Origin of the sequence: Natrinema sp. CGMCC1.2065 (assembly GCF_051225675.1) — an archaeon.
GTDB lineage: Archaea > Halobacteriota > Halobacteria > Halobacteriales > Natrialbaceae > Natrinema > Natrinema thermotolerans.
On sequence record NZ_JBPJSJ010000024.1, the window covers coordinates 1 to 52,930 of the forward strand.

Sequence of the window (52,930 nt, forward strand, 5' to 3'; positions counted from 1 at the left end):
GGGTCCGACTGAGGACCGGGCGCAGCGTCGCTCGGCCGCCTGCGGTCGTCGCCCGCCCGATCAGTCGTCGTCGCTCGGCCCGGGGCCGGGCTCGCGGTCGGTACTCGGACTGCTGCCCGCGCGATCGCGGTCGCCGCTCCGCGACCGATCGCCGGTCGTATCGCCCTCGCTCGGCGTAACCTGACTCGTCCGATTCATCCAGTTATCGATGTTCTCGGCGACGTAATCCTTGCCGCCCCAGCCGAAGGCGACGCCCGCACCGATGGCGATCGCCGCGCCCAGCCCCCACGCGAGCGCTCGAGCGAACACGTAGAGGATGCCGACATCGATCCCCATCGTATCGAGGCCGATGACGATCGCGGTGAAGTAGAGGAACATCCGCGCGCCGGTCGCGAACCAGGTCGTGTAGGCCGTCTCGGTCGCGGCCCGGGTCCGTTCGATGGCGTCGCCGATGAAGTCCGCAACGACGAATCCGAAGGTGATCACCAGCAGACCGGCGACGAACGCGGGCAGGTACGAGACCGCCGTGGAAATCCACTCCGATAGCATTGCGATCGCGAGTGCGTTCGCGGCCGCGAGGATCGCGAGGCCGTAGACGAACCACTTCGCGAGCGTTCCGAAGGCGTGTGAGACCGCCCGTTCGGTGCCGCCGAGGATGCGTCCCAGTGGCGTCTCGAGGACCATCCGATCGAGTTCGACGCCGTCGGCGAGCCGGCGGACGACGCCGGCCGCGACGCGCCCGAGGACCCAGCCGATCGCGAGGATGATCAGCGCGCCAACCAGCCGCGGGAGGAACGTGACCAGCTCCGCGATCGGGTCCTGCAGCCAGTCGGGGACCTGTGCTTGAGCGGGGTACGGTGGGATCATGGACAGTGGGAGTTGGTGTCGTCCCGGCTTCGTAATTGAGTGCGTACGGATTGGTATCGAAATCAACCTGTTTCGGCGGCGGCCGCCGCGGCGATTGAAGTGTCCGTTACGGCGAATTGCGCGCTGGCCGTACCGTGCCGGTCCGATGGGATTTCCGAGCGGACCGGCGGTCGTGCCGGTCTCGATCGGGCGGGCGACCCGCGAGCCTGCGGGCGATAAACGGCTATTGGGGCCGATCGAACCAACGGCCGGAGACGTACCGGCACGCGGGCGACAGGAACGGTCGACCGCCACTGACCGAACATGTCCAGTTTCACTCATGGGCTGCCCCGGTGACGCGCCGCCGTCGGCCGGTGACGTCGGTTTCGAGGGCGGTGTCGCGGCCGGTCCGCCGAGGGTCGACGGGGCGACCGCCAGACGGGAGCGCCAGTGAACGGCGTCGGGCCCCGCGTTCGGTAATCCCGTTTTACCGAGATCGGGGCTGCAGCGGCCGCGTTCGCCGGAACGGTGGCGTCACGCCTTACGTCCGACGGTGCCACAGCACGGTCACGTACTGCCGTTATACCCATGCTTAGGAGGATCCGCGCACGAGGGGCAGTATGTACCTCGCCGACCACGCGTGGCCCGACCTCGAGTCGTACTTCGAATCGGAGTCGCTGGCGCTGGTGCCGCTGGGATCGACCGAACAACACGGCCCGCATCTGCCGGAGGCGACCGACCACCTGATCGGGGAGGCGTTCGCCCGCGAGGTAGCCGACCGGACGGGCTATCTCTGTACGCCGACGATCAACGTCGGCGTCAGCGGCCACCACCGGCAGTTCCACGGGACGATGTGGGTCGAACCGTCGGCGTTTCGCCAGTACATGGAATCGTTGACCCGGAACCTCACGACCCACGGGATCGACCGGGTGATCTACGTCAACGCCCACGGCGGCAACGTCCAACACCTGCGCGAGGTCGGGAGCCGACTCCGACAGGAGGGCGTCGCCTACGCCATCGAGTGGATGTGGGACGAGTCGATTCCGGACCTGGTCGACGACCTCTTCGAGCAGAACGGCCCCCACGGCGGGCCCAAGGAGACCGCGATGATCCAGTACCTCGAGCCGGAGTTGGTCCACGACGACCGCCTCGAGGAGGCCAGAGACACTGGGGTCCCGAGCGTCGAGGACGCCGACACGGTCAAACACGGCTCGCGGACGTTCTTCGACGCGGCCGACAACACCGACAACGGCGTGTTTGGCGACCAGACGGACGCGTCGGCCGAGAAGGGCGAGCAGTTGTTCGAGGCCGCGAGCGACCAACTCGTCCAGTTGAGCGAGTGGCTCGCCGCACAGGACTTCGAAGACTTACTCCCGAACGACCACGTCTGAGCCACCGACTGCGGTCGTCCGACCCTGTCCCGGCCACGGCAATGATAATCCTTAATAGCAACTTCTGCCGAGTTATTATATGGCAGTCGTCAGCGTCTCGATGCCCGACGAACTCTTGGAGCGACTCGACCAGTTCGCCGACGAACACGGCTACACCGGCCGGAGCGAAGTCGTCAGGGAGGCCTCACGGAACCTGCTCGGGGAGTTCGAGGACACCCGCCTCGAGGACCGGGACCTGATGGGAATCGTCACCGTCCTCTTCGACTACGAGACCACCAGCGTCGAGGAGCGGATGATGCATCTGCGCCACGAACACGAACACCTCGTGGCCTCGAACTTCCACAGCCACGTCGGCGATCACTACTGTATGGAACTGTTCGTCCTCGAGGGCGAACTCGAGGACATCTCGGCGTTCGTCGGGAAGATCCGCGCGACCAAGGACGCGCTGACGGTCGATTATTCGGTCATTCCGGTCGACAGTTTCGATCCGCTCGCACAGGGATAGCGGCGAGTCCGCCGACTCTCGGCCAGCAGCGATCCCCACACCGGCTCCGTCGGCCACTGTGACTCCCGGTCCTACCCGAACGCCTCGCCGATCTCGAGGACTGCGCCTGCATGACCGCGAGCGGTCGGTTCGTGCCGTTGACCGACACCGCGGAGCGGCCGCGGCCGGCTCGCTGCCGACCGGCCCGAACCCGTTCGGCAGTCAGTATCGTTTTACTGTCGTCTCCCGAATGGATCCGTATGACATACCGGAAGGTCAACTACGAGGAGGTCGAGGAAGTCTCGAGCGCGATGCACTTTCTCAGCGATCCGCTCGAGACCGAGCAGGTCGGGGTCACGGTCGCGCGGTGCGATCCCGGCTGGAACAGCAAGCCCCACGACCACACCGACAACGGCCACGAAGAGGTCTACGTCCTCATCGAGGGAGCGGCAACGGTCGTCGTCGACGATGACCCCGTGGCGATGGAGACCGGCGATGCGTTGTGGCTCCCGCCCGAATCGACCCGCCAGATCCGCAACGGGGACCGCGAGAGCGCGTTCGTCCTCGTGAGCGCGCCCAGCATCGCCGACGAGGACGGCGACGAGGAGTGGTCGCTCTCGGGCTTTGCGGGCTAGCCTCGAGTCGCCGTGTGGTCGGCGGTCCGAAGCGAAACCGGTGGGGATCGGCAACCGCGACCCTCGCACGAGGACCGGCGGGACGGTTTAGTGGGCTGACGTGGTCGCCGTCCGTAGGTGACTCCTGATCTACTCGAAACATCACGCGGCGATCTCGTTCGTCGTCGCCGGGGTACTGGCCGTCCTCCTGCCACCGGTCACCCTGCTGGGCACGCCGATCCCGACCCCGGCGGTCGTCGCCTACGGCACTGCCGCCGGCGTCTGTATCGACGTCGATCACTTCCTCATCGCCCGGCTCAAGACCGGTCGCTGGGACGCGCTCCGGTTCTGTCTCACCCATCCGCGCGCGACGATCACGGACCAGTCCGAGATCTTCGACCCCGGCGACGTCGGCGTCCTCTCGCGGCTGTTGAGCCACGTCGTCATCGCCGGCGTCGTGGTTCCGGCGCTCGCGCTGGCGAGCGTCCCGCTCGCGGTCGTGACCGCCGGCGTCCTCTATGCCCACCTGCTAGCCGATCTCGTCTGGGATCGCCACCTGCTCGAGTCCCACGCCGATGCGGCTGACTCGATCGCCGAACTGGTGCGGACCATCGGGTAGCCGCCGATCACGGGCGAGCCCCGACCGCGTGGGACTCGAGCGGGCGTCGTTCTCGGGTTGCAATATTCGCCCGCGGCTATTTCCTTTGTGCGATCGTGTGACAGGACATGGAACTGCTCGACGACGACATCGTCCCCGAACACGCACACGAGATCAAAGCCGAGGCCCGCGAGTTCGCCCGCGAACACATCGAGCCCAACGCCCAGGAGTACTTCCAGTCCGGCGAGTATCCCGAGGAGATCCTCGAGGCGGGTCGCGAGGCGAACCTCGTGGCACAGGACATCCCCGAGGAGTGGGGCGGGCGGGGGCTGGATCTGGCCCAGCTGCTCGCGATGACCGAGGAGTTCTATCGGGCCGACGCGGGAATCGCGCTGACCCTGCAGCTGGCGAGTTTCGGCTGCGAGATCACCTACGAACACGGCACCGACGAGCAGTGCGAGGAGTACATTCGTCCGGTGGCGGAGGGCGAGCAACGCTCCGGACTCGCCGTCTCGGAGCCCGAGACCGGCAGCGACCTCGCGGGGATGCAGACCACGGCCGAGAAAGACGGCGACGAGTACGTCATCAACGGCGAGAAGTACTGGATCGGCAACGGCGTCGAGGCCGACTGGATCACCCTCTATGCCCGCACCGGGGACGACGAGGACAACCGCTACGGCAACCACTCGATGTTCATCGTCCCGACCGACACCGACGGCTACGAGGCCGAACACATCCCCGAGAAGATGGCGATGCGGGCCTCGAAGCAGGCCCACATCGAGTTCGACGACTGCCGGATCCCCGCCGAGAACGTGATCGGATCGGAGGGGGACGGCTTCATGCTGCTGGCGGACTTCTTCAATCACGGCCGGGTGGCCGTCGCCGGCCACGGGCTGGGCATCGCCGCGGCCGCGATCGAGGAGGCCTGGGAGTTCACCCACGACCGCGAGGAGTTCGGCAAAACGATCAGCGACTTCCAGTCCGTCCAGCACGGGCTCGCGGACATGCTGCTGGAGTTCGAAAGCGCCCGGACCCTCGTCTGGCGCGCCCGCGAGAAGGTCGCCGAGGAGGACAACGCGGGCTACTGGGCAGCGATGGCGAAGACGAAAGCGACTGAAACGGCCGTCGACGTCGCGGAACAGGGCATGCAGTTCCACGGCGGCCGATCGATCCTCGACGAGCGGCGGATCGCGCGCGTCTACCGCGACGCCCGGATCCCCGTCATCTACGAAGGGGCAAACGAGATCCAGCGCAATCTGATCTACGGGCAGGCGGAGTAGCAGTAGCGAACGCGATTTCGTTGTTCGGTCCCAATCGGAACTGCTGGTCCGCGAAGTGGTTCGAACGCACTGATAAAGTGAAGCAGTCGCTACCGGCCACACAGGTGGACAGTCACCACGGGCGAGAGCGGAGGGGAGTCGCTTCGAGTCCTAGTTCTCGGACTGGAGGTCCTGGAATGCACCCACGAAATCGTCGTGCGAGGACATCCCCGAGACCGTCTCGTCGACCCGTTCCTCGAGGCGGTCGACGCGGTCACAGAGGTCCTGATACTCCTCGTTGTCCGCGAGTTCGCGGTCGGCCTTCTCGGACTCCAGCAGCGCCTTCTTCGAGACGAGCGCGTAGTACTCCTGGATGTCGGATTCGTAGTCCGAGCGGTCGGCGACATCTTCGACCATGTCGACGAGTTCGTCCTTCGAGACCGGCTTGACGAGGTAGTCATCGAACCCCATTTCGATGATGTCGAAGTCCGGATCGACGGCCGTTACCATGACGACCCGGGAGTCGTAGCCGGCTTCGCGGATCTGCTCGAGGACCTCGTCACCGGAGAGCCCCGGCATCCGTCGGTCCAGCAGGACGACCTCGACGGAGTCGGCCATTTTCGAGAGCGCTTCCTCTCCGTCGTACGCCGTTTCGACGGTCCAGTCGGCCTGGAGCCACGCGGCGAACAGATCCGCGAGCCGTGCCTCGTCGTCGACGACGAGGACCGATGGCCCGTCACTCATGGGGAACCTCCGTTCTCTTCATCGTTACAGCCACGGGACATCCATGGTACCTCTGGGTGATAAATCTCGCGACCAGAACTCAAATATCAGACAATAATGGTGGGCAAATAGGTGGTATGCTGCCGGTCTCCGCCACGAGTCGGCACGGGTTCTCACTGACCGGCCGCTGGCGACAGCGGGCGTCGCCTTACTGCCCCTCGAACTCCGGCTCCTCGTCTTCCATGAAGGCCGTGATTCCCTCCATCAGGTCGTCGGTCCCCATCAGGTGCCCGAACGCGGAGGCCTCGTACTCGAGACCGGACTCGGTGTCGTCACGGCCGGCCAGCATCGCGCGCTTGGTGAACTTCTGGGCGATCGGCGGGCCGCCCGCGAGGTCGGTCGCCAGCTCGAGGGCGCGGTCCTCGAGGTCGGCGTTGTCGACGATCTCGTTGACGAAGCCGTAGTCGGCCAGCGTCTCGGCGTCGTAGCGCTCGGCGGTGAAGATGATCTCCTTCGCGCGGCCCTCGCCGACGATATGCTTGAGTCGCTGGGTGCCGCCCCAGCCCGGAATGAGGCCGAGGTCGATCTCGGGCTGGCCGAACTCCGACCGGTCGCTGGCCACGCGGAGGTCCGCACAGGTCGCCAACTCCATCCCGCCGCCGAGACAGAAGCCGTCGATCCCGGCAACGACGGGCAGATCACAGGCCTCGAGCTTGCCGAACGTCTGCTGGCCCAGTCGCGAGAGTTCCTGGCCCTCGATCGGGTCGGCACCGCTGCCGGCCATGCTCTGGACGTCCGCGCCCGCGGAGAAGGCCTGCTCGCCCTCGCCGGTGACGAGGATCGCACGCACCTCGTCGTCGGCCTCGAGGTGGTCGATCGCGGTTGATAGCTCCTCGAGGAGTTCGTCGCTGATGGTGTTCATCCGGTGCGGGCGGTCGAGAACGATCTGTCCGACGTAGTCGGCGGGGTACTCGAGTCGGATCGTCCCGAAGTCGACCCCCGATGCGTCCTCGTCGTCGTCGTAGAAGCCACCGGCCTCGGCTCGTTCTCCGAGGTAGTCATCGGGCGCGTATCGCTCGTGACCCGTCTCCTCGTAGGCGTCCTCGAGGGTCTCGTGTAGCGTCTCGAGACCGTAGTCGTCGACCAGCGCAACCGGGCCGTCGGGGAAGCCGGCTCCGAGCTGGACGGCCTCGTCGATCGACGCCGGCGGGGCGACGTCGCCGCCGATCAGCTTCGCAGCCTCGTTGGCGATCGTCGCGAGCAGGCGCTGTTCGACGAACTCCGATCCTTCGTCGGTTGGGATCTGGACGCCGTCGCCGTCCTCGTAGTCGTAGAAGCCCTTGCCGGTCTTCTTGCCCAGTTCCTCGTTCTCGACTTTTGCCTCGAGCAGTGGGGCCGGCTCGTAGGCCTCGCCCAGCACCTCGTTCATGTACTCGAGGACGTGGTAGCTGACGTCGTTGCCGACCTGGTCGCCGAGTTCGAAGCTGCCCATCGGCAGGCCCATGTCGTATTTCGTCGTCGAGTCGACCTCGGCGATCGTCGCCTCGTCGTTGCTGACGAGCCACGCGGCCTCGTTCATCAGCGGCACCAGAATGCGGTTGACGATGAATCCGGGCGAGTCCTTGTGGACCCGAACGGCCGTCTTGCCGAAGTCCTCGGCGAGGTCCTCCGTCACCGAGAGCGTCTCCTCGCTGCTTTCGGCACCCGAAATCACTTCGACCAGCTGCATCCGGACCGGCGGGTTGAAAAAGTGCATCCCGCAGAAGCGCTCCGGTCGCTCGGTGAACTCGGCGAGGTCGGTGATCGAGAGGCTCGAGGTGTTCGTCGCGAAGATCGCATCGTCGGGCGCGACCGCCTCGAGGTCGGTGTAGACGTCTTCTTTGATCCCCATCTGCTCGGGGACCGCCTCGATGACGAAGTCCGTGTCCGCGACGGCCTCCTCCATATCGACCAGCGGCGTCACTCGGTCCTTGGCGGCGTCGGCTTCCTCGTCGGTGAGCCGGTCGTTCTCGGCGAGTTTGTCCAGTGACCACTCGATCTGCTCGTAGCCGTTCTGGACGAACTCCTCTTTGATGTCGCGCATGTTCACGTCGTACCCGGCCATCGCGGCGACCTCCGCGATACCGTGACCCATGTTGCCCGCACCCAGAACTGTGATGGTGTTGATGTCCTCGAGTTGCATGCTCGAAAATCCTATTCGGACCCGTTTCAACGTTTCCCTCTCACTTAATGGGAACTGGAGTTTGGTTTACTATCGGTTACAAAGCTCTTTACCGTTCCGATCGTAAGGGTCGTTCATGGAATTCGGACTCAACGAAGAACAGGAGCAGATCCGCGACGAAGTTCGCCGGTTCGCCGAGAACGAGATCGTGCCCCACGCCGAGGAGTACGACACCGAAGAGAAGTTCCCCCACGAGATCGTCGACAAGGCCGCCGAGATGGGGCTGGTCGGCACGTCGATCCCGATGGAGTACGGCGGGGCCGGCTACTCCACCCTCGAGTCGGCGCTCATCGCCGAGGAACTGTTCTCCTACGATCCCGGCATCGCGCTGTCGATCATGGCCTGCTCGTTCGGGACCGAGGCCATCAGCGAGTTCGGGACCGAAGACCAGAAAGAGCGCTACCTCGAGCCCGTCGCGACCGGCGAGAAGATCTCGGGCGCGGCCATCTCCGAGCCCGACACCGGGTCGGACGTCTCCTCCGTGTCGACCCGTGCCGAGAAGGACGGTGACGAGTGGGTGATCAACGGCAACAAGATGTGGATCACCAACGGCTCGGTCGGCGACTACTTCGTCGTCCTCTGTAAGACCGACCCCGACGCCGACAGCCGCTACGGCGGCTTCAGCCAGATCATCGTCGAGTCCGACCGTGACGGGTTCTCCGCCGACAAGATCACCGGCAAGCTCGGCATTCGGGCCTCCGACACCGCCGAACTCATTCTCGACGACGTCCGCGTTCCCGAGGAGAACCTCGTCGGCGACGAGGACGCCGCCTTCCTCCAACAGATGCAGTTCTTCGACGCCACCCGGACCGGCGTCGCCGCGCAGGGACTCGGTATCGCCAAGGGCGCGCTCGAGGCCGCCCGCGAGTACGCACAGGACCGCGAGCAGTTCGGGCAGTCCATCTCGGAGTTCCAGGCAATCCAGCACAAGCTCGCGGAGATGGCCACCGAGACCGAGGCCGCACGCAACCTGACCTACAAGGCCGCCTGGAACGTCGACCAGGGCAACGACATCACCAAGCTCGCCTCGATGGCCAAGGAGTACGCCTCCCGCGTCGCCGTCGACGTCGCCAACGAGGCCGTCCAGATCCACGGCGGTGCCGGCTACGTCAACGACTTCCCCGTCGAGCGGTTCTACCGCGACTCGAAGATCACCCAGATCTACGAGGGCACCACCGAGATCCAGAAGAACGTCATCGCGCGGGAACTGCTGGACGAATAGGAGCGGAATTTCGAAAAGCGCCGGAAGACGAATCGCGCCTTCCGAACTCTCGTTCACTTCGTTCACGAGAACACCTCTCTTTCCCCTCCGCTCGGCTCGCGCCGACGCCGCTCGTCTTATCACGGCGCGTAGCGCCGCGCTTTCGGTCGCTCGCGGTCGTCGTCGGGTACCCGCCTGCCCTCTCCGGGCCCCGCGGCTCTCGCAGTCGCTCGAGTCCCGCTCCCGGCCGTCCTCGCACCCAGCAACGCTTTGCCCCGCGGGAGCCTACGACGGCGCAATGAGAGAGTTCGTCTTCGCCCTCGAGTACGAGCCCGGCCACAACGGGGTGGCGGATACGCTCGCCGACCACCCCGACGCCCGGATCCGTTCGCTGTCGCTGCACGCCACCGACGAACGGCTCTGGCGGGTCGACCACGCCACCGGTACGCGGACGGCCCTCGCGGACATCGAGGCGGCCTTCCGCGACAGCGATTACTACGCGGACTGTCTCGCGACCGAGGACTGTGGCGCGACCCAGACCACGCAGGTCCTCGACCGCACCGACGACACGCTCGTCCTCTACTCCGACTGGGAGCGCACCCCTACCTGTGCGTCCGTCCCGCACATCGCCCGCGATCACCTCGGCGAGGGCATCCTGTTCGAGACGCGCCACGAGGGACGCCACTACACCTGGCGGATCGTCCACTCCGGCGAGGGTGACGTGGCAGCCTTTTTCGACGCACTCGAGGCGGCGGTCGGTGACTGCGCCCGGATGGAGATGCTCCGGGCGGCGACGGCGGAAACCGACGCACCGACGGGCGACGCGAACGGCGAGGCGAACGGCCTCGCCCCCGAACAGGAGGCCGCGCTCCGGGCCGCGGTCGAACACGGCTACTACGAGTCGCCCCGGGCGGTCGACGTCGGCGACCTCGCCGACCACCTCGACGTACCCCGATCGACGCTCACCTACCGGCTCCGTCGGGCCGAGGAACGGTTGGCCAAGGGATACGTTTCGGACGAGCGATTCGCCGACGGCCCATCGACGCGGCTCTAGCGTTCGTGGACTTTGGAATATTCCAACCAAGGCTTATCGAACTGACGCCCCTACCACGACGTAATGAGTACTGAATCGGACGCGACGCGGGAAACGGACGGGGGCGGGCAGCGACGGGAGCTGACCGCCCGACTCGCCGTCCCCGAGATGGACTGCCCGTCCTGTGCGGGGAAGGTCGACAAGAGCCTCGAGCGCGTCGAGGGAGTGGCCGACGTCGATCTCAATCCGACCACCGGGACGGCCACGGTCACGTACGACCGCGATCGAACCAGCGAGGCCGATGTGGTCGCGGCGATCGAAGGCGCCGGCTACGAGGTCACCGGAGGAACGGCCGACGACGGGGCGACGGAATCGGACTCGAGCGGCGACGGCGTCGACGTCGCGCCGCCCTCGGAGGTCTGGACGAGTCCCCGCGCGAAGAAGACGTGGCTCGGTGCGGTCTTCGTCACGCTCGGACTGGGCTTCGAGTTCCTCCTGACGGGCGGGAACGTCGCGGTGGCGAGCGTCCTCGAGTACCCGCTTCACGTCGCGGATCTGCTCTTTCTCGGGGCGGTCGCCGTCAGCGGCGTCCCCGTCGTCCGCAGCGGCTACTACTCCGCGAGAAACCGGAGCCTCGATATCGACCTCCTGATGGGGACGGCGATCATCGCCGCGACCGGGATCGGCTACTTCGTCGAAGCCGCGACGCTCGCGGTTCTGTTCAGCATCGCCGAACTGCTCGAGGACTACGCGATGGACCGGGCGCGGGACTCCCTGCGAGAGCTGATGGAGCTGTCGCCGGACGAGGCCACAGTCATGCGCGACGGCGAGGAGGTGACCGTCGACGCGGACGACGTGGCGGTCGGCGAGACCGTCGTCGTCCGGCCCGGGGACAAGATCCCGCTCGACGGGACGGTCCGTGAGGGCGAGAGCGCGGTCGACGAGTCGCCGATCACCGGCGAGAGCGTCCCCGTGGACAAGTCGACCGGCGACGAGGTGTACGCCGGGACCATCACCGAGGGCGGCTACCTCGAGGTCGAGGTCACCTCGACGGCGGGCGACTCGACGCTCTCGCGGATCATCGAGATGGTCCAGGGCGCACAGGCGAAGCGGACCGAGACCGAGCAGTTCGTCGACCGGTTCGCGGGCTACTACACGCCCGTCGTGGTCGTGCTGGCGATCCTGACCGCCGCCGTGCCGCCGCTTCTCATCGGCGACACCGTCACCGCGGGGGTCGCCGGCTACGAGATCGCGTTCGCCGGCGACTGGGGGACCTGGTTCGTCCGCGGGCTCACGCTGCTCGTGATCGCCTGTCCCTGTGCGTTCGTCATCTCGACGCCCGTCTCGGTGGTCTCGGGGGTCACCAGCGCCGCGCGAAACGGCGTCCTGATCAAGGGGGGCAACTATCTCGAGGCGATGGGCGAGGTCGACGCCGTCGCCGTCGACAAGACCGGCACGCTCACGAAAGGCGAACTCGCCGTCACCGACGTCGTGCCCTGCGCGGCGCCCAGCGCCGCGAACGAGGCGAGCGGTGAAACCGCGAGCCAGGCCGGCGGGACAGACGAGGCGACGCTGCTTCGCTACGCGGCCGGGCTGGAGCGACGCAGCGAGCATCCCATCGCCGCGGCGATTCTCGCCCGGGCCGACGAGGCGGACGTGGGCGACCTCCCCGAGCCGACGGGGTTCGAGAGCCTCACCGGCAGGGGGATCCGCGGGGAGATCGAGGGCGAGACGTACTACGCGGGCAAGCCCGCGTTGTTCGAGGAACTGGGCTTCGATCTCTCACGGACCCGCGCGGACGACCCCTCGTCGGATCCGCGGACTGACGGCGGGGCCGCGCCCGAGAGTGCGCTCGCGGCCGACGAGGGGACCTTCGCCGAGGAGACCCTCGCCGCGCTCGAGCGGGAGGGCAAGACGGTCGTCCTCGTCGGGACGGAGACCGACCTGCTCGGCGCGGTCGCGATCGCCGACGAGGTCCGGCCCGCTTCCAAGCGGGCGGTCGAACGGCTCCACGATCTCGGCGTCGAGCGCGTCGTCATGCTGACCGGGGACAACGAGGGCACGGCGCGGGCGATCGCCGAGCAGGTCGGCGTCGACGAGTATCGCGCCGAACTCCTCCCCGACGAGAAGGTCGACGCCGTGGCGGCCCTCCAGGAGCAGTACGGCGACGTGGCGATGGTCGGCGACGGCATCAACGACGCGCCCGCGCTGGCGACCGCTGAGGTCGGCATCGCGATGGGCGCGGCCGGCACCGACACCGCCCTCGAGACGGCGGATATCGCGCTGATGGGCGACGACATCGGGAGGCTACCGTACCTGTACGACCTCTCGCACACGGCAAACGGCGTCATTCGACAGAACGTCTGGGCGAGCCTCGCCGTGAAGGCCCTACTCGCCGTCGGCGTGCCGCTGGGGCTGGTCAGCGTCGCGGTGGCGGTCGTCGTCGGCGACATGGGGATGAGCCTCGGCGTCACCGGCAACGCGATGCGGCTCGCGAACGTCGAGCCCGACGCACTCACGACCTCCGAGGGCGGCCCCGACGCTCCATAACGCCGCGTCGGCCATCCGGGCGCAAGCGCACTGGTGCGACCTCGGTGGCGACCGGATCGACCGCTCGTATCGATGCTGTAGATAGTCCGCTACGATCGAACGACTGGTATCCGAGCCGACCTTTATTCGCGGCCCCAGATGCGGCGGTAAAGTCGAATATGGCCCCTCGTAGCCCTGAAAGCCATCTTTTGCATCGTTCGGGGCGAGGCCTAAACCCGGCCGGTCGTTACATCCACTCGATGACAGAATCACCATCCAACGGCAGCGACACGGTCGACGATAATCGCCGAACGACGAGCCGCGAGCGGTCGACCGCCGGGATCGAGAACCGCCTCGAGACCGAGGGCGATCCCGGCTTCGCCGGCGACCCCGAGTACGAGGTCGTGACGACCCCAGTACTCGTCATCGGGGCCGGAGCGGCGGGTGCCCGCGTCGCGATCGAACTCGCCGAGTCGGGGATCGACCCGCTCGTGATCGGCAAGCGCGATCACGGCGATGCTCACACGACGTGGGCGGCCGGCGGCGTCAACGCGGCGCTGGGCTCGCTCGATCCCGAAGACGACTGGACGATCCACGCGGCGGACACGTTCAACGAGGGGCATCACCTGAACGATCCCGACGCGGTCGAACTGACGGCGCGGGAGATGCCCGACCGCATCCGCGAACTCGAGGCGTGGGGGATGCCGTTCGACCGGACCGACGATGACGAGATCAACCAGCGCTACTTCGGCGCGCAGTCTTACCGGCGGACCTGCTTCGTCGGCGACCGGACCGGCGAGGCCATGCTCGGGACGTTGGTCGACCGCGCTCGCGACCTCGAGGTGCCCTACCGCGAGAACGTGATGATCACGCGCCTGCTCTCGGACGGCCGCCGCGTCGACGGGGCCGTCGGCTTCGATATGGAGACCGGCGAGGGGCTGCTCTTCCGGACGAACCACGTCGTCCTCGCGGCCGGCGGGTTCTCGGCGCTCTATCACCGCCACTCCTCGCGCAACGACGAGAACAACGGCGACGGACAGGCGCTGGCGCTCGAGGCCGGGGCGCGACTCGTCGACCTCGAGTTCGTCCAGTTCCACCCGACCGGGATGGTCGGCGAACGCTACGGCGAGGAGTGGGACGGCCGACTCGTCACGGAGGCGGTCCGCGGCGAAGGCGGGCGGCTCTACAATTCGGAGGGCGAGCGGTTCATGGAGCGCTACTCCCCCGACCAGATGGAACTCGACGCCCGCGACGTCGTCGCGCGCGCCATCGCTCAGGAGGTCCGCGAGGGCCGCGGGACCGAGGACGGCGGCGTGTACCTCGACATCTCCCACCGGGACGATCAGTACGTCCGCGACCGGCTGCCGTCGATGGTCGAGCGCTTCGAGTCGCTGGGTGTCGACATCACCGAGGAACCGATGGTGGTCGGGCCGACGGCCCACTACACGATGGGCGGGGTCGATATCGACTTCCGAACGGGCGAGACCGGCGTGGGCGGCCTCTATGCCGTCGGCGAGACGGTCGCCGGCGTCCACGGGGCGAACCGACTCGGCGGCAACTCGCTGGCCGAGACCGTCGCGATCGGCAAACTCGTCGGTGACCACGTCGCGGCCGCGGTGACCGACGGTGACGACGACCCGGCCCTCACGGACGGCCAGCGAGCGCTCGCCGAACGGGAGTTCGAGGCGCTGCGGGAACTGGCCGCCTCGGACGGCACCGTGACGCCGACCGAACTGCTCGCGGACCTCGGCGACCTGCTGTGGGACCACGCCGGCATCCTCCGCGACGACGCGGGGCTCCGGGAGGGGCTCGCGAAACTGGACGCCCTTCGGGAACGCACCGCCGATCTCCGCGTCGCGGGCGACCGGACCTCGAAGTCGTTCGAGTACGCCGTGGACCTCTCGATGAGCCTCACCGTCGCCGAGGCGATGCTCCGGGCCGCCCGCGAGCGCACCGAATCCCGGGGCGCACACTACCGGACTGATTACCCCGAGACGGCCGATGACTGGCGGGTAAACCTCGTGGTCACGGCCGACCCGGCGGGGCTCTCGTTCAGTCGGCGCGGCGTCGGTGACCCCAGCCCGGCCGTCCGGGAGGCCCTCGAGGCCGACCACGAACTCGACTATCACCACCTCGAGTGAGCCCTCGCGGGACCCACCGAGACGCCTATGGGTCTCCGGTCCCCTACACCCGTCTCATACCTGTCCATGAACGACGAGGCACACGACGTTCTCCGTGCGGATCCCGTGATGGCCGGGCTGCTCGACCGACACGATCCCTACGTCGAACCCGACTGGAGCGAGTACGAGCGGCTCTGTATCTCGATCATCAACCAGCAGCTCTCGACCGCGAGCGCCGCGGCCGTCCGGGAGCGGGTCTTCGAGGTCCTCGATGGGGAAGTGACGCCGGAATCGGTACTGGCCGCCGACGAGGCAGCGCTTCGCGACGCCGGCCTCTCCCGGAGCAAGGTCGAGTACGTGCGAAACGCCGCCCGCGCCTTCCGTGAGGAGGACTACACGCGGGCGGGGCTAGCCTCGTATTCGAACGCCGAGGTCGTCGACCTGCTGACCGAGATCAAAGGCATCGGCGAGTGGACCGCGCGGATGTATCTGCTGTTCGTCCTCGAGCGCCCCGACGTCCTCCCGCTCGGTGACCTCGCCGTTCGCCGCGGGATCGAGCAGTTGTACGCCGACGGCGAGGAGTTGACCCGCGCGGAGATGCGCGAGATCGCCGAGCCCTGGAAGCCGTACCGCAGCGTCGCGACGCGGTACATTTGGGCCGAGTACGAATCCGCCTGAGCCGCCCGGCGGGCCGGCAGCGCCGCTCGTCCGGCAGGCGGGGGTGGTGTTACCGGTAACAACGCTTTGGAGCCCGCTCGAGCGCTGAAACGGGACGAAACGATCGACACCGTCGCCGGCAACGAGTTGTTACGGGCCGGCTCCTGCCGGCCGATCTCGGGGATCGGAGAAACGAGACACTGAACCGACGGGACGGCCGCGTCGACTGAAGTGCGGCGGCGTCCGGACTCTACTGGAGATGGCAAACGACACATCCCCGACGGACACGGACGCGCCGGACCAGCGCCGAATGACCAGCGATCCCGACCGGATCAGGAAGTGGGCCGAGGCCCGCGACGCCGTCCCGGTTCGGATCCGGGACAGCGACGATCACGGCCACTCGTTCGCCCGCCGTGACGAACTGGGCGAGGGCCACGAGGAATACTCCTGGGAGGAGTTCGAGCGACGGTTCGACGACGAGGACTACGTCTTCGTCTACCACGAGGACGAGCCGACCGGCGAGGGGCTGGGCTTTTTCGAGATCGTCGAGCGCGAGCGGGCCTTCGAGCGGGCGGATCTCGGCCGCGACGAACTCGAGGACTCGCTGCGACGCGGCGAGACGGTGACGACCGAGATCGTCGAGACGCAGGTCGTCGAGACCGAGGTCGTCGAGCGGGACACGATCGAGAGCGAGGTGGTCGATACGGAGTTGGTCGAACGCGAGATCGTCGACTCCGAACGCCGCGCCCGCGAGGTCGTCGACACCGAGTTCGTCGGTGACGACACCATCGAGGTAACCGTCGACGAAACCCGCCTCGATACGGTCGAGGAGATCGAACGATACATCGTCGAGAGTCGGGTCGTCGACGTCGACATCGAACGGGACCAGGAGATGGAACGCGACGAGATCGAGACGGACGTCGAACTCGAGAGCGTCCAGCGATCGATCCTCGAGAGCGACGTCGTCCGCTCGAGCGTGGCCCCCGACGAAGTCCTCGAGCGGGAAGTCATCCGGAGCCAGCGTACCGAGGGCGACGCCGTCCGGAGCGAACTCATCGAGCGCCGTACCGTCGAGGAGCAACTCGACGAGCGCCTGGAGCTGCGATACGTTCTCGAGGGGTCGGAACTGGTCGAGTCCGACGTCGTCAGCAGCGAGTTGCTCGAGGGCGAGATCATCGACGTCGAGGAGTACGGCTCGATGGCGGCCGGCGAGACCGCCGGTGTCGCAGGTGACGAGACGATGGCGGACGCCGACGTGACCGGTATCGAAGGCGAGAACGCGGCGGCCGGCGAGACGGCAGCGCCGACGGTCGAACTCTCGAGGGACGACCAGGGGAAAGACGTCGTCGACGAGTCGGGCCAGCAGATCGGGATGGTCGCCGAAGTCGAGGGCCAGACCGCCTACGTCGATCCGGAGCCGGGGCTCACCGATCGGCTCAAGGCCCGCATGAACTGGGGCGGTCACGGCGGCGACGACTACCCGGTCGAGGCCGCACAGATCTCGGCGATCACGGACGACGAGGTCGTCATCCGCAGCGAGTAAGAGACCGGCCGCGGCGGGGGACCGCGACCGGGCGATGATCGGTCCCAGCGACCGCGATGGTTTGTCGGCGGTTCGTCAGCGACGGCGCGAGCGCTCGTTTACTCGAGGTCGAAGCGGTCGTTGGTCATGACCGTGTGCCAGGCATCGACGAAGTCCTCGACGAACGTTTCCTCCTCGCTCGCGTAGACGTCCGCGATGGCCCGCAGCCGGGAGTTCGAACCGAAGATGAGATCCACGCGCGAGCCGGTCCACTCGACGTCGCCCGTCTCGCGGTCGCGCAGTTCGTAGATCTCCTCGCCCTCCGAGGCCTGCTCCCACTCGTAGCCCATGTCGAGCAGGGTCTGGAAGAAGTCGTTGGTCAGCGTTTCCGGCTCGTCGGTGAAGACGCCGAGGTCGGAGTCCTGGTAGTTGGCGTCCAGCGCGCGCATGCCGCCGACCAGTACGGTCATCTCCGAGGCCGTTAGGTCAAGCAGGTCGGCGTGGTCGACCAGCAGGTCCTCGGCCGGCCCGTCGTACTCGCCGCCGAAGTAGTTACGGAACCCGTCGATTTCCGGTTTGAGCGCCTCGACCGATTCCTCGTCGGTCTGGTCCTGCGTGGCGTCGGTCCGACCGGGTTCGAACGGGATCTCCACGTCGTAGCCGGCGTCAGCCGCGGCCTGCTCGACGGCTGCGTTGCCACCCAGCACGATGAGGTCGGCCAGCGAGACGCGTACGTCGTCGTCTCGAGCAGCGTTGAATTCCTCCTGAATCCCCTCGTAGGTCTCGAGGACGGTCTCGAGTTGGGCCGGCTCGTTGACCTCCCAGCTGCGCTGGGGTTCGAGGCGGATACGAGCGCCGTTCGCACCGCCGCGTTTGTCGCTGTCGCGGTAGGTCGACGCGGCCGCCCAGGCGGTCGTAACCAGTTCGGAGACGGACAGCTCCGACTCGAGGATCTCCGCTTTGAGCTGGTCGATCTCCTCGTCGCCGATCAGTTCGTAGTCGGCATCGGGGACGGGGTCTTGCCAGACGAACGTTTCCTCGGGGACATCGGGACCGAGGAACCGCTCCGGTGGGCCCATGTCGCGGTGGATCAGCTTGTACCATGCCCGCGCGAAGGCGTCCAGGAACTCCGGGGGGTTGTCGCGGAAGTTCTCGATGATCTCCCGGAACTCCGGATCCCGCTTGAGGGCGACGTCGGTCGTCATCATCATGGGGGCGTGCTTCTCCGAGGGATCGTGGGCGTCCGGGACGGTGTCGTAGGCCTCCTCCTCGACCGGCTGCCACTGGTTCGCACCCAGGGGGCTCTCGGTGAGTTCCCACTCGTAGTCGAGCAGGTTGTCGAGGTAGGAAGTGTCCCACATCGTCGGCCACTGGTTCCATGCGCCCTCGATGCCGCTCGTGGTCGTCTCCGAACCCTTGCCGGAGTCGGGCCAGCCGAGGCCCTGCTCCTCGATCGGGGCCGCCTCGGGCGCGGGACCCATGTCGTCGTTCTCGGCGCCGTGGGACTTGCCGAACGTGTGTCCGCCGGCGATGAGGGCGGCCGTCTCCTCGTCGTCCATCGCCATGCGACCGAACGCCTGGCGGATCCGCTTTGCCGACTCGAGCGGCTCGGGGTTGCCGTCCGGCCCCTCAGGGTCGACGTAAATGAGCCCCATCACGGTCGCGCCCAGCGGCTCCTCGAGTTCGTCGTCCTCGTCGAAGCGCTGGTCCTGCGGGGCCTCCCACTCGGTTTCCGGCCCCCAGTAGACGGCCTCGTCGGGCTCGAACACGTCCTCGCGGCCGCCGGCCCAGCCGAGCGTCTGCATCCCCATCGACTCGAGGGCGGTGTTCCCGGCGAGGACGATCAGATCGGCCCACGAGAGCTTCCGGCCGTACTTCTGCTTGATCGGCTCGAGCAGTCGGCGTGCCTTGTCGAGGTTGCCGTTGTCGGGCCAGCTGTTGAGCGGCGCGAAACGCTGGGTCCCGCCAGAGGCACCGCCGCGGCCGTCGGTAGTGCGGTACGTCCCGGCGCTGTGCCAGGCCATCCGGATGAACAGCGGCCCGTAGTGGCCGTAGTCAGCCGGCCACCAGTCCTGTGAGGACGTCATCAGATCCTTGAGGTCGGCTTTGACCTCTTCGAGGTCGAGTTTCTGGAACTCCTCGGCGTAATCGAAGTCGTCGTCGTACGGACCGACGGCTTCGGCGTTCTGGTCGAGAACGTCCAGGTTCAACCGATTCGGCCACCACTCGTGGTTCCGGTTCCGTTTGTTGTCGCTCATGTATTCGTACGGTTTGGAAAACGGATTGGGGAATAATATATGTACCGAATACAAGTTCCACTTTTGCTTCCCCGGCAGATAGTTTTCGATATAGCAAAACAATATCGCATATCGTGTTGAACCGTGTGGGAACGGGACGTGTGTCCGGCCGGCGGAGCCGTACCACGTCTTGTCGACCGCTACTCAGTACGGGCCGTCCGTCGCGGAGAAAGACGATCGCCGTCTCGAGACCGACCCCGATCGGGGACGGACGACGGCGACCAGGACATACATCGATGAGCGAAACCTGTGACAGGCAGCTACCGCAGTGGGGCCGCCCGCGGGCGACAGGACAGTTACTCCTCTTCTTCGGGCGTATCTGGCACGTCGCCGTCGATCCGGCGGCTCACGTCGACCTGATAATTCTCGAGGATGTCCCGGCCGAGGATGACGGGGTAGTCCATGTGGCTGCGGTCCTCGACGCTTGCCGTGACGGTGTGTTGGTTCCCGCCGACGCCGACGACGACGTCGACGACGGGGCGGCTCTTCGATTGCTTGCTGCTGCCCGAGCGGACGCGAGTGATGGACTTGATCGGGCCGGCACCGATGTCGGCGGCCAGCCCGGTGTCGATGCTCGTCCGTGTCGCGCCCGTGTCGGATTTTGCCAGTATCGTCTTCGAACCGCTCGTGCCCGAGAGAACGACCTCCTCGGTGTAGCCGATTACCGCCGGCTCCGTCGCCGACGCCACCGTGTCCGGCGGCTGGGCCGTCGGCCGGGAGTCGTCGAGGACGTTCGCGATGTCACGCACGCGATCGTCGTCGACCTCGCCGCCGGCGCGCTCGATCGCCAGCTTTGCGATGTAGGGGGCCGGGCTCACCTGCGTCGCCTCGTAGAGTCCCTTGAACCCCGCCGTCGGGTTGACCTCGAGGACGTACCAGCCGTCGTCGCCCTCGACGAGGTCGACGCCGGCGTAGTCGAGACCGACGACGCCGGCCGCCTGCCGTGCCATCTCGGCGGCCTCCTCGGGGAGGTCGTCGGTCGCGTCCTCGACGGAGCCCCCGAGAGCGACGTTCGTTCGCCAGTCGTTGTCCGGCGCGTAGCGATACATCGCGGCGACGACCTCGCCGCCGACGACGTACACCCGTAGGTCGCGGTGACGGACGTCCTCCTGATCGACGAGTTCCTGCAGAAAGGCGTAGCGATTGCCGACCTTCGCGTTGATCGGGTCGTCGGGGCCGACCTTCCAGGTCCCCCCGCCGTGGGTCCCGATCGCGGTCTTGTACACGGCCTCTTCGCCGTACCGCTCCCGTGCGGCGTTCAGCCGGTCGCCGCTGAGCGCGAGCGTCACGTCCGGCGTCCGGATCTCGTTGGACGCCAGCGCGGTCGCCGTCGACAGCTTGTGGATCGCGGTCAACACCGTGTTCGGCTCGTTGAGCATCGGCACGAGCTGGGTAAAGGTGTTCGCGAGCCCCAGTTCCTCCGCTGGCTGTTCGGTGTTCGACAGCAGCATCCGGTTGGCGATCACGTCGACGTCAGGCTCGAGGACGGGAGTGCCATCCGTGACGCTGACGGACGTGTTTTCGGCGCGGAGCCACTCGGTGTCGTGGCCGAGGTCCTCGGCGGCGTTAAGAATCGCTTTGGTTTCCTTGCTCGTATGCAGACTCAGTACCCCGACAGTAACGGGATCGGAAACGGCCATACGGAACCGACACCGAGACGGCGGATAAGTATTGATAGTTCTCTAACTGACAGTCGTCTGTAGTGATCGGTCGCGTCGACGTCACCCGATGACCGATCGGACCTGCCCCGGATCGACCAGCCCGCTCAGCACCGCCAGCGCACCCCACGTGATGGCTCCCACTGCGATCGCGCCGAACAGCATCAGCAGGTTCGAGACCAGCGGCGTCACCAGCAACACGGCCACGCCCATCACGCCCGTTATCCCACAGATCATTCCGGTCGTCCGGGCAAGCCGCCGAACGTTCAGGCCGAGTTCGGTGTGGACGATATAGAGGTTCACCGCGACGTAGACCGAGTGGGTCGCCACCGTCGCGATCGCCGCACCGACGACCCCGATCGCTGGGATCAGGACGATGTTCAGCCCGAAGTTGGTGACCGCCGTGCCGCCCTTCGCAACGGCACGAGCGCGAGCGCGGCCGAGGTAATCCAGACTGTCACTGGTCAGGTTCGTGATCGCCTGCAACACGACGAAGCCGGCGAGTACCTGCAACACGGGGACCGCACCGGCGTAGCTCTCCCCGATCACCATCGTCAGGAACGGCTCGGCGACGATCGCCAGCCCGACCGCCGCCGGGATATAGAGCAGCAGGACGTTCGTCAGCGAGGTCTCGTAGATCCGTTTGGCCTCCTCGAGCTGGTCGGCGGCCTTCTGCTCGCCGAAGTTCGGCGAGATCGTAAAGCCGAGCGACTCGGCGGGCGCGAGGACGAAGTCGGTGATCTGTTTGCCCAGCGTGTAGAACGCGACCGCGGCGGGGTTCAGAAAGATCCCGACCAGCACGATGTCGATCTGCTTGTCGATGACGTTCGCGCTCCGGGTCGCCGTCAGCGGGAGGCTGTACTCGAGCAGCCGCTTCGAGAGTCCGTCTTCGTACTCCGCGGCGGCGTCGTGGCGGGCATAGAAGCCGTAGTAGAGGATGCCGATCCCGACGGCCCCGGCGATGGCATATCCGACGACGTAGCCGAAGAAGGCACCGAGCGCACCGAAGCCCGCAAGGACGAACCCGACGGCAAAGAGCAGCCGCCCCGCGCCGCTGATCGCTTGCACGATCGCGCTGTAGCCCAGATGATTAAAGCCCTGCAAGGCGACCTGCGAGAAGGTACTCGCGGAGAAGACCACGAGATAGACGACGCCGGCCGCGAGGAACGGGGCCGCCCCCGGCTCGCCGAGCGCGGTCGCGAGCCACTCGTGGTAGACCAACAGGACGTAGCCGACGACCGCGAGCAGGATTACTTTGACCGTGATCGTCGTCTCGAGGAGATGGGGGACCTGCCCGGGGTCGGTCTCGCGGTACTCGGAGATGTACCGTGCGACCGACCGGGACAGCCCCAGGTCCGCGAACAGCTGGACGATCGCCAACACCCCGATCGCCCAGTAGAGCGCGCCGTACCCGTCCGGGTCCAGCAGGTACCGCGCCAGTACGAACATCAACAGCGCGCTCGAGAGCATGTAGATCCCGCGCGCGACGAGCGTTGCCTTGAAGCCGTGGACGATGTGATCCTCCCTGTTCATAGTAGCCGACGGAGACACGCGGCGCTGCCGACCGACCCGGCAGCGACCCACTGACTGACGACTCGAGGGATCGCACAATTGTAATGGGGAGCCAACAGTCCGAAGGGACGGACAACGGCTCCGACGATGCCGGGGTCACGCGGAGCGATTCGATCGAGCCGAGGACGCCCGATCGAGGGTTCGGTCCCCGTAACTGGCCGTAAACGGTAGAAGGGTGCCCCTACGGGGGGTTCGAAGTCGATCGGTCGACGCGGGAAAACACCGTCGGTGAACGCCTATCGGAACCGGATCAGAGGTACGAGGAGTCCCACCGGGTCGCCTTGCGGCGGTTGCCACACTCGTTGCACTCGATGCGGCCCATCGCGTCCATGGCGTTGTCGATCGAATCGCAGTTTCCGCAGAACCAGGCGTAGTGGTCGTTGCGGTCGTCGTCGCTGTAGGCCACGTAAAACGGTGCCTGCGATCCTCTGGCGGCCTCGCCGTAGCTCACGTAGACCGTCTCGCCGTCGACGGTCAGTTCGTCGACCGTCCCCCACTCGCCATCGTCCTCGAGGTCGGACTCGACGTAGACGTTCTCGGTGAACGTTTCCGAGCCGATCTCGACCTCGCGCTGGCCCGCCTGCTCGAAGCCGTGACTGCGGTAGAACTCGTTGCCGCCCTCGTTGTCCGCGAGGACGAAACACTGGATCCCGTCGGCCCCCTCCTCGAGGAGTCGCTCGCGGGTGCGAACCAGCAGGCGCACGCCCGTCCCGTCGCCGCGGTGGTCCGGGTGGACGTGGAGCCAGAGCAGTCGGCCGGTGTTGGCCCGCTGGCCGACCAGTTCGCTCTGGGAAAAGCCCGCGAGTTCGCCGTCGCGCTCGACGAGCAAGAACAGCGTCCTGTCGTCCGCGAGTTCGTCGGCGAGCGGGTCGCCGTACCACTGTTCGACGGCCTCGTCGATGGTCTCGGCCTCGAGGAAGTCAGTGTACGTCGAACCCAGCGAGTCGCGGGCGATCGTCCGAATCGCTTCGGCGTCCGAATCGGTTGCCTCTCGGATCTTCATGAGCCTCCATACTACTGCCAGATACAAAACGTATGCCCACGCTCCCAGTCGCTGGTAGACGTTGTTCGAGGGAAACGGCTTTTCTCCGGGAAAACTGGCACTGGGAAGTCACGGTCGATCGAGCGTCGAGGCTCGAGGCGGTCCGAGGGGGAACATTCACGTCGCTGCTCCCGGAGAACGTGATATGAGCGACGACGCGACGAGCGACCCTCCCGACGAGGCGGCCACCGAGGCGTTTACCTACAACGGCGGCCGCGTCGATCCGGGCGAATCGGCGAACATTCGATACGGCATCAGCGAGACGTATCTCGGCGACCCCGTGCGGATCCCAGTAACGGTCGTCAACGGCGAGCATCCGGGGCCCACGGTGTTTCTCTCGGCGGCGGCCCACGGCGACGAACTCAACGGGATCGAGGTCGTCCGGGAGGTGGCCCACGACTGGGACCACTCGATACTGCACGGGACGCTCGTCTGTCTGCCCGTGATGAACGTCCCCGGCTTCCTCGCACAGGAGCGGTATCTCCCGATCTACGATCGGGACCTGAACCGGTCGTTCCCCGGCCGCGAGGGCTCGACCAGCGCCCGACGGATGGCCAACCAAATCTTCACGAACTTCATCGAGCCCTGCGATCTCGGGCTGGACTTCCATACGTCGACGCGGGGCCGGACGAACATGCTTCACGTCCGTGCGAACACGGAGCGATCGACCGTCGCCAGACTCGCCAAGGCGTTCAGTTCCAACGTCATCATCGCCGGCGAGGGGCCGTCGGGAACGCTCCGACGCGAGGCAACCGAAGCCGGGATTCCGACGATCACGGTCGAGATGGGCGAGGCCCACCGGTTCCAGCGACGGCTGATCGACCGCGCACTCACCGGCGTCGCGAGCGTCCTCGCCGAGTTCGGACTTCACCGGGAGTCGTCGGTCCACTGGCCCGGCTGGCGGACCGTCATCGACGACGACGACGAGAAGACCTGGCTACGGGCCGACGCCGGCGGTATCGTCGATATGAAACGTGGCCGCGGCCAGCTCGTCGAGGAGGGCGAGGTCATCTGTACCATCACCAACCCGTTCAAGGAAGACGAGGACATCGTCACCGTCGAGGCCCCCTTTACCGGCCTCATCGTTGGCGTCCTCGAGAACCCCGTCGTCTACCCGGGGAACCCGCTGTGTCATCTCGTCGGACTCTCGCCGGATACCCTCACCGCGCTCGAGCGCGAGCGGACGACCGAGCGGTCACGGTCGGACCTCCGTCAGGGAGACGACTGAGCGAACATCTGACATCTGCCGGGAGTTGCCCGAACTCCTTCGGGACATGTCAACGGAACCCGTTCGTTTCTGGCCGTGTTCTCTCGGACCGAACGGATGAACAGGAGCGATAAAAGTAACTTCTATACCGCCGCGGTCAAACGGTCCACATGAGCGCATGAGTCAGTCTTACAATCGCGGCCTCATCGAGGACTTCGGGCGGTGGAAGGAGTTCTCGGCCGGCATGTGGGCGTGGATCTTCCACAAGTTCACTGGGTGGATGCTGATCGGCTACCTGTTCACCCACATCGCCGTGCTGAGTACGTCTATCAGCGCCGCAGGAGAAAGTACGGACGTGATCGAAGCACAAAACGACGTCTACACCACGACGCTGCAGGGACTCGAGGGGCTGTTCCTCATTCGCCTGCTCGAGATCGGCCTGCTCGCGGTGGCCGTCTTCCACATCCTGAACGGCCTGCGGCTGCTGATGGTCGACCTCGGGATCGGCCTCGAGTCTCAGGACAAGAGTTTCTACGCCTCGCTGGTGTTGACCGGGGCGATCACCGTCGCCAGCGTCCCGACCTTCCTGACGGGGGTGGGGATCTGATGGCGGAACGATACTCCTCTTTCACGCCCGGCGGCACCGGCTGGTTCCTCCAGCGCATCACCGCCGCGTTCCTCGTGGTCGTTCTCGCGTTCCACTTCTTCCTTCTGCACTTCGTCAACCACGCGTACGAGGTAACCTTCATGCAGACGCAGGTCCGAATGGAGAACATCGGGTACTTCCTCACGATGGTCCTGTTCCTGGTGACCGCCGCCTTCCACGGCGTCAACGGCGTCTACAACGCCCTGGTCAATCAGGGACTCGAGGGGGCCCAGAAGAAGGTCGTGCTGGCGGTGCTGACGATCGCCGGCGTCGGCCTCGTCGCGCAGGGAATCTACGTCGCACTCGCGATGCGGGGAATGATCTAACATGAGCACGCAACAAGCCGAACCCGAGAGCCAGGAAGCACCGGAAGATCCGGCGATGAAAGGCGCGGAGTCGCCGGCAGCCGAAGAGCAGAACGGCGGCGGGATGGTCGACGAACACGCCGAGAAGGCCGCCGAACTCGGGGGGGAGACGGTCCACATCAAGGTGTTCCGCTACGACCCCGAAGTCGAGGGGAAACAGGAACCACGCTTCGACGACTTCCACGTGCCCTTCGAGAAGGGGATGACCGTCCTCGACTCGGTCATGTACGCCCGCGACGAGTACGATTCGTCGCTAACCTTCCGTCACTCCTGTCGACAGGCCGTCTGTGGCTCCGACGCCTTCTTCGTCAACGGGAAGCAGCGACTGGGCTGCAAGACCCAGATCTCCGATCTAGAACAGCCGGTCCGCATCGAGCCGCTGCCCCATCAGGAGGTCGTCAAGGACCTGGTCGTCGACATGGACCACTTCTACGACCAGATGCATACGGTCGAGCCGTACTTCCAGGACGAGGACACGCCGCCGGTCGATGACCTCGAGGAGCAGCGCCAGAGCCAGGAAAACCGCGAGAAGATCAAGATGTCCTCGCGGTGTATCTGGTGTGGCGCGTGTATGTCCTCGTGTAACATCGCGGCCGGCGACAACGAGTATCTGGGCCCGGCAGCGATCAACAAGGCCTACAAGTTCGCGATGGACGACCGCGAGGGCGAGGAGATCAAGGAGCATCGACTCCGCATTCTCGAGCAGGAACACGGCGTCTGGCGGTGCCAGACCCAGTTCTCCTGTACCGAGGTGTGTCCGAAGGACATTCCGCTCACCGAGCACATTCAGGAGCTCAAGCGGGAGGCAGTCAAGAAGAACCTGAAATTCTGGTAACCATGTACGAACACGACGTCATCGTGGTCGGCGCCGGCGGCGCCGGCCTCCGGGCCGCGATCGCAGCGAACGAAGCGGGAGCCGACGTGGCGATGGTCACGAAGCTCCACCCCGTCCGTAGCCACACCGGCGCGGCGGAGGGCGGCATCAACGCGGCGCTTCAGGAGGGCGACGACTGGGAACTCCACGCCTACGACACGATGAAGGGCTCGGACTACCTCGGCGACGCGCCGGCGGTCGAGACCCTCGCCCAGAACGCCCCCGAGGAGACCATCAACCTCGAACACTGGGGGATGCCGTTCTCCCGCGAGGACGACGGCACCGTCTCCCAGCGCCCGTTCGGTGGCCTCTCTTACCCACGGACCACCTACGCCGGGGCCGAGACGGGCCATCACCTGCTGCATACGATGTACGAACAGGTCGTCAAACGCGGCATCCAGGTCTACGACGAGTGGTACGTCATGGACCTGGCGACGACCGACGAGGACGACCCCAACGACCGCGAGTGTCACGGCGTCGTCGCCTACGACGTCCAGTCGGGCAACATTGAAGGGTTCAAGGCGAACAACGGCGTCGTCCTCGCGACCGGCGGCCCCGGCCAGGCCTTCGACCACACCACCAACGCCGTCTCCTGTACCGGCGACGGCCACGCGATGGCCTACCGTGCCGGCGCGCCGCTCGAGGACATGGAGTTCATCCAGTTCCACCCGACCTCGCTGCCCTCGACGGGGGTCCTGATCTCCGAGGGGGTCCGCGGGGAAGGCGGTATCCTCTACAACAGCGAGGGCGAGCGGTTCATGTTCGAGTACGGCTACGCGAACAACTCCGGCGAACTCGCCAGCCGCGACGTCGTTGCCCGCGCCGAACTCACCGAGGTCGGCGAGGGACGGGGCGTCGACGACGAGTACGTCCACCTCGACATGCGCCACCTCGGGGAAGAGCGCATCATGGATCGGTTGGAGAACATTCTGCACCTCGCGGAGGACTTCGAGGGCGTCGACGGGCTCGTTGAGCCGATGCCGGTCAAGCCCGGCCAGCACTACGCCATGGGCGGCATCGAGGTCGACGAGAACGGCCAGACCTGCGTCGACGGCCTCTACGCGGCCGGCGAGTGTGCCTGTGTCTCCGTCCACGGCGGCAACCGACTCGGCGGCAACGCCCTGCCGGAACTGATCGTCTTCGGCAAGCGCGCCGGCCAACACGCCGCCGGCGAGGACCTCGGCGAGCCCGAGATCCGGACCGGCTACGGCGACGACGTCGAGGACGAAACCGACACCGAACTGCCGGTCGCACCCGGCAAAGCGGGGCTCGAGACCAGCGGGAGCGTCGCCGCCGACGGCGGGATGGCCACCGACGCCGAGGGTGTCCTCCAGCGAAAGGTCGAAACCGCCCGCGAACACGTTGACACCCTGATGGACAAGGACGACGGCGTCCAGCACGCCGAGATCCGCGCGAAGCTCCAGCAGGCGATGACCGACTACGTCAACGTCTTCCGGACCGAGGAGGGCGTCAAGAAGGCCCTCGAGATCATCCGTGAATGCCGCGAGGAGTATCAGGACGTCTACGTCGACGACCCGTCGCGGACGTTCAACACGGACCTCCAGCAGACCATCGAGACGCGCAACCTGATCGACGTCGCCGAGACGATCGCGCTCGGCGCCCTGGTGCGCGACGAGTTCCGCGGCGCTCACTGGCGCAAGGAACACCAGGAACGCAAGGACGAGGAGTGGCTCAAGCACACGCTGATCTCGTGGGACGACGGCTCGCCGTCGATCTTCTATCGCCCCGTGATCCTCGAGGGCGAGAACAAGACCTACGAGCCGAAAGAGCGCAGCTACTGACCGCGCCGTCGCCGTTTTCGCCGCGTAATCCGGCCGCCTCGAGTAGAACCGTTTATTGCTGTCCCGACTAATGGCGACGTATGGGAACTGTTTCGCTGCTCGGCGTCGCCGCGGCCTTCCTCGGCGGCTCCGTCCTTGCCGGCCCGCTACTGTTCGTAGCGGTCGTGTTCTCGCCCGCGGCGTTTCTTCTAGTGCTTTGGGTACTCATGCGGTTCGTCCTCAGTACCGAATCAACGGCCTGACGCCGCGGTCCCCCGCCGCTCGGTCGAACCGCTACAGCCCCAGCACTTCGAGCAGGTCGACGCCGACGCCGGCGCGTTCGACCACCCTGTAGCCGAGGTAGATCCCGATGATCCCCATGATACCGGGGAGTTCCGGCGGCGCCGGAATCGGGACGTTGAGAAATCGGAACAGCGCACCGGTCACCAGCCCGGTCAGCAGTGCGAGGGCGGTAAGCTGGGTCGACATCTCCTATTACTCGCGAACCCGGCCACAAAAGCAGTCCGTCCGTCTTCAGCGGCCGCGGTGACTTCGTCACCCGCTACCACTACACACCACTACGACGATCGCCTACACTCGAGATCGCGCGATCGCGACCCCGTCAGTCGGTCTGAACATACTTTCGACCATCGACGTATGCTATATCGACAGTAGTGACGGCCGCTCGTCGTCGCAGTTTCGACAATCGTTGTAGACGACATTTATTATCGTCGAAAAATACACGGTTCGGTATGGAACGATCAACGACGACGACACCGGCCGTATCGATTCCGACCGATCTCGATTCCGCCCGCGCCAAACTGGTCTACCTGTATCTCGCCGCGACCGGCGGTGCGACCGCGGACGACCTCTGTGACGACCTCGCCGTCACGAAAGGGACCGTCCTCTCGATCACGGGAACCCTGCGGGACCGGGGCTACCTCGAGCGACGGGACGGTCGGTACAAACTCGCCTGAGGACGGAACACTCTCTGACGAGTGCGAACGGCCGGAAGCGAGGTCCGAGCGTTGCGAGGACCTCGCGACCCGGGGAAGGGCAGGCCTTTGCCCGTTACTCACCGCGAGCCCCGAAGGCGCGAGCGGGCCGACGACTGATGTGGAGACCCGCGTAGCGGGTCGGAACGGAAGGAGGAGTGCTTTTGGTCCAGCTTTTGCCGAGGGCGCGGCGAAGCCGCGCCCGCAGCGCAAAAGGTGGGTTCTAGAGTTCGATCCGCTCGACCAGCCGCTCGTGGTTTTCGTTCGTGTTGACCGCGACGATGCGGATCTCCTCCTCGAGCCCCGAATCCTCGAGTTTCGCCTTGAGGAGGTTGTCGACCTGGTAGACGCCGGCGGCGTTGGTCATCGCGATCTCGACCATCACGGGCGTGGTGTCGCCGGGCTGGAGCGAGACGCGTTTGATCGCCTGACTCGAGAGGGTGTTGATGCCGCGCCCGCCGGACTCGTAGGGGATCCGCGAGCGGCCGCTTTCCATGTCCAGCGCGTCGGCGACGCGGATGACGCCGGCCTCGGTCGTCAGGGGCGTCTCGGCGGTGTGGTGACAGAGGATCGCGTGGAGGATCTCGCCTTTCATCCGGACGCGATCGGCGGCGTCGTAGAACTCCGGGAGGATCCGTTCCAAGATGTCGGCGGCCAGCGGGATCGAGTAGTAGGCGTGGCTATCGCGGTGGACGACGTGGCCCACGTCGTGTAAGGTCGCCGCCAGCGCGATGATGACCGCCTCGTCTTCCTCGGCGAGCCCTTGCTGGCGCGCGCCGTTGAAGTCGACGTCGCCGGCCTTGAGCAGGTCGTAGAGACACAGCGCCCGGTTACGGACGATCTCGATGTGTTTGGTGCCGTGATCGTTGTACCGCATCCGATCGACCGCATTGATGTTTTGGGCCTCGAGATAGGCCTCGATTTCCTCGTCGGTCTCGACGAACTCGAGGACGCGGTTCAGTTTCTCATCGGGAAAGTGGTGGTCGTCGTCGGAGGTGTAGACATGGTAGGGTTCCTCGGCGGCAGAATCGCTCATACGTACTCCTCGGTTGCTGACTAAAAAAGCCCTGCGACGGTCTCGGGTTCGTTACGACAGGTCCTCGACGGCGGCCTCGACCTCGTCGTAGTCGGGCTCGACGCCGGGGTCGTCACTGACCCACGAGTAGGCGATCTGTCCGTCGCCGTCGACGACGAATACCGACCGCTTGGCGACGCCGTGGACGCCCAGGTCGGCGAAGTCCATCGAGAGATCGTACTCGTCGACGATCTCCTTGTTGTAGTCGCTGATGAGGCCGAACTCGAGGCCGTTCTGCTCGCGGAACTCGTTCAGGGTAAACGGCGAGTCGCGGCTGACGCCGTAGACGGCGGCGTCGAGGTCGTTGAACGCGGCGAGTCGGTCCTGGAACGTACACATCTCGGTGGTACAGACACCGGTGAACGCGCCGGGGAAGAAGGCGAGGACGATCGGTGCCTCGTCCTCGAGGCGCTCAGAGAGCGTGAACTCTTCGATGTCGCCGTTTGCGAGCGGTGCAGTGAAGTCGGGTGCGGCGTCTCCGGTTGCTGCCATCGTTGTAATCGTTACGTACAAACCGGAAAGACAGTTTCGCTCCCGGACGGGACGTGGATCGATCCGAGCGAGGCCCCGTCGCGGTCGGCGACGGCAGTTGGGGCGGCGTCGGCCGGCCCGGCTCGAGTGGAAATTCCGAACTGTGCGCTCAGACGGACTGTCGCGCCCGCATGCTTACCTTAGTGCTCCAAAAAGGTTATAATTGCCAGCGGGTAAGCTACGCATAGAGATGGTAGCCGAAATCACACCGCTGTTCATCCCCGGCGGCATGGGGCCTCCGGAACTCGCCATCATCCTCGTCATCGCGGTCTTGCTCTTCGGGGCGAACAAGATCCCGAAGCTCGCGCGATCGACCGGCGAGGCGATGGGTGAGTTCCAGAAGGGCCGCGAAAAGGTCGAATCGGAACTCGAAGAAATGCGCGAGGGCGGCACCGTCAGTGAGGGCGAGACCACCGACGACGAGGAGTTCGTCGACACCGAGCCCGTCACCACCGAGGACGAGACGACCACCGAGTCCGGAACCGAGACGGAGACCAACTAACGTCTTTTTCCGCCGGGGCGTGTGGCCTAGCGGACAGGGCAGGAGGTTCCTAACCTTCTGATCGTGGGTTCGAATCCCGCCACGCCCGTCCTGCGACGAACGGACGTGAGGAGCGGACGGGCACGGGATTCGAATGAGAGAACGGCGAGCGAAGCGAGCCGTTCGCGTGGTTCGAATCCCGCCACGCCCATACAGCGAACAGGGAGTGAACCGCCACGCCTGCCGTTCACGTCCTCGAGGCGATCCCGGTCGAAATCGATCGCCAGTCGCACCTCGACGGCCGACTCTCGAGGCGACGACACGGGAGGGATTCGGCCCGTGACCAACGAGTCCGTCCCTAGCCGATCGTGCCACTCGAGAGGGCGGAAAGCGAGGTCCGGACGGGGGGTCGGACGAAAAGCGGCGCAGCGAACGGCCTGTCAGTGGTCGGCGCTTCGTTCCCGGTTCGGATCGCCAAAGCGGGTCAGCGGCTCGAGTTCCTCCTCGGGGACGTCTTCGAAGGCGGCGCGAGCGATGACCCGGCGGTGGACTTCGTCGGCACCGTCGACGATGCGGAACTGGCGGACGGATTCATAGAAGTCCGACAGCGGGAGGTCCTTCCCGATGCCGTTGGCACCGCAACACTGTACCGCGAGGTCGATGGCGTCTTGGGTGACGTTGGCCGAGAAGACCTTGCACATGGAGACGGGGATACGGGCCTCGTCGCCGGCGGCGATCCGGTCGGCGGCGTCGCGGATGCCGGTCCGAGCCATGTGGAGTTTCGTCTCGGCGTCGGCGATCCGGTGTCGGAGCGACTGCTTGTCCGACAGCGACGAGTCGAAGCCGCGTCGTTCGCTGATGTAGGCCTTCGCGATGTCCAGCGATCGCTGGGCCATCCCGGAGTAGCGCATACAGTGCGTGAGTCGGGCGGGACCGAGCCGTTCCTGTGCGTGGGTAAAGCCCTCGTTCAGTTCGCCCAACAGGTGTTCCTCGGGAACGCGGACGTTCTTGTATCGGATCTCGGCGTGGGACGTGCCGTGATTGCCGCCGCCCATGTGTGGGACGTCGCGGATGACCTCGACGCCGTCGGCGTCGGCGGGAACGAGAAAGAGCGAACAGGCCTCGTAGGGGTGAGCCTCGGGGTCGGTTCGGGCGAGGACGATCAGCACGTCGGCCTCTACCCCCTGCGTCGTCCACCACTTGTGGCCGTCGATGACCCACTCGTCGCCGTCTTTTTCGGCGGTCGTCTGGATCATCTTCGGGTCCGAACCCGCACCCTGCATCGGCTCGGTCATCGAGAAGCCTGACTTGATCTCTCCCTGGACGAGCGGCTCGAGGTAGGTCTCTTTCTGTAACTCGTCGCCGGCCAGTTCGAGTAGGTGCATGTTCCCCTCGTCGGGAGCGTCGACCCGCATCGCGATCTGGCCGAGCAGACTCCGGCCCGCTTCTTCGAAGGCCGGGAGCGAGTCGCGGAAGGAAAGCCCCATGCCGCCGTACTCCTCGGGGATCTGTGGTGCGTAGACGTCGTACTCGCGGGCGGCCTCGCGGAGTTCCGCGATGGTCCCGCTCGAGACGGCCATCCCCCCGGCTCGTTCGCGTTCGATCGGCAGGACGACCTCCTCCATCAAGTCGTTGGCACGCGATGCGACCTCGCGTGCTTGGTCACTGTCATTGTAGCGCATAGTTGGGATACCCCCGATCGACGGCTAAGGGTTTGGAGAACACCCACGCGATCACAACTACCCCCGTGATTTTTGATGAAAGATTTCGGGGGCCGAACGTGATCGGCTCGAGAGCAGGGTATCGGCCTTACGATCGGTCCGAACGGCGGGAGCGGGGAGTTATCGAGCCGTCCAGCCGCCGTCGGCCGCGAGGACGGAGCCAGTCACGTAGCTGGCGGCATCGCTCGCGAGAAAGACGACCGGGCCGGCGATCTCCTCGGGATCGGCGAACCGATCCAGCGGTGTGCGGTCGATGATCGACTGGCGGAGCCGATCGTTCTCCTCGAGGTCCGCGGTCAGTTCCGTCGAGACGTAGCCCGGTGCGACGGCGTTGACCCGGACCTCGGGAGCCCAGTCCAGCGACATGCTCTTGGTGAGCCCGACCAGTCCGTGCTTCGAGGCGACGTAGGGGTGTTGGCGCGGCAGGCCGACCAGCCCGCCGACGCTGGCGACGTTGATCACCGAGCCGCCATCGCTTGCGAGGAGGTGGTCGGCGGCGGCGTGGGTGACCTCGTAGGCCCCGTTCAGGTTGACGTCCAACACTCGATCGAGGCTCTCAGTCTCGACGTCCTCGGGTCGGCCCAGTGCGTCGTCGGGATTGAAGCCGGCGTTGTTGACGACGACGTCGACGCCGCCGAACTCGGCGGCGGCTCGGTCGATCACGTCGCCGACGGCATCGGAGTCGGTCACGTCCGCGGGGACGGCGAGGGCGTCACCACCAGCGTCCTCGATGTCCGCTGCCACGGTCTCGATCTCGTCCGTCGATCGGGCGCTCGGGACCACTGCCGCGCCCGCGTTCGCCAGTTCGACTGCGATCGCGCGGCCGATACCACGGCCGCCGCCCGTTACCACTGCGACTCGTCCCTCGAGATCGAAGAGTTCGCTCATCGGTCCCCCGTTTCGTGGGTACCCACGTCAAGCTTTTCGCGCGGCCAGGCGGCGATCGTCGTTTTCCCCCGGCAGCAAGCCTGTCAATAACGGAACCTAAATCCTCCTCGAGCGAGCCGTAATCGATAGAAAACGGCGGGACAGTGGATTATCAGAACTGGTAATGGGCGGATGAATTTTTTGAGGGGTGAGCGTTCGTGTAGGGGCAATGGCTATTGACGAGGCCGACCAATCGGACGCCGGGGACTTTTCTGAGGGGGAGGCGTCCGACCCTGCGTCGGAGGACGAGCCGTCGGAACGGGACTCGCGTGTCCGTGTCGGCGAGTACACGTGGGAAGCGTTCATGGAAGAACACGGGCACGGGGACGAAGTCGCCGACCTGTACCCGGACGAACCCGAGGGTGACGACCAGCTCGGGCTCGACACCGACGAGGACGTGAGATCGGTCGTCCCGAGCGGGGACGACTGGAACGACGTCGAGTTCGACCCCGAGGAATACCTCGGCCACCACCCCGACGACCTCGACGAGACGGTCCTGCCGACCGCGGGGGACAACGGCGAGGCGATCTGGGACGCCTACTGGGAGTACGCCAACCCCGAGACGACGCCGGTCGTCAAGGATACCTGGACGTGGGAACACTACAAGTGGGAGTACTACTACGAGGACGACGGCAGCCGGCCGCGGGATTCCGACGGTGAGATCGTCCGGCACGACCGGGAGGAGGCACTCGGTTTCGATCCCGAGACCCTCGAGAACCGGCTCGCGGCGGGCAACGACGCCGCCTTGGAACTCGACGACATCGTCGAGGAACGGACCGTCAACATCCAAGACGAGATCGACGAAGACGAGTTCTTCTCGACGGCGGCGGGCAACACGACCGTCTCGAACCGATACGACCTCGAGAAAGCGGTTCCATTCGAGAAGAAGACCCACTTCCGCGAGGTCGAGCGCTACTGGGTCAACAAACCCTACGCCTTCGTCGTCATCTTCCATTCGGAGAAGGAAAACGAGAAGAAGTACTACATGGTCGAACCCTACCAGAACGAGATCGAGACGGAACTCAAGGAGTTCCTCTCGGGCAAGCTCAGGACGGCCATCAAGTACTCCGAGGACGGGATCAAGGAGAAAGCGACCGAGGACGGCCGGCGCACGGTTATCGAGGACGAGACCCGGCGGCTGCTCAAGCGCTATGATCTCTTCGAGGCCACGTCGGACGAGACGGCAAAGAGCATCCTCGAGACGCTACAGGGGCTGCTCGACGACGAGGACGAAGCAGCGGAAAGCGAGGACGACGGGCCCTCGCAGCTACAGGGGATCGAGGTCCGACCGGAGCCGGCGATTCTGGCCGACGATCCGGACACGCTAAGCGAGTATCAGGTCGAGAAGCTACTGTACCTGCTCAAACGCGACTTCATCGGCTACGAACGGATCGACGGGATCAAACACGACATCAACGTCGAGGACATCTCCGTCGACGGCTACAACTCGCCGGTGTTCGTCTACCACTCCGAGTACGAACAGATCATCTCGAACATCTACCACGGGAAGGACGAACTCGACGATTTCGTCGTCAAACTGGCACAGCGCTCCGGGAAAGGCATCAGTAAGCGACTCCCACAGGTCGACGCGACCTTGCCCGACGGCTCGCGCGCCCAGTTGACCCTCGGCAAAGAGGTGTCCGACCACGGGACGAACTACACCATCCGCCAGTTCAAGGACGTCCCCTTCACGCCGATCGACCTCATCAACTGGAACACCTTCTCGCTCGACGAGATGGCCTTCCTCTGGCTGGCCATCGAGAACCACAAGAGCCTGATCTTCGCCGGCGGTACTGCCTCGGGGAAGACCACCTCGCTGAACGCCGTCTCGCTGTTTATCCCCAGCAGCGCCAAGATCGTCTCCATCGAGGACACCCGCGAGGTCGAACTGCCACAGCGCAACTGGATCGCCAGCGTGACCCGCCCCTCGTTCGCCGACGACGAGCAGGGCGACGTCGACGAGTTCGACCTGCTGGAGGCCGCGCTCCGACAGCGCCCCGACTACATCGTCATGGGTGAGATCCGCGGTGAGGAGGGTCGAACGCTGTTCCAGGTCATGTCGACCGGTCACACCACGTACACGACCTTCCACGCCGACTCCGTCGACGAAGTCCTCAAGCGGTTCACGACGGACCCGATCAACGTCTCGAAGACGATGTTCACCGCCCTGGACCTGGTCTCGATCCAGACACAGACCCGAGTACAGGGCCGGAAGGTCCGCCGGAACAAGTCCCTGACCGAAATCAACCACTACGAGGCCGAACACGACGAGATCAACGTTCAGGACGTCTACCAGTGGCAAGCCGAAACCGACGAGTTCCTCAAAATGGGGGACTCGAACACCTTAGAGGAGATCCAGTTCGACCGCGGGTGGAGTACTGAAAAGCTCGAGGAGGAACTGTTCAAACGTGAGATCATCCTCGCCTATCTCATCAAAAACGGACTGAACACGTACGCACAGGTCGCCGCGACCGTCCAGGCCTTCATCAACGATCCCGACACTATCCTCACGCTCATCGCGAACGGGCAACTCGAGGACAGTCTCGAGGACCTCCGCGAGATGGAGAGCGTCCTGATCGACGTCGACCCGGAGAAAGAGGAACTGGTCCCCCGGCCGGAGGCGACCGACGAGACGTACAACCTCTCGATGGACATCCTCGAACGGGCCGAAGAGTCGGTGTTCGAGGAGTACCGTGGCGAAGTGCCGAGTGGGCTCGCGAGCGCGCTCGGCGACGTCGAGGAGGAAAGCACGATCGAGGTCGACCGAGCCGACAGCGAGGAGTTCGAGTTCGCAGGCGACGTCGACGAAGGCGTCGATGACTCGGAGTGGGAACTCGGTGACAGCGACACGGAATTCGCCGTCGAGGGTAACGACGGGACCGCCGACGAGCCGGCGTGGCTCAGCGAAGACACCGGCTTTGCGATCGGGGGCGACGACGGCGGAACCGCGACCGGCGGCGACAGTGTCGAGGCCGACGCGGCCGGAGCCGCTGCGGATCCGGCTTCCGATACCGGTGAAGCCGCCGAACCCGGGCCGAGTACGGACGAGTTGGAGACGGCCAATGACAGTACCCCCTCGAGCGGGAACTCGTCGGTCGCTGCCGGGGCCGACACCGAGGCGTCGACCGCGGACACCGGACCGGATCGCTCCCGAACCGCGAGCCAGTCTGCCGATGCCGACAGCGCGATAGCGGGGGGAGAAGCCGACGACTCGACGGTGATGCCCACCGAAGACGCTGGAGACGGCGATCTGGGCGGTCTATTCGACGACATGGGTGAGACGATCGACGAACTCGGAGAGCCGACCGGCTCCGGCCGACCGGCCGTCGAGGACGGGACCCCCGCGGGCCGACCCGACACCTCCGGCTTCGATTCGATGTTCCCCGAGGACGATCTCGACTCGATCTTCGATCCGGAATCGGACGACGGTGAACGCCGTGAGGGCAACGCACAGATCGACGATCTCTCGGACGTCCCCGAAAGCGACACCGCGTCCGCCGCATCGACACCCCCCTCGAGCGACGCGGGCCCAGACGGGACGGCCGACCGTTCGCCGGCCGATCCAACGGCCACGGAGTCGACGGACGACGGTCGCGAACCGGCCGCGGAAGGGACGACCTCGAACGAGACGCCCACACAGTCAGGCGGGGCCGAAGCCGACGGGGCGTCACCGTCGGAGCCGGAGCCGCCGACGATCGACCTCAGCGAGCCCTCGTCGGATGACGAGGGGGAGAGCGACGGGACGTCAGCGACCGATGCCGTCGATGCGGGGAGCGACGACGAGCCTGCGACTACGGACGACGAGTCCGCGGACGCAACGGCGGTCGAACCGCCGACGATCGAGATCGACGAAAGCGGTTCTGACCCGCCGGACGGGACCGATACCGACGACGGAGACCAAACCGCTTCCGGCTCGACTGCCACGGATGTGGACGACGGGCCCAACACTGGCTCCGGCGTCGACGAAGCACTCGAGTCGCCGGACGAGACGGCGTCGTCAACGGACGGATCGACGCCGACCGACCGGTCTGCCGGGGGTGACGACTCCGCGACGGACGAGGACTCGATCTTCGGCGGTGGGTCGGATTCGATCTTCAGCGACGAGGCCGACGACGACGATAGCGACGGCTCGCTCTTCGACGGCGGGGGCGACGACTCGATCTTCAGGGATGAAGAAGACGAATCGGGCAACGACGATACCGGCATCTTCGACGCCGACGACGCGAACGAGGACGGTGACACATGAGCCTCCAACGGGACGACAGTGGCGGGACGGGGATGTCGGCGGGTTCCGACGCCCTCGGTGATCGGTTCTATCCGCTCTACGACTGGCTGTTCGGCGAGGAAAGCGAGTTCGTCGCGGACATCGAGACGAAACTCGCACAGGCCCGGATGACCGACACGGTCGAACTCTACCTCTCCCGGGCGCTCGGTATCGGATTCATCAGTGGGCTGAGCCTCTGGCTGATCGGCCTGATGATCGGCTACGGCCTGGTCGCGCTCGGATTCATCGCGAACGAACCGCTGATCGGGATCCCTGTCGGGACCGGCCTCCTGCTCGACATCATCAACCTCCTCCGAATTCCCGCCGTCATCTTTTTCGCCGGTCTCCTTTTCGGCTCGATCGGCTTCGCGTTCGGGTTCGGCTCGATGGTCGCGATCCCCTACTCGCGGGCCTCGAGCCGGAAACGCGAGATCAACATGCTGTTGACCGACTCGATTTCCTTTATGTACGCCCTCTCGGTCGGCGGCCTGAACCAGCTCGAGATCATCGAGGCGATGGCCGAGGCCGACGACACCTACGGCGAGGTCGCCCGTGAGTTCCAGAGCATCGTCAAGGAGACCGAGTACTTCGATATCGACTACCGGACGGCGATCCGCAAGCAAGCACTCGAGACGCCGAGCGACGACCTCTCGCAGTTTTTGACCGACATGCTCTCGATCGTCAACAGCGGCGGTGACATGGAGAGCTTCCTCGAGGACAAGAAGGAAAAGCACATGCGGACCGCAAAGCAGGAACAGGAGCTGACCCTCGAGACACTCGAGCTGTTCGGGGAGATGTACATGACGCTGTCGCTGTTCCCGCTGCTGCTGATCATCATCATGGTGATCATGCAGATGATCCCGAACGCCGATGTCTCAGATCAGATGCTGTATATGGTCGTCTACGGCCTCATTCCGATGATCGGTGTCGGGTTCATGGTGCTGGTTTCGACGGTCAAACACGACGAACCCGGTGACGGCTATCTCACGATGGGCAACACCGACCAGCGGACCGAAACGGGACAGGAGGGCGGCCTGCTGAGTCTCGGCCTCGTCGAGCAGTTCACCGGTCGCCACAGCGTCTTCGACCGGATCAAGAACCGCGAGGGGACCCACGAGACGATCGAAGTCCTGCGTCAACCCCACATCTTCTTCCGGGACCATCCGCTGGTCACTCTCGTACTGACCCTCCCGCTTGCGCTCGTCATCGTCGTCACGGCGCTTGTAAACGGATCGGCCCCGACCTCGTGGGACGAGATGCTCGAGGCCCCGATCTGGGGGACGTTCATCTATCTCTACGTACCGCTGTATATCACGGCGCTGCCGCTCTCGATTTTCCGGGAGTGGAACGTCCGGCACCGAAACGCCGTCGTCAACAAACTCTCGGAGGACCTTCGAAAGCTCTCGAGTTCCAACGACACGGGGCTGACGCTGCTGGAATCGCTCAAGGCCGTCTCGGACACCACGAGCGGCAAGCTGGCCCGCGAGTTCGAGATGATGCACACGAAGGTCAACTACGGGATGAGCCTGACGGAGGCGCTCATCGAGTTCAACAACAAGTACCACATTCCGCGGCTGGCCCGGACGACGCGGCTGATCACCGAAGCCCAGGAGGCGTCGAACCAGATTTCGGACGTCCTTCGGACGGCCGCCACCGCCAGTGAGAACCACGACGACATCGAACGCGAGCGCAAGTCCCGCACCCGCATGCAGATCGTGATCATCATCATGACGTTCATGACGGTGCTTGCGGTGATCGCGATCCTCAAGACCCAGTTCATCGATACGATGGCTGGGCTCGAGACCGGCGGAAGCGGTGGCGGTGGCGGTGGCGGTGGTGGTGGTGGCGCGATGCAGGGCGCGAACCTGAGCGAGAACATCGACGTCAACATGCTGTCGGTGTTGTTCTTCCACGCGGTGACCCTGCAGGCGATCATCTCCGGCTTTATCTGTGGCTACATCCGGGATGCGGACCTACTGAGCGGCCTGAAGTACGCGGTCGGATTGTCCGCAGTCGCACTCATCGGCTGGACGCTGGTGGCCTAACATGACCGGGAACGGAACGCACGATCGATGCCGGGATCGAACGGACGGACGAGAGCTGCTGGCCACCTCGAGTCGGGCAGCGGTCGAGCGCGAACGGGGCCAGACGACGCAGGACTTCGCCGTCGGGATCGGGATCTTCCTGCTGGCGATCGCGTTCGTCTTTATGTTTCTGCCGTCAGTCGTGACCCCCTTTGACTCGTCGGTCGGCGGTGCAGAGACGGCACAGGCCGATCGGATCGCAGACCGGATCGTCAACGATACGGCGACGGGGACGGGTAACGAGATCAACTTCGAGGATAGCGACTACGACGATACCGAAAACCTGACCGAGCAAGTGGGTCTCCGAGCGAGCAGCGACGAAGACCTCGTCTACGATCGGGTTAACGTAACTATCGAACGTCTCAACGGCAGTTCGGATATCGACACCGGTCTGACGGCGGGGGACGACTACACCGGACAGCCGGCGGCGAGTTCTGCACGGATCGTCACGCTCGCGAACTATCCCGACGAGTGTCGGCCGGCATGTCGACTCGTCGTGAGGGTGTGGTAACATGAGTGGGATCAAACGGACCGGGGGCGGTGACCGCGGACAGGCCTACACGCTCGAGGGATTCATCGGTTCGATGGTCGTGTTGATGGCAGTGCTGTTCGCGCTGCAGTCGATCGTGATCACGCCGACGACCGGCGGCGCGGCCGATCGGACGGTCCAATCGCAAGTGCAACAGGAGACGATGGACGCGCTGTCGATCGCCGCCCAGGGACAGGGACAGGGCGAGAACGGGACGCTCTCGTATATGATTCGGTACTGGAACGACTCCGAAGAGCGCTTCCACGGAGCGAACGCGACGGATTCGGGCGATACCTACGGTGCGCAGTCGTTCAACCGCGAGGCGTTCGTCCTCGGACAGATCCTGTCTGACCGGTACACGGAGACCGGTTCGTACTACAACGTCGAACTCGTCTATCAGAACGGCAGCACGACGACGGACAACGTTACGATGGTCAACCAGGGATCGCCGCCGGAAAGCGCGATCACGGCGAGCCGGACCGTCACGCTGTACGACGATGACGAGCTGACGGCACCAGGTAGTAGAGACAAGGGGATCAACGAAGCTGATAACTATCCGATCCCATCCGCCAAAAACGGAGATGACAATCCGATCTACAACGTCGTCGAGGTACGGGTGATCGTATGGTAAGTCGTCGTCTGCAATCAAACGGTGATGTTCGGGATGATCACGGGCGCGACCGAGCCCAGTTGATCCTGATCGGTGCGATCACGCTCGCGTTCATCATCCTCGGACTCGTCGTCGTCGTCAACAGCGTGTTGCTCACCGAGACGCTCTCGTCGGGCGACTCCGGCCGGAGCGGAAGCGACGCTGCCACGGTCGAACACGACATCGAGCAAGGAATCGCGGGAATCGCTCACCGTGGGAACCTCAGGTGGGGGAACGACACAGACAGTGGTTACAACAAGACGATTAGCAACGTCGTGGAAGACGACGGCTTCCGGGGCCGATACCAGAACGTGACCGGCAACAGTCGACCAGTGGTCGTCAACGTCTCGGTCGATGGTGTCCCCGAGGATCACCAAGCCCGAGCCAGAACCGACGAATCCGTCACCGGACTATCGACGCCAAAGATCGACCGTCAGGTCGGCCACCTGTCGTTCGACCTCCGCTCGGACGGGGACAACGGGACTGTCACAGTCACCCAAAACGGAACTGAGACGTTCAAAATTACCGAAGTAGCGCTCGCTGGCGGCGGATCAGGATTTGAACTTACCGACGAAAACGGCGACGACTGTCTCGTTGGGGCCGACCACGCTGAAATCAATCTCGTCACCGGGGCGGTCAACGCGACGGTCGACCGCCAGTGTGATCGAACGTTCGTCGATCCGTCCAAGCCGACGGAACTCTCTATCGAGGGAGATTCCGATACCTCAGGGACGTACAATCTCGTCGTCAAAGAAGAGTCGAAAATTTTCAGCATCTATCCTACTGATCCCCACGCGGCCGCCTGGGCCGTCGACGTCACCGTCACCTACGACTCGAGCGACGTCTCCTACGAGCGACCGTATCGCGTCTTCCTGTACGGTGATCGATCATGAACCGCGGCTTCGAGGACGACGATCGGGGCGTCTCGATCGCACTGACACACGTCCTGACGATCGCGATTACGACCGTCCTCGTCGCCATGTTGATCACGAGTGCAAGCACCATGCTCGAGACCGAAACCGATCGCAGCGCCGATATTGGCCTCGAGACGATCGGTGAGCGCCTCGCCAACGAGATCGGCAACGTCGATCGGATCGCGACCGGAGACGACGGGCGGGCCGAGCGGGTAGCCGTCACGGCCAGTCACCCGCGGACGGTCGCGAACTCCAGATACACCGTCGAACTACGGCGTAACTGTACTGCACCGTTGCTCGACGGGCAGACCGATTGCCTGCGACTGACGGCGGCGAGTGCCGATACGGTCGCCTACGTGCCGGTTGAGACGACCGCCGACATCGAGAACAGTTCGGCCAGCGGCGGTGATATCGAGCTGCAGTACGACGGGTCGTCGAACAACATTTCGATTACGGGGGGTCGCTGATGCGGGGTCGTTGCGGTCGATCCGGTGGCGGCTCCGCGAGCGACGACCGCGCGGTTTCGGACGTCCTCGCGTTTATCCTCGTTTTTGCGATCATCCTCGGCTCCGTCGCACTGCTGTCGACGATCGGATTTCAGACGATGACCGACTATCAGGAGGGTGAACAGGTCCGGACCGCGGACCGGGCGATGGCGGCGCTGGCGGACAACTTCAACGACGTCCTCCGGTACGACGGGGTAACGGGACGAGAGGGGGAACTGTCGCTTCGAGGGGGGACCGTTCGAACGGGAACGGACGGAACGAGAGTGAACGTCTCGATCGACGGGACATATATTGGCAACGGATTGAACACTAACGACGGCGGCGAGTTCGACCTCGGCCGGTTCGAGTACGGTCTGGATGAGGACACGGTCGCCTACGAGGGCGGTGGTGTCGTCCGAGCTGACGACGGCGGGAGCGTCTTCCGCGAGCGGCCGCGACTGCGATGTGATACCGATCACGATCGGGCAGTCGTCTCGCTCGTCGCGATTCAAAACCCCGACGACCGTTCGGTGCAGGCCGACGGACGCGTCGGCTTCGAACTGACGAGCGTCAACCGCGAGACGGTCGTCCGAGAAGATGTTAACAAGGTTTCAATCAACGTAACCGAAACGGAGTACGAGACCGCATGGAACGGAACCTTCGACCGAGGTGACTGGGAACTAAGCGATGACATCGGGGGGACCTGTAACCCGCCCGGGAACGATCTGACCGTCGTCGTTACCGTCCTCGAGGGCCGGATCGACTACTGAGCTTCTCGGTCCCAGTCGCCGGTGAGCATCGCCCGCAACCCCGCGCGGTCGGCCAGTGATTTCACGCGGGTGGCCCGCTCGGAGACGCTGCCGGCGGTCTCGAGTACGAGACCGTTCGAGAGTCGTTTCGGTGCCGCCATCGGTGAGCCGTCGGCCCCGACGGGGTCGTCGTTGAGGACCGTGCGGTCGCTCCCGTCGGGACGCCACGGCGGATCGACCCCGGCGAGGCCGCGATCGAGGAGGTAGTCGGCGGCCTCGACCAACGCGCCGTCCGACGTCGAGTGGCCGATCGCGCCGATCGACCCGCGCTCGTTGAAAAACCGGACGACGTACTCGCCGTCCCCACGACCCTCGTCGCCCGGTTTGCCGGAACGGCCGTCAGTTGCGGTGTCGGCCTCCTCGCCCGGAGAGTCGTCTCCCGACTCGTCGCGTTCGCTCCCGGTCGGATCGTCGGCTTCGAGCGGGGCGTCGCCGGCCGCCGTCGGTGATTCGGCCGTCCCCTCGCGAGTCGGACCGTCGTCGGTGATCGCGGATTCGCTGAATCGGACCGAGACGGCCGGACCGTCGCCCGAAGCCGGCTGCTGCTCGGCGAACGCGACGACGAGCTGGTCGAGAAAGCGCTCGGCCGCGGCCTCGAACTCGGGCGCGTAGGCCTCGCCCTGTGTCGTCACCGCCGTGAGCCGGTCGACGATCGAGGCGACGAGGACGGGCCGCTCGACGGCGAACTGTCTGGCGACCAACTCCCGCGAGTGGCGCTCGAGACGGCTCCCGAGCGTCGATCGCGTGTAGTTGGCCAGTACCGACTCCGCGTCGGGGAGGTCGGCGAGCCGGACGGTACGGTAGTCGATATCGGACGTTCCCGCCAGCAGGAGGAAGTCGCGACCGTTCGTGTAAATCGCCCGGTCGACGCCGGTCCAGGCCATCGCCCGTCTGAGTGCGTTCGCCCGACTGCCGTCCAGCGAGTCGGTCGCGGGTTCGACGGCGACGAACAGCGCCGGCACCGAGTCGACGGTCGGGACGTACTCGAGGTGAACGTCGTCGACGTCCCGATCGGCACGACACGAGTCGGCCCGGACGTCCCAGCCGAGCGTCTCGAGGAGGGGCTCGACGAGCCACCTGCGGGTGTCCCGCAGGGTGGTCGGCGGCGAGGCGTCGACCAGTGCCTCGGCGCGAGCGGTGTAGGAGCGAATGTCGAGGGGTGGCATTCGTCGGGAGTAGTCGGTCGACCGCCATGTAACGTCCGGTCGACTGCAGGCGGGAGAACGGTTCGGTGTCGGGTTCGAGCGGACTAGTGGTCCGTCGCGGTCGGCTCCTCTCGCTGGTAGATCCGGAGGCGGGCCTCGCGGACGGCGAAGGCCGACTGGAGGTTCGGCGGGATGGTTTCGGCCTTTCCGATGACGAGATAGCCCGACGACCGGAGCGAGCGGCCGATGGTCTCGAGCATGGAGCGCTTGTACGCGTTGTCGATGTAGATGAACAGGTTCCGGCAGACGACGAGGTCGAATCCGGATTTGGGCTCGTCGTTGATCAGGTCGTGGCGCTGAAAGCGGACGTTCGTCCGAACGTCGTCGGCGATCCGGTAGTTGCGGCCGTCGACATCGACGTACCGTCGGTAGTCGTCGAGAAAAGAGAGTTGCTCGTCCAGGTCGATCGTCCGCGATTCCTCGTAGACGCCCTCGCGGGCCGTCTCGAGTGCCGGCTGCGAGATGTCGGTCCCGAGGACGTAGACCGACGACTCGTCGATTTCGGGGTCGTCGTGAGCGAGCATGGCCAACGAGTAGGGTTCGCGCCCGTCAGCACAGGCGGCGCTCCAGACCCGGACGGGCCCGTTTCCGGAGAGTCGCCGGAGGACGGTCCGGATCCCCTCCCAGACGTCCGGGTTCCGAAAGAATCCCGTGACGTTGATGCTCAACGCCTCGAGCAGCGCCTCCTGTTCGGCCGGCTCCTGCCGGAGCAACTCGAAGTACGACTCGTAGGTGTCACACTGGGTGCGTCGCATCCGGGAGGAGACGCGGCGATCGAGGTAGCTATCGTTGTAGTGGCTGGTCGCGAAGGAGAGTTCTTCCTCGACGAAGGCCAGCAGTTCCGTGAACGTCTCCTCGTCGTCGTCGCCGGCGGTGTCGTCGAGCGGGAGATCCAGGTCTTCGGGATCGATCTCGCCGGCACCGTCGCCGATCACAGTTCCGTCACTCCGTTTTCGTCGTCGCCGTCGGAAGTCTTGACCACGAGGCTCCCCGTCCCGGGGGTAAATTCGACGGTGCGACCGTGTTCGCCGCCGACGTCTTCGGCCTCGAGGGGAACGCCGAGCTTCTCGAGTTCCTCTTTCGCGGCGGCGATGTTTCGCTGGCCGACGCCATCGCCGAAGCTCTCGAACTCGAACATGTCGCTGCCGCCGGCGATCTTGGCCTCGACGGCGGTGTAGTTGGCCCCCTGTTCGACCATTCGGCGCAGTAGCGCCCGGATGGCCGTGTCGGCGTACTTACCCGGTTTGCGGTCGCTGTTGTCGGCTGCGTCGCCGTCGGGCAACATGACGTGTGCCAAGCCGCCGATCGCCGATTGCGGGTCGTACAGGGCGATCGCCAGACACGAGCCCAGCCCGTAGGACTTGAGCGTGTCGTCGCCGTCGCTGACGACGAGTTCGGAGATGCCGACCTGGACCGGCGTCGGTGCGCCCGGTTCGGTGCCGTAGGTCTTCATGTGGTATCGACTTCCTGGAACTCGGCCGTCGTCTTGGCGTCTTCGATCCGATCGACGTCCAAGTTGTTCAGCGCCCGCTCGAGGTCCGATTCGTCCGGGATTGCGTACACTTCACAGTCGAACTCGCGGCCGTCGGCCACGACGACCGTGTCGAAGACGAACGCGAAGTCCTGGTTCTCGCCGAGCTGGATGATGACGGGGTCGACGGCCGCGGCACCCATGTCGTGGATGAACTCGGGGGTCGAGTGGTCGATCGTCGTGTCCAGGACGTTCGCCCAGCCGTCGAGGAAGCCACTGGCCATGATGTTGCCCAGTTCCTTGATCGCGCTGGTCCCCATCTCGCCGAAGCCGTCCTCGTCGACCTCCATCGGGACCATCGCGTCGACGATCTCGTGGGCCGACTCCTCGTCGAACAGGAAGAGCAGATAGCCGCTTGGCATCCCGTCGAACTCGAAGGCGACGCCGACGAGTTTCTCCTCGGCGACCTGCTCCGGAATGGCCTCGAGCGAGACGAAGTTGAGCCGCCGGATCTCGACGCTGGTGTCGATGCCGGTCAGCGTGGTAGCGGTCTCGGCGACTTCCTCCGCGCCGCGTTCGGCCATCCGGTCGAACCCGTCTAGCTTGTCGTACTCGATGCCCTCGCTGGTGCGGAGCCGTTCGAGGAGCTTCGACATCGACTCCCGTTTCGGGAACAGGTAGTGGTTGAACCCGACCTCGGTGCCGACGGTCTCGATCCGGCTCTGGAAGAGCAGGGCGAGGTCGTCGTCGCCCGGCGCTTCGTCGATGTCGCCGAAGAACGGCTCCGCGGAGACCCCCTCGACGAACTCGGGCGTCGAGACGTCGATGACGGCCTCGAGGACGTCGGCCCAGCCGTCGATGAACCCGCTGTTTATGATGTGACCGACCTCCGTCGCGGCGCTTTCGGTCATCTCGTCGAACTCGTCGGGTTCGCCCGCGTCGCCCTCGATCTCCGCGTCGGGGCCGGCCTCGGCCAGCAGCGTCTCGACGACTCGGAACGCGCTCTCGCGCTCGAAGACGACGACCGAGTAGCCCTCGATCGCGCCGGTGAGTTTGACGCGGACGCCGACCTTCTCGGTCGAGTCCTCGAAGTCGCGCCGGATCTCCTGGCCGCGCATGAAGTTGAGTTTCGTGACGCCGACCTGCGTCTCGACGCCCATCATGTAGGTCAGTCGGCCGGCCGCGATCCCGGCACCCTCTCGAGCCATCCGGTAGAACGTGCCGAGTGCGTTGACGTCGAGTTTCATGCGGGTTGGACTTCGATGCCGTTGACCATTTCCACGAACTCTTCCAGATCCGGGAACGCGTAGATCTCCGCCTCGATCTGGTAGCTGGGGACCGACAGATCGGAGTCGAAGAACAGCGCGAGGTCGTCACCGCCGAGACTCGCAGTCCGGGTGACGATCTCGCCCGTCGGGGCGTAGACCAGCTGTGGCGCGGCGATATCGATCGCGCGGCCCAGCACGTCAGCCCAGCCGTCGATGAAGCCACTGGCCATCATGTTGCCCATCTCTTCGACGGCACTACGGGCCATCTTGCCCGAAACATCTCCCATGTCGTCGACGACGTCACGCAGCATGATCGCCGTGATCTTCTTGGCGCTGGCCTCGGGGAAGAGGATGAGGATGTGACCGTGTGGGGGATCGAGCAGTCGGACCCGGACGCCGACGCGCTTCCCGGCGTCGAGCTGTGACTCGATGTCGTCGACGTCGATGAAGTTGGTCTTGGTCACCTCCATCTGGGCGTCCTCGCCGGTCAGTTTGCTCATGTTGTCGGCGACGCCGTTCGTCCCGACTTTCGCCATCTCGTTTATGAAACTCAGCTTTCGAATGTCGACCATCATCGTCATGGATTCCTCCGTAGGGTTGGGTGTTGTTCGTTCATAGTGTCGTCACGTCCAGAATGTTGACTACCTCCCCCCGTCCCCGAACCGTCGCGCCGCTGATCCCAGGAACGCCGCTCATGAAGCCTTCGAAGGGCTTGACGACGACTTCCTGTTGGCCGCTGACCCGATCGCAGTGCAGGGCGACCTCGCGGACGTCGTCGCGGATGCGGACGACCATGCCGTTCCCGTTCGCGCCGGCTGCCGGCGTTTCGAGGATGTCGGCCAACGAGACGACGGGGTAGTCGCCGTCCTCGCCGGGCAGGATCGACTCGCCGTCCGTTGTTTCGATCGCCGTGGCGGGCTCGATGTCCCGGACCGCCTTGGTCGGGACGCCGAACTCCTCGCCACCGCTTTCGACGAAGAGGATCTCGTCGATCGCAACCGTCACCGGCAGTTCCATCGTCACCGTCGTTCCCTCGCCGGCCTCGCTGTCGATCGAAACCATCCCCTCGAGATCCTCGACGGTCCGCTTGACGACGTCCATCCCGACGCCACGGCCGCTGACGTCGGTCACCTCATCGGCCGTCGAGAGGCCGGGATGGAAGATGAGATCGTAGGCGTCCTCGTCGGGAAGTTCGGCGGCCACTTCGGGCTCGAGGACGCCCGCCTCGACTGCTTCGTCGCGGAGCCGATTGGGGTCGAGCCCGCTGCCGTCGTCCTCGACGGTGATCGTCACGCGATCGCTCTCGCGGTCGGCGTGGACTTCGACGCTGCCCTCGGTGGGTTTGTCGGCGGCCTCGCGCTCGGCGGGCGGTTCGACCCCGTGGTCGACGGCGTTGCGAACCAGGTGGATCAGCGGATCGCCGATGCGATCGAGGATACTCCGGTCGAGTTCGACGTCCTCACCGGTCATCTCGAAGGCGACCTCCTTGTCCTGCTCGCGGGCGATGTCGCGGACGACCCGCGGCAGGCGGTTCGTGACCGTCCGCAGCGGGACCAGTCGGATGTCCATCACCGTCTCCTGCAGGTCGGTCGTCAGGTCCGACAGCGCGTCGAGTTCCGTCTCGAGGGCGTCGTTGTCGTCGTCGGCCTCGGCCGCGTGCCGGAGGCGAACGCGACTGGTCACCAGTCCCTCGACGAGATTGAGCAGGGAGTCGACCTGTTCGACGTCGACCCGGACCGACTGGATCTCGTCGGCCTCGTCGTCGGCGTCCTGCTCGACGTCCGTGTCGGGTATCTCGATGTCCGGAATCTCGAACTCGGGTTCCTCGACGGTCCGGACGACATCGTCGCCCTCGTCGTCGTCGGCATCGTCTCCGAACGACGATTCGGATCCGGATTCCGACTCGTCGGTCGACGATCCGAAGTCGGTATCGACGTCGAACGCGTCGGTGTCGTCGAACGCGTCGTCGTCGAGTCCGTCGTCGATGTCGTCATCGAAGCCGCCGAACCCGTCGTCCCCGTCCTCGAGGTCGACGGAGTCGGCCGATACCTCGAACTCGTCGTCGGCACTAAACGAGTCGGCAGCGTCGTCGATCGGCTCATCGCCGAACGGATCCTCGTCGGCCGTCTCGAGGCCGTCGTCGAATCCCGCCGATGGTTCGAAGCCGTCGTCGGTACCGAACGAGTCGTCGGCCGCGCCGGCTTCGATATCGGCGTCGGCAACACTGCTGTCGGCGGCAGGGGTCTCGGCACCGTCGTCGGCCTCGACGTCGTCGACGGTATCGGCCCCAGCGGTGGCGGTATCGGCCTCCTCGAGGTCGGTCCCGTCATCGGTTTCCGTCTCGAGATCTGTCGGGGCTCCGTCGTCGGCGTCGACGGCGACACGCTCGTCGGTGGCGTCATCGATCGCGGGCTCGGTATCGGCGTCCGAGACGCCCGCCTCGTCGGCAGGCGCGTCGTCGACTACGATCGGGTCGTCGGCGGGACGGCCCGTTTCCGCCGCCCCGGGTTCGGTATCGTCGGCGTCGTCAGCGGCGGGCGCTGCCGTGCCATCGGGTTCCGTCGACTCCTCGAGTGCCGTCTCGGCTTCAGTATCGGTGGACTCGGCGGTGGCCTCGTCCGACGCCGGCGAGCCCGCAGTATCGGGCGTCGCTTCGGGTTCGTCGGCCGGCTCCGGCGTCGTGTCCGCCTCGATCCCGTCGGCCGGTTCGGTTTCGGGAGCGTCGGTCGCCGGCTCGTCGCCTTCGGCCCCGCTCTCGCGGTCGTCGGAAGCGGGGGCAGCGACCACGTCGGTATCGGCCGTCTCCTCGGCGTCCGCGGAACCATCGACCTCCGACTCGCCGGCCGCCAGTTCATCGGCCGCCGGGTCCGTCTCCGCGTCGACGAGCATGTCGTCGACGGCGCTCTCGGTCGGCTCTTCGCCCTCGAGGAACGCGTCGTCGTCGGCCTCCTCGCCGAGGAGTTCGTCCATGTCGACTTCTTCGTCCTCGTCGAACTCGTCGAACTCGAGTTCCTCGAGTTCGTCCTGCAGTTCGTCGAAACCGACCATCTCGACTTCGTCTTTGAGTTCGTCGAAGACCGCGCTGGCGTCGTCGACCTCGTCGTCGCCGTCGTCGGCCGCCGACCCACCGGCCGCAGTGTCGGCATCGGCGCCGCCGGACGCCGCGTCCGTCTCGCGGTGTTCGGCCGGCGGTTGGCCCGGTTCGGCCTCGAGTTCCTCGACATCCTCCTCGTCGAGCAGGTCGTCGAAGGACCCGGCCTCGCCCATGTCCTCGAAGGCGTCGAGTTCCTCGTCCTCGACGTCCTCGACCATCTCGTCTAGGTTGTCGAACTCGTCGAACTCGTCGAGCAACTCGTCGACCTCGAGGTCCTGTGCGTCGGCGGAGGAGATGTCTTCGGCCGCGACGTCGCCGGGATCGTCCGCCGGCGCGGCCTCGAACCGGTCGTCGACGTCGACGATCTCGAACTCGTCGACCTCCTCGACGGGCTCGAGGCCGGAGGCGATCGCGGCCTCGCCGACCGCGGTCGCGAAGACGGCGTCGAAGCCGCGGTCGTACTCGTCGGCCTCGATTCGATCCCGAGACGGGGCGGTTCCCATCAGCTCGAAGGCGTCGATCAGCGCGTCGACGACCAGTTTGCCGTTGTTGACGCCCTCGCGTTCGGCGATGTCGAGACGGGCGAGGTAGACGTCCCGGTCGTCGTCGGTTGGGGGTGCGAACCGCGAACAGATCTCGTCGATCTCCTCGGGCGTCGGCGACGCGAGCCCGGGCCGGGCTGTATCTCGCTCGAGGTACTCCCGAACCGCGTCGATCGTCGCCGACGGATCGGTGTCGATCTCGCCGTCGGCGGCGACTTCGTCGATCATCGTCTCGAGTTCGTCGACCGCGTCGAAGACGACGTCCATCAACTCCGGCGTCACCTCGATGTCGCCCCCGCGGACGGCGTCGAGCAGGTCCTCGATCGCGTGTGCGAGATCGCTGGCCGACTCCAGCCCCATCGCCCCGCAGTTGCCCTTGAGCGTGTGCGCGATCCGGAAGATCTGCTCCATCGCCTCCTCGTCGTCCGGATCCCGCTCGAGGGTCAACAGGGCGTTGTTCAGCTCCGTGATTCGTTCTTCGCTCTCCTGCACGAAGTCCGTCAGATAATCACTCATCGTTCTCACCGTCCGTCGTGAACGCGTCGACGATCGCGTCGGCGATGCCGTCGGCGGGCGCGACCGTGTCCACGCAGCCAGTTTCGATTGCCTGACAGGGGATGCCAAAGACCGGGCTCGTCGCCTCGTCCTGTGCGATCGTGTGGCCGCCGGCGGCGTCGATCGCCTCGATGCCGGCCGCGCCGTCGCGGCCCATCCCGGTCATGACGACGCCACAGAGCGGGTCGGTGACCCGGGCGGCGACGCTTTCCATCGTCACGTCGATCGACGGCCGAACGCCGTGGACCCGTTCGCCGTCGTCGAGTCGCAGGCGGAGCCGTTCGCCGACGTTGCTCGCTACCTCGAGGTGGACACCGCCCGGGGCGACGGCCGCTTCGCCGGGCGCCAGTCGATCGCGGTCCGCGGCCTCGGCGACGTCGTACTCGCTGCGTGCGTCGAGGCGTTCGGCGAACCGATCGGTAAACCCCGGCGGCATGTGCTGGACCACCAGGACCTTCGCCTCGAGGGCGGCCGGGAGCCGCTCGAACAGCCGTTCGATGAGCTTCGGGCCGCCGGTCGACGCGCCGATGACGACCGTCGGGGCGGTCTCGGTTTCGCCGTCGACGCTCACGGGCGTCGCGCCCTCCTCGAGTCCGGGTCCGGAACCGACGCCGGGCGTGGCGGGGGCGGACGTCGAGCGATCGGGCACCTGCGTCTCCGTACTCCCGCCGGCGACGGCGTTGCCGGTCGC

Annotated in this window: 45 protein-coding genes and 1 tRNA gene; 27 read left to right on the plus strand and 19 right to left on the minus strand. The window is 65.7% G+C overall.

The genetic code is table 11. The features are described 5' to 3' along the window. Positions 1–60 precede the first annotated feature (60 nt). Positions 61–867, minus strand: a complete 807-nt coding sequence (locus tag ACSBP4_RS17750) for a mechanosensitive ion channel family protein (RefSeq protein WP_049964470.1) — start codon at positions 865–867, stop codon at positions 61–63. 599 nt (positions 868–1,466) lie between these two features. Here ACSBP4_RS17750 and ACSBP4_RS17755 point away from each other — a divergent pair. The 5 genes from ACSBP4_RS17755 to ACSBP4_RS17775 all read left to right on the plus strand — a co-directional run bounded on the left by ACSBP4_RS17755 (position 1,467) and on the right by ACSBP4_RS17775 (position 5,213). Continuing rightward, positions 1,467–2,237 carry a creatininase family protein gene (locus ACSBP4_RS17755; RefSeq protein ID WP_006648978.1) on the plus strand — a complete coding sequence of 257 codons (771 nt, stop codon included), beginning with the start codon at positions 1,467–1,469 and terminating at the stop codon, positions 2,235–2,237. Positions 2,238–2,316: 79 nt separating this feature from the next. Further along, positions 2,317–2,742: a CopG family ribbon-helix-helix protein gene (locus tag ACSBP4_RS17760; RefSeq protein WP_006181810.1), complete on the plus strand. Its 426-nt coding sequence runs from the start codon at positions 2,317–2,319 to the stop codon at positions 2,740–2,742. A gap of 239 nt (positions 2,743–2,981) precedes the next feature. Continuing rightward, positions 2,982–3,356, plus strand: a complete 375-nt coding sequence (locus ACSBP4_RS17765; protein WP_049964471.1) for a cupin domain-containing protein — start codon at positions 2,982–2,984, stop codon at positions 3,354–3,356. A gap of 151 nt (positions 3,357–3,507) precedes the next feature. Next, complete coding sequence (locus ACSBP4_RS17770) at positions 3,508–3,954, plus strand: hypothetical protein (RefSeq protein ID WP_435553036.1); 447 nt, start codon at positions 3,508–3,510, stop codon at positions 3,952–3,954. A gap of 107 nt (positions 3,955–4,061) precedes the next feature. Further along, positions 4,062–5,213 (plus strand): acyl-CoA dehydrogenase family protein, encoded by a 1,152-nt coding sequence (locus ACSBP4_RS17775; RefSeq protein WP_435553011.1) that lies wholly within the window; start codon positions 4,062–4,064, stop codon positions 5,211–5,213. A gap of 150 nt (positions 5,214–5,363) precedes the next feature. Here ACSBP4_RS17775 and ACSBP4_RS17780 read toward each other — a convergent pair whose 3' ends face one another. Together ACSBP4_RS17780 and ACSBP4_RS17785 are read right to left on the minus strand one after the other, a co-directional pair. Then, positions 5,364–5,936: a HalX domain-containing protein gene (locus ACSBP4_RS17780; RefSeq protein ID WP_006648982.1), complete on the minus strand. Its 573-nt coding sequence runs from the start codon at positions 5,934–5,936 to the stop codon at positions 5,364–5,366. Between the two features lie 187 nt (positions 5,937–6,123). Then, positions 6,124–8,097, minus strand: coding sequence for a 3-hydroxyacyl-CoA dehydrogenase NAD-binding domain-containing protein (locus tag ACSBP4_RS17785; protein ID WP_435553012.1), 1,974 nt, complete (start codon positions 8,095–8,097; stop codon positions 6,124–6,126). Positions 8,098–8,212: 115 nt separating this feature from the next. Here ACSBP4_RS17785 and ACSBP4_RS17790 point away from each other — a divergent pair, with 115 nt between their 5' ends. From ACSBP4_RS17790 to ACSBP4_RS17815, 6 genes are all read left to right on the plus strand, one after another. Continuing rightward, entirely contained in the window at positions 8,213–9,358 is a 1,146-nt protein-coding gene (locus ACSBP4_RS17790; protein ID WP_006648984.1) for an acyl-CoA dehydrogenase family protein, read from the plus strand. Between the two features lie 277 nt (positions 9,359–9,635). Continuing rightward, entirely contained in the window at positions 9,636–10,391 is a 756-nt protein-coding gene (locus ACSBP4_RS17795; RefSeq protein ID WP_435553013.1) for a helix-turn-helix domain-containing protein, read from the plus strand. A 63-nt stretch (positions 10,392–10,454) separates the two neighbouring features. Continuing rightward, on the plus strand, positions 10,455–12,920 hold the full coding sequence (locus ACSBP4_RS17800) for a heavy metal translocating P-type ATPase (RefSeq protein ID WP_435553014.1): 2,466 nt from the start codon (positions 10,455–10,457) through the stop codon (positions 12,918–12,920). Positions 12,921–13,159: 239 nt separating this feature from the next. Continuing rightward, complete coding sequence (locus ACSBP4_RS17805) at positions 13,160–15,040, plus strand: L-aspartate oxidase (protein WP_435553015.1); 1,881 nt, start codon at positions 13,160–13,162, stop codon at positions 15,038–15,040. 66 nt (positions 15,041–15,106) lie between these two features. Continuing rightward, positions 15,107–15,697, plus strand: a complete 591-nt coding sequence (locus ACSBP4_RS17810; RefSeq protein ID WP_435553016.1) for a DNA-3-methyladenine glycosylase family protein — start codon at positions 15,107–15,109, stop codon at positions 15,695–15,697. A gap of 238 nt (positions 15,698–15,935) precedes the next feature. After that, positions 15,936–17,219 carry a hypothetical protein gene (locus ACSBP4_RS17815; RefSeq protein ID WP_435553017.1) on the plus strand — a complete coding sequence of 428 codons (1,284 nt, stop codon included), beginning with the start codon at positions 15,936–15,938 and terminating at the stop codon, positions 17,217–17,219. Positions 17,220–17,317: 98 nt separating this feature from the next. On the opposite strand, the gene katG is transcribed toward ACSBP4_RS17815, so the two are convergent. The 4 genes from katG to ACSBP4_RS17835 form a co-directional block, all read right to left on the minus strand. After that, positions 17,318–19,456 carry a catalase/peroxidase HPI gene (gene katG / locus ACSBP4_RS17820; RefSeq protein WP_049964481.1) on the minus strand — a complete coding sequence of 713 codons (2,139 nt, stop codon included), beginning with the start codon at positions 19,454–19,456 and terminating at the stop codon, positions 17,318–17,320. 335 nt (positions 19,457–19,791) lie between these two features. Further along, complete coding sequence (locus ACSBP4_RS17825; RefSeq protein WP_006648992.1) at positions 19,792–21,135, minus strand: RimK family alpha-L-glutamate ligase; 1,344 nt, start codon at positions 21,133–21,135, stop codon at positions 19,792–19,794. Positions 21,136–21,216: 81 nt separating this feature from the next. Beyond that, entirely contained in the window at positions 21,217–22,686 is a 1,470-nt protein-coding gene (locus ACSBP4_RS17830) for a flippase (protein WP_435553018.1), read from the minus strand. Between the two features lie 289 nt (positions 22,687–22,975). After that, on the minus strand, positions 22,976–23,728 hold the full coding sequence (locus ACSBP4_RS17835; protein WP_435553019.1) for a GNAT family N-acetyltransferase: 753 nt from the start codon (positions 23,726–23,728) through the stop codon (positions 22,976–22,978). Between the two features lie 184 nt (positions 23,729–23,912). On the opposite strand from ACSBP4_RS17835, the gene ACSBP4_RS17840 reads away from it, so the two are divergent. The 6 genes from ACSBP4_RS17840 to ACSBP4_RS17865 all read left to right on the plus strand — a co-directional run bounded on the left by ACSBP4_RS17840 (position 23,913) and on the right by ACSBP4_RS17865 (position 28,903). Then, complete coding sequence (locus tag ACSBP4_RS17840) at positions 23,913–24,995, plus strand: succinylglutamate desuccinylase/aspartoacylase family protein (protein ID WP_006648995.1); 1,083 nt, start codon at positions 23,913–23,915, stop codon at positions 24,993–24,995. Positions 24,996–25,152: 157 nt separating this feature from the next. Continuing rightward, on the plus strand, positions 25,153–25,581 hold the full coding sequence (gene sdhC, locus ACSBP4_RS17845; RefSeq protein WP_435553020.1) for a succinate dehydrogenase, cytochrome b556 subunit: 429 nt from the start codon (positions 25,153–25,155) through the stop codon (positions 25,579–25,581). Continuing rightward, the gene (locus ACSBP4_RS17850) at positions 25,581–25,946 is read left to right on the plus strand and encodes a succinate dehydrogenase hydrophobic membrane anchor subunit (RefSeq protein ID WP_373630809.1); all 366 of its coding nucleotides are present in this window, start codon (positions 25,581–25,583) and stop codon (positions 25,944–25,946) included. Before sdhC ends, ACSBP4_RS17850 begins: the two co-directional genes overlap by 1 nt. A 1-nt stretch (position 25,947) precedes the next feature. Further along, positions 25,948–26,820 carry a succinate dehydrogenase/fumarate reductase iron-sulfur subunit gene (locus ACSBP4_RS17855; protein ID WP_435553021.1) on the plus strand — a complete coding sequence of 291 codons (873 nt, stop codon included), beginning with the start codon at positions 25,948–25,950 and terminating at the stop codon, positions 26,818–26,820. A 2-nt stretch (positions 26,821–26,822) separates the two neighbouring features. Further along, positions 26,823–28,661, plus strand: a complete 1,839-nt coding sequence (locus ACSBP4_RS17860; RefSeq protein ID WP_049964487.1) for an FAD-binding protein — start codon at positions 26,823–26,825, stop codon at positions 28,659–28,661. A gap of 80 nt (positions 28,662–28,741) precedes the next feature. Then, positions 28,742–28,903 carry a hypothetical protein gene (locus ACSBP4_RS17865; protein WP_158413748.1) on the plus strand — a complete coding sequence of 54 codons (162 nt, stop codon included), beginning with the start codon at positions 28,742–28,744 and terminating at the stop codon, positions 28,901–28,903. A gap of 31 nt (positions 28,904–28,934) precedes the next feature. Here the strand turns inward: ACSBP4_RS17865 and ACSBP4_RS17870 are convergent, their stop codons facing one another. Next, positions 28,935–29,129, minus strand: coding sequence for a XapX domain-containing protein (locus ACSBP4_RS17870; protein ID WP_049964488.1), 195 nt, complete (start codon positions 29,127–29,129; stop codon positions 28,935–28,937). A 263-nt stretch (positions 29,130–29,392) separates the two neighbouring features. Here ACSBP4_RS17870 and ACSBP4_RS17875 point away from each other — a divergent pair, with 263 nt between their 5' ends. Further along, positions 29,393–29,617, plus strand: a complete 225-nt coding sequence (locus tag ACSBP4_RS17875; protein ID WP_435553022.1) for a helix-turn-helix domain-containing protein — start codon at positions 29,393–29,395, stop codon at positions 29,615–29,617. A 241-nt stretch (positions 29,618–29,858) separates the two neighbouring features. On the opposite strand, the gene ACSBP4_RS17880 is transcribed toward ACSBP4_RS17875, so the two are convergent. Both ACSBP4_RS17880 and ACSBP4_RS17885 read right to left on the minus strand, forming a co-directional pair. Beyond that, on the minus strand, positions 29,859–30,671 hold the full coding sequence (locus tag ACSBP4_RS17880) for an HD domain-containing protein (protein ID WP_435553023.1): 813 nt from the start codon (positions 30,669–30,671) through the stop codon (positions 29,859–29,861). Positions 30,672–30,722: 51 nt separating this feature from the next. After that, complete coding sequence (locus tag ACSBP4_RS17885; RefSeq protein WP_006181837.1) at positions 30,723–31,202, minus strand: redoxin domain-containing protein; 480 nt, start codon at positions 31,200–31,202, stop codon at positions 30,723–30,725. A 229-nt stretch (positions 31,203–31,431) separates the two neighbouring features. Here ACSBP4_RS17885 and ACSBP4_RS17890 point away from each other — a divergent pair, with 229 nt between their 5' ends. Both ACSBP4_RS17890 and ACSBP4_RS17895 read left to right on the plus strand, forming a co-directional pair. Next, complete coding sequence (locus tag ACSBP4_RS17890; protein WP_049964492.1) at positions 31,432–31,743, plus strand: Sec-independent protein translocase subunit TatA/TatB; 312 nt, start codon at positions 31,432–31,434, stop codon at positions 31,741–31,743. A gap of 15 nt (positions 31,744–31,758) precedes the next feature. Next, positions 31,759–31,831: transfer RNA gene (locus tag ACSBP4_RS17895), tRNA-Arg, on the plus strand. A 331-nt stretch (positions 31,832–32,162) separates the two neighbouring features. Here ACSBP4_RS17895 and ACSBP4_RS17900 read toward each other — a convergent pair. Further along, entirely contained in the window at positions 32,163–33,404 is a 1,242-nt protein-coding gene (locus ACSBP4_RS17900; protein ID WP_049964493.1) for an acyl-CoA dehydrogenase family protein, read from the minus strand. A gap of 159 nt (positions 33,405–33,563) precedes the next feature. Beyond that, positions 33,564–34,331, minus strand: coding sequence for an SDR family NAD(P)-dependent oxidoreductase (locus ACSBP4_RS17905; RefSeq protein ID WP_049964494.1), 768 nt, complete (start codon positions 34,329–34,331; stop codon positions 33,564–33,566). 208 nt (positions 34,332–34,539) lie between these two features. Between ACSBP4_RS17905 and ACSBP4_RS17910 the strand changes: the two genes are divergently transcribed. From ACSBP4_RS17910 to ACSBP4_RS17940, 7 genes are read left to right on the plus strand one after another with little or no spacing between them, the layout of a single operon-like run. After that, the gene (locus ACSBP4_RS17910; protein WP_435553024.1) at positions 34,540–38,616 is read left to right on the plus strand and encodes an ATPase, T2SS/T4P/T4SS family; all 4,077 of its coding nucleotides are present in this window, start codon (positions 34,540–34,542) and stop codon (positions 38,614–38,616) included. After that, complete coding sequence (locus ACSBP4_RS17915; protein ID WP_435553025.1) at positions 38,613–40,679, plus strand: type II secretion system F family protein; 2,067 nt, start codon at positions 38,613–38,615, stop codon at positions 40,677–40,679. Before ACSBP4_RS17910 ends, ACSBP4_RS17915 begins: the two co-directional genes overlap by 4 nt. Before the next feature lies 1 nt (position 40,680). After that, positions 40,681–41,229 (plus strand): DUF7287 family protein, encoded by a 549-nt coding sequence (locus ACSBP4_RS17920; RefSeq protein WP_435553026.1) that lies wholly within the window; start codon positions 40,681–40,683, stop codon positions 41,227–41,229. 1 nt (position 41,230) lies between these two features. Next, a complete protein-coding gene (locus tag ACSBP4_RS17925) occupies positions 41,231–41,878 on the plus strand; it encodes a DUF7288 family protein (RefSeq protein ID WP_435553027.1) in 648 nt (215 codons plus the stop codon). Then, a complete protein-coding gene (locus ACSBP4_RS17930) occupies positions 41,872–42,789 on the plus strand; it encodes a hypothetical protein (RefSeq protein WP_435553028.1) in 918 nt (305 codons plus the stop codon). The genes ACSBP4_RS17925 and ACSBP4_RS17930 overlap by 7 nt, the downstream gene beginning before the upstream one ends. After that, a complete protein-coding gene (locus ACSBP4_RS17935; RefSeq protein WP_435553029.1) occupies positions 42,786–43,277 on the plus strand; it encodes a DUF7266 family protein in 492 nt (163 codons plus the stop codon). Before ACSBP4_RS17930 ends, ACSBP4_RS17935 begins: the two co-directional genes overlap by 4 nt. Next, positions 43,277–44,065: a DUF7289 family protein gene (locus tag ACSBP4_RS17940; RefSeq protein WP_435553030.1), complete on the plus strand. Its 789-nt coding sequence runs from the start codon at positions 43,277–43,279 to the stop codon at positions 44,063–44,065. Before ACSBP4_RS17935 ends, ACSBP4_RS17940 begins: the two co-directional genes overlap by 1 nt. Here the strand turns inward: ACSBP4_RS17940 and ACSBP4_RS17945 are convergent. The 7 genes from ACSBP4_RS17945 to ACSBP4_RS17975 all read right to left on the minus strand — a co-directional run. Next, positions 44,059–45,270, minus strand: coding sequence for a hypothetical protein (locus ACSBP4_RS17945; RefSeq protein ID WP_435553031.1), 1,212 nt, complete (start codon positions 45,268–45,270; stop codon positions 44,059–44,061). The two genes, ACSBP4_RS17940 and ACSBP4_RS17945, sit on opposite strands and share 7 nt — an antisense overlap. Positions 45,271–45,353: 83 nt before the next feature. Next, positions 45,354–46,244, minus strand: coding sequence for a CheR family methyltransferase (locus ACSBP4_RS17950; protein ID WP_435553032.1), 891 nt, complete (start codon positions 46,242–46,244; stop codon positions 45,354–45,356). Next, positions 46,241–46,762, minus strand: coding sequence for a chemotaxis protein CheD (locus ACSBP4_RS17955; protein WP_049964503.1), 522 nt, complete (start codon positions 46,760–46,762; stop codon positions 46,241–46,243). The genes ACSBP4_RS17950 and ACSBP4_RS17955 overlap by 4 nt, the downstream gene beginning before the upstream one ends. Continuing rightward, complete coding sequence (locus ACSBP4_RS17960) at positions 46,759–48,027, minus strand: chemotaxis protein CheC (protein ID WP_435553033.1); 1,269 nt, start codon at positions 48,025–48,027, stop codon at positions 46,759–46,761. The genes ACSBP4_RS17955 and ACSBP4_RS17960 overlap by 4 nt, the downstream gene beginning before the upstream one ends. Next, complete coding sequence (locus ACSBP4_RS17965; protein ID WP_006181852.1) at positions 48,024–48,629, minus strand: chemotaxis protein CheC; 606 nt, start codon at positions 48,627–48,629, stop codon at positions 48,024–48,026. Before ACSBP4_RS17965 ends, ACSBP4_RS17960 begins: the two co-directional genes overlap by 4 nt. 31 nt (positions 48,630–48,660) lie before the next feature. Then, positions 48,661–52,200, minus strand: a complete 3,540-nt coding sequence (locus ACSBP4_RS17970) for an Hpt domain-containing protein (protein WP_435553034.1) — start codon at positions 52,198–52,200, stop codon at positions 48,661–48,663. Then, positions 52,193–52,930, minus strand: a 738-nt coding sequence (locus ACSBP4_RS17975) for a CheB methylesterase domain-containing protein (protein ID WP_435553035.1), incomplete at its 5' end; no start/stop codon positions are given. The genes ACSBP4_RS17970 and ACSBP4_RS17975, both read right to left, overlap by 8 nt.

Excerpts from the sequence above, each read along its gene's own strand:
- ACSBP4_RS17750 (WP_049964470.1), bottom strand. The coding sequence starts at position 867 with ATGATCCCACCGTACCCCGCTCAAGCACAGGTCCCCGACTGGCTGCAG.
- ACSBP4_RS17755 (WP_006648978.1), top strand. The coding sequence starts at position 1,467 with ATGTACCTCGCCGACCACGCGTGGCCCGACCTCGAGTCGTACTTCGAA.
- ACSBP4_RS17760 (WP_006181810.1), top strand. The coding sequence starts at position 2,317 with ATGGCAGTCGTCAGCGTCTCGATGCCCGACGAACTCTTGGAGCGACTC.
- ACSBP4_RS17765 (WP_049964471.1), top strand. The coding sequence starts at position 2,982 with ATGACATACCGGAAGGTCAACTACGAGGAGGTCGAGGAAGTCTCGAGC.
- ACSBP4_RS17775 (WP_435553011.1), top strand. The coding sequence starts at position 4,062 with ATGGAACTGCTCGACGACGACATCGTCCCCGAACACGCACACGAGATC.
- ACSBP4_RS17780 (WP_006648982.1), bottom strand. The coding sequence starts at position 5,936 with ATGAGTGACGGGCCATCGGTCCTCGTCGTCGACGACGAGGCACGGCTC.
- ACSBP4_RS17785 (WP_435553012.1), bottom strand. The coding sequence starts at position 8,097 with ATGCAACTCGAGGACATCAACACCATCACAGTTCTGGGTGCGGGCAAC.
- ACSBP4_RS17790 (WP_006648984.1), top strand. The coding sequence starts at position 8,213 with ATGGAATTCGGACTCAACGAAGAACAGGAGCAGATCCGCGACGAAGTT.
- ACSBP4_RS17795 (WP_435553013.1), top strand. The coding sequence starts at position 9,636 with ATGAGAGAGTTCGTCTTCGCCCTCGAGTACGAGCCCGGCCACAACGGG.
- ACSBP4_RS17800 (WP_435553014.1), top strand. The coding sequence starts at position 10,455 with ATGAGTACTGAATCGGACGCGACGCGGGAAACGGACGGGGGCGGGCAG.
- ACSBP4_RS17805 (WP_435553015.1), top strand. The coding sequence starts at position 13,160 with ATGACAGAATCACCATCCAACGGCAGCGACACGGTCGACGATAATCGC.
- ACSBP4_RS17810 (WP_435553016.1), top strand. The coding sequence starts at position 15,107 with ATGAACGACGAGGCACACGACGTTCTCCGTGCGGATCCCGTGATGGCC.
- ACSBP4_RS17815 (WP_435553017.1), top strand. The coding sequence starts at position 15,936 with ATGGCAAACGACACATCCCCGACGGACACGGACGCGCCGGACCAGCGC.
- katG (WP_049964481.1), bottom strand. The coding sequence starts at position 19,456 with ATGAGCGACAACAAACGGAACCGGAACCACGAGTGGTGGCCGAATCGG.
- ACSBP4_RS17825 (WP_006648992.1), bottom strand. The coding sequence starts at position 21,135 with ATGGCCGTTTCCGATCCCGTTACTGTCGGGGTACTGAGTCTGCATACG.
- ACSBP4_RS17830 (WP_435553018.1), bottom strand. The coding sequence starts at position 22,686 with ATGAACAGGGAGGATCACATCGTCCACGGCTTCAAGGCAACGCTCGTC.
- ACSBP4_RS17835 (WP_435553019.1), bottom strand. The coding sequence starts at position 23,728 with ATGAAGATCCGAGAGGCAACCGATTCGGACGCCGAAGCGATTCGGACG.
- ACSBP4_RS17840 (WP_006648995.1), top strand. The coding sequence starts at position 23,913 with ATGAGCGACGACGCGACGAGCGACCCTCCCGACGAGGCGGCCACCGAG.
- sdhC (WP_435553020.1), top strand. The coding sequence starts at position 25,153 with ATGAGTCAGTCTTACAATCGCGGCCTCATCGAGGACTTCGGGCGGTGG.
- ACSBP4_RS17850 (WP_373630809.1), top strand. The coding sequence starts at position 25,581 with ATGGCGGAACGATACTCCTCTTTCACGCCCGGCGGCACCGGCTGGTTC.
- ACSBP4_RS17855 (WP_435553021.1), top strand. The coding sequence starts at position 25,948 with ATGAGCACGCAACAAGCCGAACCCGAGAGCCAGGAAGCACCGGAAGAT.
- ACSBP4_RS17860 (WP_049964487.1), top strand. The coding sequence starts at position 26,823 with ATGTACGAACACGACGTCATCGTGGTCGGCGCCGGCGGCGCCGGCCTC.
- ACSBP4_RS17865 (WP_158413748.1), top strand. The coding sequence starts at position 28,742 with ATGGGAACTGTTTCGCTGCTCGGCGTCGCCGCGGCCTTCCTCGGCGGC.
- ACSBP4_RS17870 (WP_049964488.1), bottom strand. The coding sequence starts at position 29,129 with ATGTCGACCCAGCTTACCGCCCTCGCACTGCTGACCGGGCTGGTGACC.
- ACSBP4_RS17875 (WP_435553022.1), top strand. The coding sequence starts at position 29,393 with ATGGAACGATCAACGACGACGACACCGGCCGTATCGATTCCGACCGAT.
- ACSBP4_RS17880 (WP_435553023.1), bottom strand. The coding sequence starts at position 30,671 with ATGAGCGATTCTGCCGCCGAGGAACCCTACCATGTCTACACCTCCGAC.
- ACSBP4_RS17885 (WP_006181837.1), bottom strand. The coding sequence starts at position 31,202 with ATGGCAGCAACCGGAGACGCCGCACCCGACTTCACTGCACCGCTCGCA.
- ACSBP4_RS17890 (WP_049964492.1), top strand. The coding sequence starts at position 31,432 with ATGGTAGCCGAAATCACACCGCTGTTCATCCCCGGCGGCATGGGGCCT.
- ACSBP4_RS17900 (WP_049964493.1), bottom strand. The coding sequence starts at position 33,404 with ATGCGCTACAATGACAGTGACCAAGCACGCGAGGTCGCATCGCGTGCC.
- ACSBP4_RS17905 (WP_049964494.1), bottom strand. The coding sequence starts at position 34,331 with ATGAGCGAACTCTTCGATCTCGAGGGACGAGTCGCAGTGGTAACGGGC.
- ACSBP4_RS17910 (WP_435553024.1), top strand. The coding sequence starts at position 34,540 with ATGGCTATTGACGAGGCCGACCAATCGGACGCCGGGGACTTTTCTGAG.
- ACSBP4_RS17915 (WP_435553025.1), top strand. The coding sequence starts at position 38,613 with ATGAGCCTCCAACGGGACGACAGTGGCGGGACGGGGATGTCGGCGGGT.
- ACSBP4_RS17920 (WP_435553026.1), top strand. The coding sequence starts at position 40,681 with ATGACCGGGAACGGAACGCACGATCGATGCCGGGATCGAACGGACGGA.
- ACSBP4_RS17925 (WP_435553027.1), top strand. The coding sequence starts at position 41,231 with ATGAGTGGGATCAAACGGACCGGGGGCGGTGACCGCGGACAGGCCTAC.
- ACSBP4_RS17930 (WP_435553028.1), top strand. The coding sequence starts at position 41,872 with ATGGTAAGTCGTCGTCTGCAATCAAACGGTGATGTTCGGGATGATCAC.
- ACSBP4_RS17935 (WP_435553029.1), top strand. The coding sequence starts at position 42,786 with ATGAACCGCGGCTTCGAGGACGACGATCGGGGCGTCTCGATCGCACTG.
- ACSBP4_RS17940 (WP_435553030.1), top strand. The coding sequence starts at position 43,277 with ATGCGGGGTCGTTGCGGTCGATCCGGTGGCGGCTCCGCGAGCGACGAC.
- ACSBP4_RS17945 (WP_435553031.1), bottom strand. The coding sequence starts at position 45,270 with ATGCCACCCCTCGACATTCGCTCCTACACCGCTCGCGCCGAGGCACTG.
- ACSBP4_RS17955 (WP_049964503.1), bottom strand. The coding sequence starts at position 46,762 with ATGAAGACCTACGGCACCGAACCGGGCGCACCGACGCCGGTCCAGGTC.
- ACSBP4_RS17960 (WP_435553033.1), bottom strand. The coding sequence starts at position 48,027 with ATGAAACTCGACGTCAACGCACTCGGCACGTTCTACCGGATGGCTCGA.
- ACSBP4_RS17965 (WP_006181852.1), bottom strand. The coding sequence starts at position 48,629 with ATGACGATGATGGTCGACATTCGAAAGCTGAGTTTCATAAACGAGATG.
- ACSBP4_RS17970 (WP_435553034.1), bottom strand. The coding sequence starts at position 52,200 with ATGAGTGATTATCTGACGGACTTCGTGCAGGAGAGCGAAGAACGAATC.